This is a genomic window from candidate division KSB1 bacterium (genome assembly GCA_034505495.1).
Classification (GTDB): Bacteria; Zhuqueibacterota; Zhuqueibacteria; order Residuimicrobiales; family Krinioviventaceae; genus Fontimicrobium_A.
The window spans coordinates 1-57671 of record JAPDQV010000014.1; the positions used below are offsets into that span (position 1 = coordinate 1).

A 57671-nucleotide genomic window follows, 5' to 3' on the forward strand; every position below is an offset into this window, starting at 1 on the left:
GCATCAGGGGGTCGATTCGCTCAACGTCGTGGTCGCCGCGGGCATTCTCCTGGCATTTTACAGCCGCATTTTGCCGACCGTCGCCTCGTCCTAATCCGTCCATCGTAGGGCGACATTTATGTCGCCCATGCGGGCGTCGTCATCCGGCGGCATTCATGCCGCCCATATTCGATGTCATCGTCGTAGGGCGGCATTTATGTCGCCCCGAATTGATCACCATCGTAATGCGACATTTACGCCGCCGTATAGGGGCGAGGCAATGCCTCGCCCCTACGGTACATACCAAAACGGGTGTCATCGTCGTCGGGCGGCATTTACGCCGCCAGCAATAGGCACCATCAATATTCGGCATCCCTGCCGCCGGAATGCACAACCTTCTGCCAAACAAACCCCAACGCGCTATTCAGGTCGCGGCCGTGAGGCACCCGGCGGCAACCCATTTTCCCGCCGAAAAACCCGAACCTTTAAAAAAAAACATACCTGAAACGCACTGGTCAAAAATACTTAATAGCCGCTCCCCATGATTCTTTTGCACCCTGGAGAGAAAACTTGATTTTTTGTAACCAAAAGCTTAATATTTTGTAAAATCACGGAAAGCGGTTTCGCACAACGCCGCCGTATTCAATTGCCTCGTAAAGGGAAAGTGAAGAGGTGAGGGAGGTTATCATGTTGAGGAGGCTTTTTATTTTTTGTCTCGTCGGACTTGCAGCAGCAACAGCCAAAGAGCGGGTAATCATCCTGACGGATATTGCCAACGAGCCCGATGACAAGATGTCGATGGTCCGGCTCATGCTCTATGCCAACGAATTCGAATTGGAAGGTTTGATCGCGACGACCAGCTGCTGGCTAAGGACCGATCCCAAACCGTCCGAGATCCTGGACGTGGTAAACGCCTATGCGCTGGTCAGAGAAAACCTGCTGCTCCATGCTTCCGGCTACCCAACGGCGGAATATCTGAAAAGCCTGATCAAAAAAGGCAACTCCGGCTACGGCATGGCGGATGTCGGGGACGGCAAAAGCTCGGAAGGATCGCGGCATATCATCTCGGTTGTCGACCGCAACGACCCTCGTCCCGTGTGGATTTGCATATGGGGAGGCGCCAACACGTTGGCGCAGGCGTTGTGGGACGTTCAGCGCAGCCGAAGCGCCGAGGAAACGGACCGCTTCGTCTCGAAAATCCGCGTCTATGAGTTGGCCGGCCAGGATGACGCCGGCGCATGGATGACGCAGACCTTTCCGTATCTGTATTTCATTCGCAGCGTGGTGCAATGGCAGGGCATTTCCTATCGCGTGGATTCCAACGCCTGGCCGGAATCCCGCGGCGGCGACGAAAGCGTGTTCAGCCCGGAATGGGTCGATGAAAATATCCAACATCATCACGGACCGCTCGGCGCCCTCTATCCCGACGCCGCCTATCTTCATGAGGGGGACACCCCCACTTTTCTCTATCTTTTGCCCACCGGTCTAAGCGATCCTTACCAGCCCTCCTGGGGAGGTTGGGGCGGCCGCTTTACCGCCGAACCGCAAATCAATCCCCGCTCGAAAAATCCGTCCGGCGACGATGAAGCCAAGTACGAAGATTTTTGGATGTTCCACGAAGCTTCAGACAGCTGGAAATGGAAAAATATTGCCTACCATAATGTTTACTGCGCCGTTTTTCGCTGGCGGGTCGATTTTCAAAACGATTTTGCCGCCCGCATGGATTGGTGCGTAAAGCCGTTCGATCAGGCCAATCATAATCCGATCGTCGTGCTCGACGACGATTCGACCAAAAACGTGCTCATCCGCAGAGTGAAGCCTGGCGAACGGATCCTGCTCGATGCTTCCCGAACCTATGATCCGGACGGAGATTCGCTGCAGTTTCACTGGTGGATCTATCCCGAACCAGGCACTTATCCGACGAAAATCTATCCGGGTAGGGCAGACGGGCCGATACTGGACTTTTTCGTACCCGCCGACGCCGCCGGCAAAACCATTCATTGGGTATTGACGGTCCAGGACGCCGGCGACCCGCCGCTCTACGCCTACCGCCGCGTCGTGCTGCAGGTCGAACCCTATCAGGAACCCGTCGATCTGACGCCGCCGAAAATCATCGACGCCCCGAACGGTCCGTTCGTCGATTATCGACTTCAGGTTCCCATTCTGCTTACCAGCGACGAGCGCGCTTTTTTGCGGTTCGACTATGCCGATAAATCTTTTCGGGAAATGGCTTTCGAGTTTTCGGAAGGACAGGGAGGCATCCGCCATCGTGCTTGGATCCCTGCCGAACAGGGCCTGAACGTGACGATCTATGTTCGCGCCAAAGACCTCGCCGGCAACGAAACGCCGAACTCGCTCCTTATCAGCTTTTTCGTCGATACGCTGGAGCAGCCCATCACCTGGAAGGATCTCCGCTATCCGAACACCTGGCCGAAAGGCCCGGCGCCGATCGGTAGCGGATTCGAAGAAATTCAGACCCCGGTCGCCGATGTCCGCACCTTTTACGTGCGTTCAACCCTGCGCATCGAAAAGGTTCGGGAGATCAAACAAATGAAAATGCGCTTTCGCTTCAAAGACGGACTGGTGATCTATTTGAACGGACATGAGCTGCGCCGCCTGAACATGCCGGACGGTGCCGTCGATTACCATACCGAGGCCGTACGACCGAACAACGTCGGCAGCACCGTGACGCGCTACCTCTACGGTCAGGACCTTGCTTTGCTGAAAGAGGGGGACAATCAAATCGCCGTAGAGGTGCACAAGGCTGCCGGGGATCAAGGCCTGTGCTGGTTCGATGCCGAAGTTGCCGTCGACGGCAAAATCGTTCACCCCTTTGGGGGCGAGTGGTACTATTACGACCAGGGGCAGGAGCCTGCCGCATTGACCTTGCGGGACCTATTAGCCGATGTTTCACAAGCGGCCGTCCCCGACGTGCCGGAGATCGCGCCGAACTATCCAAATCCCTTCAACGGCTCGACCGTCATCCGCTTCACGCTCCCGACCGCCTCGCATGTGACCATCTCGATCTATGATATTTTGGGACGCAAGGTTTATCTCGCTGCAGATGCGGTCTTTGCGGCCGGTTCCCATCAGGTGGTTTGGGACGGTACGGATCAAAACGGTGCTTCGGCAGCCGGCGGCGTTTATCTATACAGAGTGCAGACGCGCTACGGCTCGGAAACGGGCAAAATGATGTTGATTCGTTGAGCCTGCCCCGCGGCACCGCTTCGGACATCCCCGACCGGCGGAGAACCTGGTTCCGCCGGTCGATTCGAACCCCCGCTGCGGCCGGTTTTTATGATGAAAGCCGGCGGGCTGAATACGCAGGCGCAAAAGCCGGCGCGGCTGCTTTTATGCGATCTTACCGGAAGAGCTCCCGTCGCTGCGTCGCGCAAACACGCCGCCATTCCAGGGAATGAAAAGAGGGAAAAAGAACAGGAATCGACTGCAAAGCGATCGATCTTGGCACCGCGGTATGCCTGCCGGCGGTGTTAAACCTTATCCGCAGATTACCCCATGCGGAGCGGCCTTCCTAACGCCCAACCCGCGTTTATGCGGACCTGCAAGCCTTTAGTTCCGCGTCTCCATCCATTCTTTTTCTGCTGAAGAGATTCTTCCCCCTCTCCCTGGGAGAGGGGGAAGGGGAGAGGTTACAATCCAGTATCTCCCCTGGTTCCTTTTCTAACCCCCTCACCCCATCAATCTTATGGTTGATGGGGTGATGATGTCGCAATCCAGTATCTCCCCTGGTTCCTTTTCTAACTCGGCGATTTTGGCTACTTTGCCGATTGGATGGATATGGATCTAAGTCGCAATCCAGTATCTCCCCTGGTTCCTTTTCTAACTAAGGAGAAAAAGATGAGGCGGGTGAAAAGAAAGGACTGTCGCAATCCAGTATCTCCCCTGGTTCCTTTTCTAACCCAAGACTGGCCTGTGATAAACGATATATTGCCGCCAGACTGTCGCAATCCAGTATCTCCCCTGGTTCCTTTTCTAACCGGAGTAATCTATAAAGGTTACTCCGACATTGAAAGTGCGAGTCGCAATCCAGTATCTCCCCTGGTTCCTTTTCTAACCTTGCCCGCTGTGCGGAGCAAGTAGAAAATGCCGGCGAAATGTCGCAATCCAGTATCTCCCCTGGTTCCTTTTCTAACCGCATCTTTGCAACTGCTTGGCCGCCAAAGTCTCCGCCAAGGTTCTGCGCACATCGCTTCGAAAACGACAATTTGTGACCAAACTTACAAGCCCTCCGACCGCGCCCGAAGGCGCAAAAAGAATCGTAAACCGTATATTAATCATCACTTGCTCATTGTGCGCACAACGCATCCCTTTCCCTCCTGCTGCTGCACAAACACATGCCAATTTAACAATTATTGACAAATAGACAAGCCCTTTCTACACCACCACCGCGCCGTCCTCCTCGATGCCGCGCTTCCGGCCGTAGCTTTCGATCTTTTCCCGACACTCGCCGCAAAGAATATACAACCGCAGAGAGTCGGTTTCCGGATCGATCCATTTCAGCGCCTCCTGCTTCATGCGTTTGTACTGCGCCGCATTAACTATACACTCAAACACCGAATACTGCACACGGCTTCCAAAGCCGCACATTTTTTTGGCCAATTTGTTTCGCTTTTTATCTTCGACAATGTCGTATGAAACCACGACGAACATCAGGGCCTCCAGCGAAAGGGTTCGTAGGGTTCGCGGTTTTTTATGGCCGACGCCATACGCCGCACCTGGCGTTTCAGCAGGTCGCGCAGCGAGAGCTCCGTCCGTTCTCCCGCCGCGCCCCGCAGCAGCTTTTCATAATGGCTGAAAAACAGGCTGCGGCCCTCGGCGGTCAGGTATACTCCGCCGTCGGCGCCGGTGGTAAAGTGCTGCGGCTGCAGGATGCGGCGGTTGATGAGCTTGAGCACGAACCGGTCGACGACCGGGGCGCGGAACTCTTTTTCCAGATCGAGCGCCAGGGAGGGGCGGCCGTACACGGCGCCGTGCAGAAAGCCGAGGTAGGGATCGAGTCCGTGCGCGGCGGCAAGGGCGAACAGTTCGTTAAATACCAGAGTGTAGCCGAGGCTGAGCAGGGCGTTTACCGGGTCTTTGGGCGGCCGGCGCGAGCGCTCCTGAAAGGTGAAATCGCCGCGCAGCAGGCGGCCGAAAGCGCGGAAATAAGCCGCGGCGGCGCCGCCTTCGACGCCCATCAGGCTGCCGATCGTCTGCGCGCGCTCGATGCGCCGACAAGCAGAGCCGACGGCCTCCAGGCTTTGGCCGATCTGTTCGTCGTCGATGCGGGCGGCGTAGCGCTGCAGCAGTTTTTCCGTATGCCTCAGCTTGGCGCGCACAATGGCCTTGGCCGTCTGCAGGCTGAATTCCTCGTCCAGCACCCGTTCATACTGGGCCAGGCGAAGAAAGACGTTTTTGGCTGAAAGCGCATGCAGGCGGCCGCGCAGCTTGCCGTTTGAGGTGAGAAACGCGACCTCGATGCCTTCTTCGAGCAGCGCTTCCATAGCCTGAGTGGTGATTTGTACGGGCCCGAACAGCAGGACTGCGTCGAGGCGGATGAGCGGCATCTGCGCCAGTTTTTCCTTGCCTTTGCACACCACCAGGGAGTGGGAGGAGAGCCGTACCACGGCTCCGGGTTCCGTCACATAAAGGGTGTTCATAAGCAGGCCTTTAGATTTCCAAGATCCATTTCAGCTCGCCGTTGATTTTAACGCGCTGCAGGCGGCCGTAGAGTGTGTCAAAGCGGTCGCAGCCGCACTGCGCGGCAAGTCGGTCGAGCTCTTTTTCCAATTCGGCGAGTTGCTGTTCGAGCCGCCGCTTTTTGCGGCTGCAGGCGAGAAAGAGGCCCACCAGGCGGTCGAGCGAAGCCGACGGCACGGATGCAGCCTCGACGGCCTGGGCCTGCGGCGGCTCGGCCTTCACCCGTTCGGCCGGCGCTTGTTCCGGCTTAACTCCGGCCTGAAGCTCTTTCTTCAACCGAACGACGGCTTCGGCGTCGGCGTATAGGAGCGGCGAGGGATAGCCGCCCGCTTTTTCCGGCAGGCGGCAATTGCAGCCGAGCCGCGGCGTGACCTCCTGATGCCGCAGGCGGATTTTCGGGCAGCTCAAAGGCAGGCGGTGGGGCCGGCGAAACCATTTTTCCGTAATGCGGGCGTCATAGTTGAGCGTGTGACCGATGATTTCGTGCAGCTTTTGCCGTCCTGCTTCGCCCAGGTGGCCGAGCACTCCCAGCAGGGTCAGGCGTTCGAGGTGGGTCAGATGCTGTTGTCTTTCGGCCTTTTCGGCGAGCCAGTGCAGCACGCGGCAGCCGTTCATGACCGCCTCTACGCGTTTCTGCTCTTCGGGCGGCAGGGGAGAGGCGACGGGCAGCTTGGGTTCGGCGAGCCGCCGGAGGGCTGCGCGGATTTGTTCCGCAGAGACGGTTCGGATGTTTAGGAGCTCGGCCATAGGGTCGGGGACCGGCAGGCCGTCGGCGCCCACCCAGACGCAGCGCCGGCGCGTCAAAAGATGAAGGCCCAGCGGCAGCTTGATCAACGGGCCGCAGGCGTCGGCGGACACGCGGCTTTGCGCCGGAAAGTATTCGATGTGCACTTCCGGAGCCGCGCGGTTGCAGGCAAGGATTTTTTTGGCCAGTTTAACGACCTGTTCGGCCGGCGTCGGCTCCTTGATAAAGATCCACAGGTGGTAGCCTTTATAGCCCGAATCTTCGGCATAGGCGGGCAGGCCGAGCGTCTGCAGCAGCTGCTGCAGTTTGCGGGTTTCGCTCCAGGCGCGCCGGCGCCAGAGGTCGCGCTCCTCCGGGCGTTCGAGAAATTCCTGCGCCGATTTGACGAGATCGATGTCGAACACCAGATGGCGCACGGTTTGGTCCATGCGCACGAGATACATGGCCAGCGTGGTTTGGCCGGCAAAATGGCGGGCAATGTCTTCCGCCTCGATGGGTCGCTTGACGGGCATGTATCCCGACCGACCGTCGGCGCTGAGCCACTGCACGGCATGGATTCCTTCGCGGCCTTGGAACATTTCGCGAAAGCGCTGAACGTGCTCCTGGGTAAAGACGGGCGGCGCCTCTTCCTTATGCGGCGGCTCGAGCAGGGATTTGAGTTCCGGTTTGAGTTCCACCGCTCTGACGAACAGTTTGTCGGCGGCGCCGAAGAGCGAAAAATCCTGCAGCGCGGCGCCGAGAGCAAAGTGATAGTCGCCCTTTTCGGGAGCATTCTGGACGGCCTTTTGCAGCCAGCGCAGGGCGGCGTCGCGGCGGCCCTCGCGCAGGTAGAACAGGCCGAGGGCAAAGGCGGCTTCGCCGGAGGAAGGGTCGAGCCGATAAGCGGTGGTCAGGGCGTCGCGGGCGACGGCGTCCAAACCGACGCGTTCGCACAGGGTTGCAAAACGTACCAGGGTTTCGGTGTCGGAGCAGGGCAGGTCGACGGCGGTCTGCAGCAGGCTGCGCGCCTTCGCCTCGCCTTCGGCCTGCAGCGCCAAAGCTGCTTTTACGAGGGTCTTTTTCAGCTCGTCACCTTCTTCCGGAATGCGGTCGATCTGCGCCGCCAGCTGGGTAAAATTCGTCTGCCGATCCAGGCGATAATAGTTCAGCCAGCCCCGCACCAGAGCGTCCAGCTTTTCCTCCCACTGGTGCCGATTGAGCGCTAAAAATTTGCCGAGCAGCGAGCTGACCGATTGTTCCAGGCGGTTGTAGGAAGCCTTGTCGGGTCGGCGGCCGTTCAGGTCGAAATGAAAGCCGAGAAAGGAAAAGCCGTCCTTGAGGTGGACGATCTCTGTTTTGTCCGGGTGATAAGCCAATTCCAACGCCTGCAGTTCGACTTCGATTTTTTGAAACGCTTCGCGGACGAGCTCTTCGGTGTAATCGAGCACGAGCAGGTTATCGGAATAGCGGATATACTGCCAGGAAGCGCGGCAGAGGGCGTCGTCGAGCGGGTGGAGATAGATGTTGGAAAAGAGGGGACTGCAGCAGGTTCCCTGGGCGATGCCGCGGCCGTCGGGCTTTTCGTAATTCTGCAGAATTACATGGATGAGTTTGAGCAGTCGGTCGTCGTCGATCGTGCGGCCCATCTCCTGCAGCAGGATCTGCCGATTGATCATGTCGAAAAAGTCTTCGATGTCGAGGTTGAGCACCCAGTGTCGGCCCTTTTTCAGGTGACGTTCCACCCGCTCGACGGCCTTGAGGGCCGAGCGGCCCGGCCGATAGGCATAGCTGCAGTTGTGAAAGATCTTTTCATAAATCGGCTGCAGCACGAGCACGACGGCCTGCTGGACGATGCGGTCGCGCACTGCCGGAATGTGCAGAACGCGCTCGCCGCCGTCTTCTTTGCGCACGGTGAACGTTTTCAGCGGCAGCGGCTGATAGGCGCCGCTGTGCAGCTCGGCGGCCAGCTCTTCGAGCTGTTCGGAGGCGTTTTCTTCGAATTCATCGACCGAAACGTTGTCGCTTCCCGGCGCGCCGCCGCTCAGCAGCACTTTTTCCCAGGCGGCGGAGAGAGTGTCGAGCTCGGTAAGTTGATTGAACAAGAACATAAGACCACCCCAGGTCTAATTTCTGTTTTGCTGCACGACCGCCCGTCGTAGGGCGACATTTATGTCGCCGATCTTGGGCGTCGTCGTAGGGCGGCATTTATGCCGCCGATCTCGGATGTCATCATCGTAGGGCGACATTTATGTCGCCCCCGTGTCGCCCCCCTGTCGCCCCCCTGTCGCCCCCCGTCGCCCGCCTCGTTCCGCAACCCATTTTTTTAATTCCACACCCGCCCTCAAAATATCGACGAGCTTTCGGCTTTTCTTTTGATCTTCTCCAGCACTTTCGTCAGGGCTTGGGGATTCTGAAGCGTTTCTCCGTCGACGATATTAATACCAAAGAGCTTTTCTGCCCGCTGATAGTGTTTGTCCTTGACTTGATTTCTCTCCTTTCCAGGCCTCGACAGCGTAAAAATGTACGCAAAAACCTGCAGACCGAATTCGCGACGCAGGGCTTCCAGTTTATAAATGGCATCCTCCATAATGTCTTTATCCTGACTGCTGCCGATGCCGGTCTTGCATTCGATCACATAAAGAGCGTTTTCATAGACAAAGGCAATGTCCAATTCGTTATTGACCTCCTGCTTGCGAATCTGTATGGAGCAGCCTATAAAAGGATCTTTCAAATCAAAGTATGCGCGGTATAGGTCATAAACATATTCTTCGAACCAGCCGCCGATGAGATAACGGACTTCTTCCTTGGCAAGTTTTTTCCATTCGGCATCTTTAGGCTGAAACGGTGAACGCTGCAATAGCTCGACAAGTTCGGGCAGTTCGCTCATCGACTTTTCGGCAACTTCACGGTTTTTGCGCAGGTCGTTTAAAAGACCGCGTTCATTATCGGACATATCCACAAAAAAATCGAAAAACCGGCGCGTTTCCTCTGCCGAGCGTACGAGTTGATGAATATTTTTGGGGTTAGTGATTTCTATTCCATACGCGGTCAAATATTCCGTCAGGTTGACGCGATAAGCGAGCGGATACAGCTTTTGCCGCACGCGCGGAAAAATCTTCCAATACAAGTTTTTGCCGATGGGGATGTAATAGATCTCACTTTCTCGTTCGCGGAAGAAATTATAGACGGCCAGCGACATGATTTTGGTGCCGCCGGTGACGTTGACGATAAAGCGGTCGTCGTCGGCAAACTCGACGCTTTGCAGGCATCTTTCAATGTCCTCCAGGTCGTCTTTTTTGACGACCAGCGGTTCGAGAAAACAGTCGTCAGAGAGGCCCAACGCCGATATCAGCGCCTGCCTTTTGCCCTGCTGTTCCATTTGTTCCGTCGTAATAAAAAGATGTCGGTCGACGTTCTGCATCTGTTTGATAAGGAGAAAATTGGGGATGGTCTGTTCGCTGATCAAGGAGATCATGATGGTTGCCATTGCGATCCTCCTCTTGAGGGTTAAAAAGAATTTATAGTCAATTCATATCGTCCAAAGCCCCGCGAGGTGTCGCTGCCGATGTGCGTATATTCGCCGGCCCGCAGTAGGGGCAGAAACGGGGACAGATCGCCGGTCAAGGTCACTTCGCCGATAACCGCTTTGATGACCTGTCGGCGCTGCTGACGGGAAGAGTAAGGATAGAAGACCAGACGCTGAAACCGATGGTCTTCCGACTGTATGCCGGCGACGAAAGATTGAATGATCGCCGAATAATCGATCGACCAGGCCTGCGCGTGCTGCGCCGCCAACAGAGACAAGCGGCGGAGCAGGGTGCGGATCAGAATTTCGGCGGTCAAATCAAATTCCGGTCGGTTATGATGGATGATTTGCACCGGCGTTATAAATTTTAGCCGTGCTGAAGTTAATTGTGCCTCGCCGTCAAAATCCTGCAGCTGCAGTACGACGGGTTGGTCGATTAAACAGCGGGTTGAAGGATCATAGAGTCGCTTTTCAGCAAAGCGGTCGCGGATATCCGCAAGATGAATCTTTGCCCGAGTGCGGCCGAGCCCCAACTCGCAGACTTTGAGAACGGCGTACACATAGAACGGTAGAAAAGAGACGCCGCGGCCGATGAGGGTTACAAATAGAGAAAAAGATTGTCCTCTTCGAACGGTTTGCGCTTGGCTCAAAGAAAGGCTCCAAACCATCGGATGCGGGAGTTTTTCGGCTTCGAAGCGGAGAGACTTTTCGGCTGCTTTCGGGGTTTCGAAGAGATAGCCGTAGGGGCAGTTGCTGTTAAAGGGGCACGGTCGACAATCCATCCGGCTGTTTTTGAGGATGCAGAGCGACCGCAGCGCCAATCCCAAAACGCTGCGGAAGGTAAAGCCTGGAAAGTCACGGAATTCGAGCTCATCGACGGCGGTCAGACGGAATTCGAGCGCTGCGAGCGGCAACGGCATATGCTGCAGAGGCAACTTCATGAATTTCCTCGCACTTTTCTATTTTTACACCGGCTTTGTCCGAACTGCTTTTGATTAAAGAAACTGCATCAGCAGCGTGCGCCATCCCAGAACGGCATCGGCTTGCACCTCCTCGCCGATGGTCGGCCGAAACCCTTGCCGGTAAATAGGAGTCACCAAAAGCACCTCTGAAAAGGCCGCTCCGTAAAGAGCGGGCAGCATTTCTTCGTTCAAGACCAGAGCCGGCCGCGGCTCTTTGGGCGTCAAATCAATGCCCAAAATCGCATTAACCACCTTGAGGGTGTTTTCGTGTCCCCAGGAAGATTCATAACCGCGTTCGAGAATGAGCTGTTTCGCCCGTTCGATCTCGATGGGCTCGATGAGCACGCGTCGGTAGATGAGTGAAAATGGAAAAGCGTTGGCGATTAACAAAGGAGGTTTCATGATGTATATTCTTCTTTCAATGTGTCAATTTTAACATCCGCTATGCAGGCGCCTGGTAAAGTACGACGGCCGAGTCAATCGCTCTATATTGGTCGAGTTGAAGCATTTATAAAGCCTGCTGCGCGGATGTCGAGGTCATTGATGGATTCGACTGTATTGAGTGCTGATAAAGGATTCGTAAAGCCTTTGATCCGGTTTCGAATACAAGGGTTTTTATTGTACCTTCAGCCAATGATGTCCGTCGCGATTCTAACGGCCGTTGGCAGCCGCTTTCAGGCGTTGGAAGCGGTTTGCCGCGGTACTATTTGCACCCAGCCCAGCAGAGAGGTCGGCCTGCCGTCGGCGCCTATGACGACGCGCCGCGTTTTGGGGAACTCGCCGATCCGGATTTTGCCGTAGCGATTCGGCCAGGCCTTTTTTAGGCCTTGTTGAATGGAGTTTTTATAAAGCTCCTCATTTTTTTGCGCCAAGAGCAGATTGATCGTCGTACTCAAAAAGCCCTGACCCATGCCGAGGCGCAGAAACGGCGTCTGCGGGGTGTTTTCCTTTTTCAGGTTTTCGATAAGCGCAGTTATCTCTTCCTTATCTTTGAAAAATTCACTTTCTTCTTCCAAAACGTCTTTGGCGCGCTCATGGCAGACCGTCAAAAAATGATCCAAGCTCCAATCATCGAACCGCTGCAAACCCAATTCCCCGCGATATTTTTCCTTGATGTCAAAGAACGTGACATAAAGGGTTATTTCGGCGTTCGGAGCGATGCATTCCAGCCAGACGCGCGTATTGGGGTTTTCGAGATCGGATTGCGTCATCTCGAGGCGCATATATTGCGGTTTGGCGTAGGTGTCTTGAAACTGAAAGAAACGCAACACATCGAATTTGGCGTCGCTATTTTTTCCCCGAAAGGCCGAGTTTTCCAGCTTTTCAGAAATCTTTTCGAATTTTTTCTCAATTTTACGATTGTTAAAGTCGGTACTGTTTTCCATCAATTTTTGCAACTCTTGCAGGGATGCTTGGTACTCGTTAAACAATTTAGTCTCATTTTTTAACAAGTAATGCAGATATGCCGTGCGGAAGGCGCCTTTGATTTCGGAACCGGGGATGCAGGGCGAATGGCCTATCCTTTTAATGCAGGCGTGAAAGCCCAACCGTTCCGGGGGGTGGGTAAAGGAGAGCTGGTATTGACGAGTTTTGGCAATAAACTGCTCGTCGGCACTCAGCAGGTTCTGATTCTCGAAAAATTGGTTGAGGCTGAACTCGGTATCCCTTTTCTTGGCGTGCATCAACGATTCCAGATACTCCAGCAGCGCATCTTTTTGAGTTTTATTCAGCCTTTCCATTAGCTTTGAGAAATTCAAAACATGGAGCTTTTTATTCTCTCTGTCGATATAATAGGCAACCGGCTTGACCTGTTCGCCGCTGCCGACAAACACCGGCGTCAAAGTGCGCAGCCTAAAAGATTTTTTCTCCGGTTTGACAGTCATGCTCTTCCTCCTATTGCAGCTTTGACGGCGATCGCCGTTCCGGCGTGGTAGACGGAGCGATCTTCTTGTACATCGACCTGAATCAGGCGGCCGTAGAAAGGCTTTTGGGACTGCGGTAGGGGGAATACCGAACCTTCGGCAAACAGACGGACGCCCCGCTCGCGGTAAGGATGCTGCGAAGCGGAAAAGCGGTTTTCCACTTTGCCGCGGTGACCGACCAAATGATAGAAAATCGGCTTGGCCGACCAATCGATTTCATCGTGCGCCGGCAGATAACGGGACAGCATGACGACGGCATCGGCGCGCTCAACCGCAGGCAATTCAAACGGCTCCGGCTCGCTGAAAGCAAATTGTCCTTTGCCGACGCTGCGGTCGCCGCCCAAACCGGTGTCCTCGAGCCAGCGCAGCACCGGCCGCCAAAACGCCGCGTCCTCGGCATAGAACAGAAACCATAAGCCGGTGTGCTCTGCAAAAGATACCCCTGTGCGCATGAACAGTTGCCCTTCTGCGGTGGCCAGGCCGACTCGGTCGACGGCGTTGCCCTGCGCCATAACCTCTCGAATCTCCGGCGCCTTGAATGTCGCGGCTTCGTTTTTGCCCATCAAGATATTGCCGCAGAGCTGAAGATCCTTTTCCGTTTCTTCCGCATACAGAAGAGAGGCAAAAATTGACGGCCGCGTCAGTCGACCGGTAATGATCTCGGTAAAGAGCGAATGGGAGACGAACGCGAGTCGGTTCAGTTTTTTGTTCAACTCGACGATTTGGATGAGGGCCTGCTTTGGAGTCAGCTTCGGTTTTTTCTTTTGCAGCTCGGCGGTAAATTTTTGTATGTCGGGCGTCTGCAGCGGCGGCAGAATCGGCATGGGGAAAAACCTCAGCGTCTCTCGGCCGGCGAACGAGCAGGGAAAAGCCGAGCTGACCGCTACCGGCGGCGAGTCCGGCAGGCGTTTAAGCAGCTGCTCGAAATCGGGCGGCTTATGTATCCATCGTGCGCCCCATATCATCGCGCCGAAAAGGGTATCGGAGCGGATCGGCGAAGCAAAGGCGCAGCGCGGTCTAAGCGTAACGGCATACAGTCCCATACTTAGGCTCCCTGCGCTTGTTTTTCGTGGTTAAAAAGCTTTTCGAAATTTGCTACGAAATCTTTGACGTCTTTGACTTCATTGAGCGAAACAGGTTTGCCGTTTTTGCCGTTACGATAATAATCCTCAACCGGCCGCCATTCGATGTAAAGATCTTCAAAATACACCCTGCCGCTGCCGCGGCTGCCGGCGCCGCCCAAATAGCTGTCCTCCAGCAGCGCCAGGCCGCTGAACAGCCGCTTGAGCAGAATTATATCGCTATCCTGATAAATATCTACCATCATTTCGACCTTAAAGGCGGCGCCGGCCGGCACGCGCTCCAACGGCCGCGGATTGGCGGCGGAGGTGACGCGGTCGAGCGCATTTTCGGTCTTGATTTCCGTATAGATGTTTTCGCCCAAATATTTTTCCAGATCGCTTTTGGTCAGATATTTTCTTTTTCCACCTGACGGGTTTTCTTCATCGATGAGGTAAGCGTCGTAAACGGTCAACCGCGAAGGACCGGCAACTTGGCGGATATTGGTGTCGGAGGACGAAACGCCGAACAAGCGGCACACTTCGCAATTACCGCAGTCGCAGGGCTGAAATTTGCCGGGGGTTTTAACATTGAATTTCGGCCCATCTTCATGACTCCACTCCAAAAGATGGCGCAGTTTGCCTTTAAGGGAAGAGCCGGGGATGTAGGGTTCTTCGGTGATCGGGTGTTTGATGACCGGATTGTCGACGCCGCCGATCTCGATGCCCTCGGAGGACCCGCCGATGTGCAGGCCGGTGAACACCACCATCCGCGCGCGGATATAGTATTTGCCTTTAAGTTTGAGATCCATAACAAGTCCTTTCATCTTCTTTGGTTACGATATTTGTGGAAAGCCAAAACAGCCGTCAAAAAGTCCATGAAGCGCAGAAAATCCGCATTGGTTTGCAAAAGTTGCGCGTCGAAACACGTTTTGAAAAGTTTATAAAACTTTTCGGGAATGAGCTCTCTGCCCACGGCATAGGCCAATTCCGGCAGCAACAGAGCGACTGTTTCCCGATTAAAAAGATGGTTGGGGTCTTCTTTCTCGACTTTTCTCTGAACGGCCTTTAAACTGTGAAAGACTTTGCGCAGTTGAGTGGGCTTGAGCTTGTCTTTGAATTTCTCTGCAATGCAGTCCGCCCAGCCGTTTTCTTCGGCAAACTGGGAGACGGATACGTCTTTGAATGTTTTCTTTTCAGCTTTTAAATTGTTGATATCCTTTATGATGCTGTCTATTATTTGTTCATCTTTTTGCTTCCCTTCTGCCTGCCCTCTTTGATTAGGAAAGCTTTTTCCACCATATGTAACTGCACCTGGTCCATTCATTTTCTTTTCTCCCTGTTTTTTAAACCGGCATACGACGCGGGCACAATCATGGCCTTCATGGCCTGACGCACGGATTCGATCAGATTCAGTCGCTCATCCTCAAGCACCTCCTTTCGAATTCTTCGCGATAATGCATAATAGGCTTTGGGGATCCACATCGGGTTTTCACGGCCGTTGCGGAAATGCTGCAGATGCAGCCGATGCAAAAGATAGACGATCGAGCGCGGCACGGAGCGGCTCCGCACGGCTTCCGCCAGGCGAATGCCGAAATCGATCAGATCGGCAAACTCGTCCCATTCCAGCACCTTGCCGAAAATAGATACATGATTGCGGGTCCGGCCTTTGACCTCCGTTTCTTTGGCCTGATGTAGGGCGCGGTCGGCAAGCTCGGCAAAGCGCTGAATCGGATAGTTCGGCTTGACCAGAACGATTCCGGCGGACAAGTGCAGATTGGGATTGCCGCCCGCAAAGCGCTGGAACTCGTTGCGGATGCGCAAAGCCAAATGCAGCGTCTGCTCCCACGGCCCGATGACCAGCAGGTCGTCGCCGCCGGAGTAAACCAGGTAAAACAGGCTTTCGAGCAGGCCGCGCCGCGGATCGTTCTCCTCAAGGCTGCTTTCCCATGTTCGGGTTTGCTCCCGACAGATTTCGTTGAGCCAACCGGCGAAAAAGAAATCGAACTGACTGCTCAGCGCCGCCAAGCGGGAAATGGTCGGTCGGTCGAAACCGGCGCTGAACAAGAGTCCCAAGCGATCCACGTCCATCTTTAACACGCCGAGGTAATCGGCACCTTCGCCTAGGGAGGCTATTTCCTCAAATTCCAGCATCTCATCGCGATGAAAGACCAGTTCCTGCTCGGATTGACGAACCGATTTCTGCACGATCGGCGCCGCGCCGCCTAGGAACTGAAATCCGTAAGAGATATTTGTCAGCGGAATTTCAAATTTGCCCGGCTTATTCAAAGACAAAACAAAAAGTTCTCCCTCGGCGTCACGAACAAAAGCAGCGTATTGCTTTTCGTCAAGCAGATAAGCGGTCGATCTCTCTTCAGGCAGGTCAAAGTCAATTGCATTAAATCCGGCTAACGGCTGTGAACCATATGTAAAGATCAAATAACCATCGTTGACCCGCGGAATCCAACCGCCGATTTCTTTGTGAGTTTCGCAATCTCGACAGGGCTTTCTCTGATTTCCCTGCAGGACAGCCGGATGAATGCCGCAAATCGGGCAGAGCTCCTGCATGGCGTCGATTGTGAAAACCTGGGGTTTTTTCGCTAAAAGCGGCAGGTATTTTTGCAGCTTTTTTTCCGACAATCTGTCGTCGATTTTGCGATAGACCGTTGCAAACCGTTCCGACTGCACAAAGTCGGCGACGGCTATCTCCACCCAGGCCGTCACCAAACCGATCTCGCCGCTGTAGGTGTTCAGCAAATATTCCTGCAGCATCTCTTCATATTCGACAAGCCGTTGCCGGACGTCCTCCGTGTTCGGCAACAGCAAATCGAAATTGCCGCCGCCGCAATAAAGAATATTGGTGATCGGCAGGTCGAATCGGCGACGAAACCATTCCGCCAACGTCTGATTGAGCAATGACAAATAGAAAGAGCGGCCTCGGAGACGTTTGGCCGTGCCTTTCGTCTCATCGCCCCTGGTGATGCGATAAATCCATGCCTGGATGCCGGAAAGATCGCCGCGCAGGAGCAGACAAGGTTTGCTTTCCGGAGGTGTGTAGCTGCGCAGATTATTGAGGATATCTGCGAAAAGGTTTGCAGACCAGTCAAGATCGACCAGGCAGGCGGCAATAGCCGCCGTCATTCGGCTGTGATCAAAGAGGGACACATCCGGTATGGTGCGCAGTTCATCCTTTTCCCACGGCGTAGCGCCGGGCATAAAGGAGGTATACACTTTTAATAGATAAAATAGCGTGGTCAGGTCGGCAGATTGGTAGGTGCGGCCGGTCGTGATCTTTTGCAAAGACTGCATGAATTCATTCCACAAATCGACATAGCTGCCTTCGGCCAGCTGAGGCTGATCTATGGGAAAAACCGTGTCCGCAAGCTCGAGTTTTTGCAGTTGATGATATTTTTCTTCTACCTGATCGTTTTCCAAACGTACTCGCGAAACGGCAGCCGTCAAAGCCGACAAGTGGGGCGATAGTTGATCACGTTCTTCCTTTTCCCGTTCTCCGGCAGCCAGCCAATCGGCCAACTGGACGATGAGGGCAGCCGGGTCATTTCCCGTTTGATGGTGATGCAGCGTCAATCGAATCAATTCATCCGCCCGTTCGCCCCAGTATGGCCGGGAAGAACGGAAAAAGGCCTCGGTGAGTTGTTCGTGTTTCATTTTCATTTCGCTGAGGTAACGCTGCGAAAGCTTGCCGATATCGTGCAGCAGTGCCGCCAGGATGATGGTTTCCTTATCAGTCATGGCTTCCTCATGGGTTTCATCTTTTGCCGGTTTGTAACGGAATAATTGGAAAACAAACCTGCCGACAGTTTTGAGCGGATGGACGCTGAGCAGGCTGCGGCAGGCATTGTGAAGGCAGGATTCAAAAAATTGCTAAAACGTGTAGCACGGCGATGCAGCAATCCGCCGGATTTCTGCCGACGAGACTGAACGATTTCGACGGTTCGAATTAAGGCGATTCCCTCCCCAAAGCTAAATTAAATTAGCGAATTTTATTTCATTGTCAACTAAAAAATCTCGCCGCAGAGAAAAAAGGGGGGATGGAGTCGGGCGCTCGCAGCGCTTTTAGAGGAATAAAACCGTGTCCTGCAGGTTGCGGTAAATCTGATGGGGAGCTGAGGCACTCATCGGTACTTGTACAGGCGGAAACGTTGGGCGCTCATTTTGCCCGGCTCTAAACGAATGTGTCGGCCCTGGTGCGTCTGGTCGCCGTTGAGCCGACGAATCGGCTGGGGGGCGCCGCCGACAAAGCGGACCTCCTGCGCCCACAATATGCCGGCGCGCTCGTCTTCGGGGCCGGCCGATTCGAAGGTAATCGTGAGCCCGGCGCCCGCGACAAGGAACTCGTTCCGAGACAAGACCCACAGCAGGCCGCCGCTGCGTTCCCAGGATTCTCGGTCGTACTGAACGTTGACGACAAAATCGCCGGCAATCAGCCGCTGCGGTTGGCGTTGTTCCGGCCCTTTGGAAAGCAGTCCGAAGGACAGAGCGCCCGGGTAACCTTCGAGAAGGAACGGCGCCATGCCGGCGAGCAGACCGTAGGCGTCGGCCAGCGCGGCTCGCGTTTCCGCATCGATCGACTCGATGGCGAAGGGGCTGAATCCCATAGCCTTATGCTGCCCGAAGGCGTAAAGGGCCTGGACGCCGTTGTTCGGACCTGGTTGGATTTCGGGAATGAACAGCGGGTTGTCGGGACGGCGGTATTGGGCCGTCCAATCGGTAAAGTCGCCGAAATAGATGTCCGGAGCCGCAAAATCGATGTGCGGCGCCGCCGCCTTCCAGATCTCCAGGTTGTGCGGCAGCGGTCCGCCGCTTGCATATTGGCCGGGCTGATAGCCGGGACGAATGAGCGCGGCGTTGACAAACATCGGCAGAGGGTATTCGGCCTTGCCGCGCTCGGCGACCTGATCGATGTAGCGCGCCAAGTGCCAAGCCATGAAAAAATCGTCGGTGAGCGGGGAAGGGCCGAATACCTCCGACCAACTGCCGCTCGTGCGGAAGCCGCCGGAGGACCAGGCCTGCCGCAGCGTCGGGTGCAGACGCTCTTTTTCCTGCATCAGGCGGGTTATCAGTTCACTCGGTACCGGCGCTTGAAAAAGGCTTTCGGCGACGACGCTGCGGTCGCGCGAGTCGGGGATGATGCCGACTTCATTCTCCACCTGTACCAGGATGACGGTATGCGCGACGCCGTCGACTTGGCGGAGGTGCCGCATGAGCGCTGCAAAGGCGCGCGCATCGGCCTCCAGATTTGCGCGGCTGAACGGTGAAAGGATTTCCATCCCGCGGCCGGATTTGTCCTGGGCGCGCGGAAAGCGCTGCGTATCGATTTTGACCCAGGAAGGGACGTAGCATGACATGCAGTTTTTCCACGAGCCGAACCAGAGGAGAACCAGCCGAATGTTGGCCTTGCGCGCATCCGCGATCAAGCCGTCGACGAGGCCAAAGTCGAATTGCCCCTCGGTCGGTTCGATCATCTCCCAGTAAACCGGGGTCAGCAGCGTGTTGAGGTTGAGCGCAGCCAGATTCGGCCAATGAGGATGCAGATAGTCCGGAAACGCGGACGAGTTGCCGATTTCGCCGGCGAGCATGAGAAAGGGTTTGCCGTCGACGATCAGCCTGCTTGTGTTTCCGTCATTTTGCAGGTAGGGCAGCGGCGATTTGCAAAAGCCGGACAGTATCGGCAGAATCACTTGCCATAGGATTAATAAAATTTTCGTTTTACTGATCATTCAGTTAAACCGGGGAGATGCCTGCAACGATTTTATTTGATGAACTTTGAGTAACAGTCAGCAAGCCGCTTTTCCCACCCTGGAGGGGGAATTGGCGGTCAAACGCCGCCGTTCAAAATGCCCTGCATCGGTTGAAACCGATGCAGGGCATCGTTTACGGTTATTTCAGGAGCGTCAGTTTGCGGCTCAACACCTCGGATCCCGCCTTAAGCTGATAGAGATAGATGCCGCTGCTCAAATCGGATGCATCGATCATGATGCGGTGTTCGCCGGCGGCACGCAGGTCGTGCAGAAGGTTTTTGACCAGGCGGCCGTCGACGGAATAGAGATCCAACCTCACCCATTCTTCCCGCGGCAAACTAAAGCGGATTTGGGTGGAGGCGTTGAAAGGATTGGGATAGTTTTGCGCAAGCTCCACAGTCGAAGGGAGAAGAACCGGTTTTTGTTTTACGGCCGCCATTTTTCCGGCCAAAACCGCATTGCCGAACAAAGTCGAATTGCGCCAAGAGTCGTTGTCCGGAGACCACCAACGGGCCATGGTTTCCCGGAATCTCTGCGAATCGCCGTCGTTGTCGTTGACCTGGATCTCAAAGCCGAACTCGTGGCCTTCCGCCGGATCGATATCGTGCAGGTCGCTGAACGGGATAGCGATTTCGAACGCCCAACCGTATTCGGTATCGGCAAAAGCGTGTTTGCTGTTGGGATAGTTACTGGCGACCGTATTGTCGTGCAGGATCCACCGCGTTTGTTTGTCGTTCTTGTCGTAGGTGCCGGACTTTTCATTGAGTCCGTCGAAATAGAGCTCGATGCCGTCTTTTTCCCAAGCCTGTCCGGTGGTGGTTTCCTGTACATCATCGACGACGTCGATGTAGAGGTAAAAGTTTTCGTCATCCCAAGCCGCTTTAAAGTTCATCCAGAGGTCGTTCCAGTCGATCGGCTCCTGGTATTGATCCTCGGGAATCGTCACATAGGTGTTTTGCGAAACGGTGGGAATCGTATGCCAAATGTCGTCCAGTTTGCCGTCGATCACCGGCGGCTGGTCGATCCGGCGGACGTCAAGTACGTCGGAAACGGTCCGTGCCGGATCCAAGACGGCGGAACCGTGATTGATGGTTTGCGTCCAGGGATTCAGTCCGGGATATTTCCAGCGGTAATAGACCACCTCGCCCTCGCCGGGGCCGTCGTTATCGCCGGTCTGCGTTTCGAATCCGAAGACGCGACCGACTTCGATGTTGAGATCCGGGTAGGGAATCGCGACTTCCAGATTGTAGCCGTGCTCAGTCAGGGCAATGGCCCACTCGATGACCGAGGTATCGAACCCCCAGTTGGCGCCGCTGCTGCCGTAGCCGACGTCGATGACATTGTCCGCTTCGGCTTCGTCAAAGGTCCAGCGAAGCTGAATGTCGTCAACCCCGTCGTAGACGCCGGTGCCGCGGCTTTCGTCGCCGTCGAAATAAAGCTCGACATTGTCGGCCTGCCAAGTCGCCTGGCCGGGATCTCGGTACAAAATATCATCCTGAACGCATACCCAGATGTAGAGCATGTTGTCTTTCCATACCATTCGGTGCATGACATAAAAATCCCACCAGTCGAAAATCGGCTCGCGAACTCCTAAATAGCAGGCTGTATCCGGCGCAGCAAACACGTTCGAATAGACTTCAGGATCCATCAGTCCGTCGATGACCGGCGCTTTGGCGGCCTTTGGCACATGTAAAACACCATTCGCGTCGAACCAGCTCGGCGCCGCGTGGAGAGATCCCGCAAATGCAGCGGCAATTATTAATGCTGCAATGATTCCACCCTTCATCATTTCTCCTCCATCTCTCTACAGGTTTAATGGTACATGTTGCTTGACATGCCGATGCATCTTATTCTACAAGCATACCCCACCACCTCCCTTCCTGATAGAGCCGCTTTGCTCAAGTGTTCAAGAATTTTAAAAAATATTCATCTTAATGTCAAATGATATTTAACAGTCACAAAATCCGTAAAAAAATCGAAAGGAAAGCGGCCAAGGCGGATGCACATAAAGCCGGAATAGGTCAACCCCCTTGGTCAAAATTTGCGGAAAAAATATTAACCGGCAGGAGCAGGGGAGGATGAGGAAAGAAAACTTGCGGCAGACAAAAGCGGAATGGCATCGTGACGTCGCCCTCCGGCCGCTCCTGAACGCTTTATTCTAAACAAGCTCGGAGGGACGGAGATGGGCGTTAATAAAAAACGATCTGGTCTTTTTTATCGCTCCTGCCATTACTGCCTATTGCTTTTGTCTGCCGCAATCAAAACGAGATGCGGTGTTCAGCCGCGCGATCTGATTTAGCGAATCAGCACCAGTTTGGTTGTCAGCGACTGCTCGCCGGTTTCCAGGCGGCAAAAATAGGTGCCCGAGCATGTCGGAACGCCGTCTTGATCTTTGCCGTCCCAAACCATACGGAACTTGCCGGGACTGTTCGCTTTTGCGCTGAAGGTGCGAATGCGCCTGCCCTGAAGGTCAAACACGGAAAGCTCCACTTCGCCCGCTTTGGGTAAATCGTATTCGAGTATTGTGGATTGGTTGAACGGATTGGGAAATGCCTTCAGGCTGTACCGGCGCGGCAGAACGGGCTCGTTACGGTCCGAAACGCCGACGGTCGTATCGCCCTTGGCCTTGAAAAGGAACGACTGCAGCTGAAACAGCTTGCCGGCGCTGCTGCCGGTGAATTTGAGATAGAGATCATGGCGTCCTTGAGCGGCTTCGACCGGAGCCGTAAAGGTCTGAAAGGTTTTCCAGTCGCCGGTTGAGCTGATCCGGCACTCGCCGATCTTGCGGCCCGTTTCGAGCGAGTCGAGCCAGACCTCGACCGTGCCGCCGTCGCCGACGCAGGAGGCGACGATTTTGAGCGAATCGGGCTGCTTGGGATAGTCGGCGCCGCCGAATTCGACGCCGGCGTACATCGCCCAATCGCCGTTATGGATGTTGTCCAAAAGATAGGACCCCTGGCGGGTGTAAAGCCGCGAGTTGCCCCACTGATTGGCATAACATTCCGCCCAGATCGGCGAGTAGGCATCGCGGTAGATGTAGAGATCGAAATCCGCCTGCCGGCCGATGACATAGAGTCCCTGCTTGTTGCCGGTAAAGGCGTTGTACTCCGGCTGCTGCACGTCCATGGTGGAGACTTTGATCGGCGCGCCGATCTGCGTCCAATAAAAGCCGTCGGCGCTGTAAAATCCGGTAAGGTTGTGGTTGTAGCGATAGATCTTGAGCCAAACGGGACTGCCGACGGTGTTTTCGACTTCATAGCGCGTCTTGTCGAACGTAAAGACGATGATCGGTTTTCGGGCGGCGTCGACCGTGCAAAAGAGCCGGGCGTTGAGATTCTGCAGTCCGGTCATGATGCGGATGCCCGCCTCTTCGTTCGGCGCCTGCGGGGCAAAATCAACGCGGGTGATTAGGGCATAGTTGTGTTCGGCGTCGTTCTTGACGACGGTGTTGTGCTGATTTTTCGGTAAAAGGCGCAGCCAGCCGGGACGGTCGGTTAAGGAATAGTTCATCTGCGGGCAGTAGCCCAGGCGCCGCCACTCGGGATTCAGTTTTTCCGAATCAAAGAAATCGGATTTCGGCACCATCCAGGGAATGCCGCTCGACGGCAGGTCGGGGGCCTTCATCGGCTCGTTGATCGGAAAATCGGCGATCGGTTTGTCGTCTACATAGCGGACTTGGCTGAGCAGTCCTTGACGGCCGAGGCCGCGCCATTCCTCGGTGCCGAAGGAATGGTACATCACCCACCAGGTGCCGTCGTCCAGCTCGACGGCCGGCGAGCAGTGGTTGGGCAGATTGTAAAGCGAACCGCCCTTTTTGGGGTCATTCTCGTTGAAAAAGTTGCCGAGAAACTCCCAGGCACCCGGATCATCGGTCAAGGTGCGGCTGCGCATGACCCTTTGTGTGGCGTAAATATGGATGGCAAAAGAGTAATAGTACCAGCCGTTGCGCTTCCACATCACCGGTCCTTCGGCCCAGCTGTAGGGGTAGGTCGGCGCGGGGTTGATCCAGCAGAGATTGAGGATCACGCCGGTCGGCTGCGCGTCGTCGCCGAGCTGGACGATCCAGTTGTTGGACTGGCCGTTCTTGACCAACAGGTACCAGCTGTTGTCGTCGTCGATAAAAATCGAGTTGTCCATGCCGAGGCCGGGCACCTGCGGCGGACATTCGATTTCTTTCGGCTGACTCCACGGCCCTTCCGGTCTGTCGGCGGTGACAAAGTACATGCGCGCAGCGCGGCCGAAGAAATGCCAATATTTGCCGTTGCGAAAGACGAGGTGACCGCCCCAGATGCCGTCGGCAGGATTGGTGCCCCAAAGCGGCCAGGAGTTGTCCACCGGATGCGAGATCGCCTCCCAATGCACCAAATCGGTCGAGTGATAGATGATCGGCGTGGTCGAAAAGGAGGAGCCGGTGGTGTAAAAGTCATTGCCGACGCGGGTTAAGGTGCAGTCCGGGTGATCGCCGGGAATGATCGGGTTCATAAAAGTAAGAAAGGAGGGCGAACGCCCCAAAAGAGCGCTGCCGGTAATCGTGAGCAGGAGTAGCAATTGAAAAATGGATCGCTTCATCATACTTTCTTTCCTCGATGCTGGTTAATCTTTGGGATGTTGCCAACTTAACTTTTCGGTGTCGATAAATTAAGAAAAACCGCATCAAAATCAAGGAAAGAAAGGGTCTTGGTCAGGGGTGTGAAAACAGCTCGTCCGAATAACAAAAGGCGACATTACGCGGGCTTGCTATGGGGGCAGAACATCCCCCGCTTTAACCCGTTGCGCTGCTCAATCTATTTTTTCCTCAACATCCAGATCGGAGATGAGGCAAACCAGAGCAGCATTCCAAAGAGCATGAGGCGGTAATGTTCCTCCAAGGGAATCCTATTGGTAAAGACCAGGACGGCGGGGATGAGGGTCAGCAACAGTCCGATCAGGGAAATGATTTTGGCAATCCACATCACTGTCTGCCTCCTTTCCGAATGACTTTTTGTTCGAGCGCACTTGCAGCGACAAAGATCAGGACGGCCATGAACCACCCGGGCAGCGCTTTGAAATAGATTTCCAGCGGCGTCAAGAAGGCAAAAATTAAAGTGACCAGCCAGGCGGCGGCAGCCGGCCAACTGAAAAGCAGGCGCCTTTTCTCTGCAAAGTTGCTTTCCAGTCCCAACCGCGGCAGCAGCCAAAAGTCGGCGAAAATGACGGCGCCCATGGGCATGAGCATAAGGCCGTAAAAGGCGACAAAGTCGAGCAGCTTCATCATAATCGCCGGAAAGAGGGCGGCGATGGTTGTGATCATGCCCACGGCCAAGGTCATTTTCCAGCGGCTCCAGTTGGGGGTAACGGTCTGCAGGGCCAAACCGGCGCGGTAGATGGTCGGATTGGCGGTGGTCCAACTGGCGATCACCACGCAGACGGCGCCGGCCGCTCCGGCGCCCAGGTAGGCAATCGGTCCGGGAGCCACATTGCCCATGGCCGCGGCGCACAGAATTCCGGAGGCAATCCAGGCGATATAGTGACCGAGGTACATGCCGAAGGCGCTGAAAAAGCCGTACTGCCACTTGGGCGCATAGCGCAGAATCGACATATCGGCCATACCGATATGCATGGCCAAATTGGCGAACCAGGCGAAAAAGATGACGTGCCAAATCGTGAACTGCGACTGCCCTTCCACCGCTTGGCCGGTCCATATTTTTTCATTGGCGACGCGCCAAAAGTCGCCCAAAGAGTGCACGCCAAGCATGGGCAGGACGGCGATCGCCGCCGAAACAAAGACCAAAAACATCCACGGCGCGGCGATTTGACCGACATTGGAAATCTTTTCGAATCCCAAAATGGCCAGCAGAGTGACCACGGCGCCCACACCCAGCACGACAAGCACCCATTGCAGACTATTGGGGTACATGTCGTTCAAGGTCGGCATGGTCATGTGGAAAGGAATGCCGACCGCCGTTGCGGCCACGGAAATCATCGATCCGGCCAGGAAGCAGAACATGACGGCGTTGACAATGTTGTAGAAAAAAGTGACTCCCGGCCCGGCGATCTTGCGCGCCTGCCAATACATATTGAGCCGCGTCTTGACGGCAATGGGGGCGCAGACGAAAGCCCAGCTGAGTACCGCAAGCAGGTTTCCGATCAGCAGCCCCACGAACAGATCGAACGCCGTGACGCCGTGGGCGACAAACAACGGGCCGATGACGAATTCGGTGCCGGCGACATGCTCACCGGCATACAAGCCCATGAAATTGGCCGCCTTTTTCAGTTGGTGCGGCGCAACCGGTTCGCGATCGAATTCATACAATGCATCCAACCGCTCGGCCAAGGATCTCTTTTCCGTCGCCATACGCACTCTCCTGTTGAGTTCTCTCTCGATTGCAAAGCCATCGATCTGCGCTGCCGCGCCGAAACGGCCGCGATGTTCGGCTTTGGGTCGAAACGGCCGCGGCGGAAGCAGCGCCGGTTCAGCGCCTTTCCCCCTCGATTTTCTGCTGATAACGGCTGCGCCGGTATTCTTCGACCGGATCGATCGGCAGCAGCTTTTCCAGGCGCGCCGCCGCAACGATCGGCCGCACGTCGGCCTGCAGCAGGGCGCGGTTCAAGATGCGGTTGGCCGCGATAATCTCATCGGCATCTTGAGCTTGTTTGAGCTCCCCTTCCGGAACAAGCATGGCGCGGGCCAAGCACTGCTGCAGCGAATCGATCGAATGCAGCACGGCGTGAATCCGATTCTCGCGGCTGCTGCACTGATCGATCATATAGGCCCAGTTCTTGTCGCTTTTTTCATTTGCCACTACGCGTCCGGAAACCAGTTCGTAAAAAATGCGCGCCATTTCCGCATTGGGTTCCACGGCGTGGTCGTCGTCGGCAGCGTATCGGCTGTTGAAATGAAAGCCGCAGCGCATGTTTTCGGCAATGAGTCGCGCCACTATCTGCTCGATGTTGGCGCCGTGAAAATGATGGCCCAAATCGACCAGAACGCCGGTGTTTCCTCCAAGGGCTTTGGCAAGGGCAAATGCCGTTCCCCAATCGGGAATGGTGGTGCTGTAGGTGCCGGGTTCAAAGACCTTGTACTCGATGAGCATCCAAACGTCGGTGCCGGCGGCTTGGCGGATGTGCAAAAGACTCTCTTTTGCCAGCTCATAGTTGCGGCGCAGGGAAATCTGCCCCGGATAAGAAGAGCCGTCCGGCAGCCAAATCGTCACCAGTTTGCTGCCCAGGTCCTGGGCAATGCGACATGCCAGAAGGCTTTGTTCGATATAGCGCTCGCGCGTCTGCTTTTCTTCGGCGGAAAGCGAATTGCGGTGCGAGCCGCGCAAAAAGTAGGTCGGACTGATGGAGCCAATTTTGAGCTCTCGTTCTGCAGCCAGTTTGTGCGCCTCGACCGCTTTTTCCCACGAAGCGACGCCGCTTTCCTCGGCAAAGTCCCAAAGCACGTGCATCGCAACGGCTTCAACGGCACCGGTCAGACGGCGTACCACCGCCGCATCGTCCAATTTTTCGGCCAGGTTGCGCGCCGCCCCGGGCGGCGTATAGTCGCCGAATCGCCCGCCGCCGAAGCGTCCGAACACCCAACTCGGCACCTCCACGGTAAAGCGCTTGACCGCCTCGACGGCGCCTCGTACCCTTGCGGCGCCGAACTCCAGTTCCAGAGCCGACAAACCCCATTTCACCTGTTCTTCCGTCATCATTACGTTATCTCCATTCGTGATTCATAAGCTGCGCCGCAAAAGGCTTGGCAAAAATTCGTCTTGAAAGCTGTTCAATAAGCTGCTCGTATTCCCCCCAATTTTATCCGACCGCTTGGCTCAAGGCCGTTCGAGATCGTACTCGGCGCCGATTTCGTGATACAATAGATCGGCCGGGATGATGCGGTGCTCGGGCGGGGTTTCGCTCTGTGCGCTAATCCGCTGCAGCAGCATGTCGACGGCTTGTCGACCCATTTTGTAGGGGTGCTGATAGACGGTCAGAAATGGCACGCCCAGCCGCGCCACGATGTCGTTGTCGCCGAATTCGGCGAGCAGAACATCATCCGGAATGCGTTTGCCGCTGCGCAGAAGCGCACGTCCCGCACCGAACGCCACCAGACCGCCGATGCTGACCACGGCGTCCACCTTGACCCTGCGCTGCAGCAGATCGATCATTCCGCGCTCGGCATCGTCGACATCGACCTGGCAGCGGACGACCAGATTTTCGTCGAAAGGCAGGCCGACTTCGGCCAATCCCTGACGGTATCCCTCGAAACGTCGACGAGCGACATAAAGATTTTCCGTGGGACCGAAATAGGCGATCTGCCGCTTGCCGGCGGCATAAATGCGGTGCACCACCTTTCTGCTTGCCTCTGCGTCGTCGATAGTCACGGCGTCGACGGTCAGCCCGTCGATCAGGCGGTCGTAAGCGACGATCGGAATGCCTCGGTCGCGCATGCGGCGCAATAGAACCGTGTTGCTTTCTCCAGGCACCGCGTCGATGAGGATGCCGTCGACCAGCAGCGAGGACAAGAACTGCAGGCTCCTTCGTTCCAGCTCCGCCTGCTCGTCGCTGACCATAATGATCGCCTCGTAGCCGCGTTCACGCGCTCGCTCATAGATTCCGCGGGTCACCTCGGAAAAGAACGAAATGCGCAGATTCGGCACCACCACGCCGATCATAAGAGACTGCTGTTTGACCAAACTTCGCGCCAGCAGGTTCGGCTGATAACCGACCTCTTCGGCAAGTTCTTTGACCCGCCGGCGCATTTCCAAGGAAATGTCGTCGGCGTCGCGCAGAGCTTTGGAGATCGTCGCGGGCGTAACGTTCAGCAAGGCGGCCAAATCGCGCAGAGTTACGCGCTTTCGTTTCGGCATCATTTCCTCCTGCATGAGCGTTCGCTGGTCGGCGGGCCTGCGCCGCGGGCGAACGCGTTTTCTAAATCGATTAAGAGCAAATTAATATGCGGAATTTTTGTAGTCAAGCGGTTTTTCGAAAAATATCGACAAATAATCGCTTAAAAAAACGCAGAATGGGACAAAGAGTTTTGGTGTGGAATGGAAAAATGCGGCGGTAAAAAAGGAGAGGGGTGGCGCTCAGCGGATCTCTTTGCCGAAAGGAGTCAGAGCCAAAGTCGCCAATTTGGCGTGCTGCTTGGCAAAAGGAAGGCCGATAATCGTCACGGCCAGCAGCAGGGCAAAGATGAGATGCGTCAGGGCGATCCAAATTCCCCCGATGAACAGCCAGATGATATTGAACAGGGTGCCCAAGCAGCCGGACGAGGTCGGCTTGGAGACGATCTCGCGGCCAAAGGGAAACAGCGCCAACAGCGCCAGCTTGAAGCACTGCAGACCAAAGGGAATGCCGATGATGGTCAGGCAGATCAGGACTCCGCCGACGAGGTATTCGAGGGCGATGATGAACCCGCCGAGCAAAATCCACAATAAATTTCCTAGAAAACTCATGGCCGCCTCCTCATTAAAAGGTCGATTTGTTTACGGCTCTTTTGCCGTCGGGTTTCATCGGCTTCGGCGTTCGCCGGCATGCTGCCGATGCAGGGTTCTGCTCAGCGCTCCGCCAACATTTTGTTGATGGCCGCGGCCGCGCGTCGGCCTTCGCCCATTGCCAATATGACCGTTGCCGAGCCGCGCACAATGTCGCCGCCGGCATAAACGCGATCCATCGAGGTCTTGCCGTTTTCGTCCACCAAAATGTGCCCGTGACGGTCCGTCGCCAATCCTTCGCAGGTCTGTCGGATCAGCGGATTGGCCTCGTTGCCGATGGCGACGATCACGGTATCGAACTCCATGAGGCTCTCGCTGTTTGGGATCTCCACCGGACGACGTCGCCCCGATTCATCCGGTTCTCCCAGCTCGTAAGAGATCGTCTCGACGGCGCGTACCCGTCCCTGTTTGTCGCCCAAAATGCGCTTGGCGTTGCGCAGAAAATGAAAAATGATCCCTTCTTCCTTGGCATGATGCACTTCCTCGACCCGCGCCGGCATCTCTTTTTCGGTGCGGCGGTAGATGACATGCACCTCTTCCGCGCCGATGCGCAGCGCCATGCGCGCCGCATCCATGGCTACATTGCCGCCGCCGAGCACGGCTACCTTTTTCGAACGGTAAATGGGCGTGTTGGCTTTGTCGACGGCATAGGCCTTCATCAAATTGGCGCGCGTCAGATACTCGTTGGCGGAAAAGACGCCCACCAGATTTTCGCCTTCGATGCCCATAAATTTAGGCAGACCGGCGCCGGCGCCGATGAATACGGCGTCAAAACCGTCCTTTTCCAAAAGGTCCTGCAGTTTGCGCGTGCGGCCGACGAGAAAGTTATAGTTGATCACCACGCCCATGCGCAAAAGGGTGTTGACCTCGATCTCGACGATGCGCTTGGGAAGACGAAACTCCGGAATGCCGTAGATCATCACGCCGCCCGGTTTGTGAAAGGCTTCAAAGATGACTACATCGTGGCCCGCCTTGCGCAGGTCGGCGGCGGCGGAAATCCCGGCAGGCCCGCTGCCGATCACCGCAACCCGTTTGCCGGTCGGCGGCTGTATCGCAGGCAGCGAGATATGCCCCGATGCCTGTTCGCGATCGGCGACAAACCGTTCTAATCGGCCGATTGAAACCGCTTTGTCGATGCTCTTTAGGCTTTTGCCGACCGTGCACTGTTCCTGGCACTGGTTCTCCTGCGGGCAGACGCGGCCGCAGATGGCCGGCAAAAGGCTCGCCTCCTTGATGATGGCGATCGACTTTTGATAGTCGCGGTCGACGATCGCTTGGATGAAAGCGGGAATGTTGATGCGCACCGGACAACCTTCGACGCACGGCGCGTTTTTGCATTGCAGGCAGCGCATGGCTTCGACGATCGCCTGCTCTTCGAAATAGCCCAGTGCGACCTCGTTTTGATTGCGAATGCGCTCCGCCGGTGGTTGTTCCGGCATAGGCTGCGGCGGAATGGCGAGCCTCTCCTTGGGCCGCAGCTGCTTACCGTCCAGTTCCTGCAGCAGAGCGGCTGCTTCGCGTTGCAGTTGTTCAGGTGTTTTCATATTGTCGCAGTCGATTGAGTTCCGGATTGAGTCGGCAGTGGTATTCTTGATGAGCTTTTTCCTCGATCTCTTTATAGGCGCGCATACGCAGCATCATATTGTCGAAATCGACCAAATGGCCGTCGAATTCCGGTCCGTCGACGCAGACGAACTTGGTCTCCTTGCCGACGGTTACGCGGCAGCCGCCGCACATGCCGGTGCCGTCCACCATGATCGTGTTGAGGGAAACGACGATCGGCACGTTGAACTCGCGCGTAACCTCGGCGCAGGCCTTCATCATGATCGGCGGCCCGATGGCCACGACGAGATCGGGTTTGGCTCCTGCGCACAGTCGACGCAGCGGCTCGGTCACCAGCCCTTTTTCACCGTAAGAGCCGTCGTCGGTGCAGATTAAAAGCTCGTCGGCAATGGCCTGCATCTCTTTTTCCAGGATCAACAGGCCGTGCGTGCGCGCTCCCAATATCACGATCAGCCGGTTGCCCGCCTGTTTCATGGCCTGGGCAATGGGGTAGAGCGGCGCCGCGCCGATGCCGCCGCCGACGCAGACCACGGTGCCGAATCGTTCGATGTGCGTCGGCTTGCCCAACGGACCAAGAATATGACGAATTTCATCGCCGACTTGACGCTCCGCCAACAAATGGGTGGTCTTGCCGACGGTCTGGAAAATCAGCGTGATGGTGCCGGCCTCGGCATCGGCGTCGGCGATGGTGAGGGGAATGCGCTCCCCGTAATCGGAATCGAGCTGCAGGATGACAAACTGTCCGGGCCGACGCTCGCGCGCAATCAGCGGCGCTTCAACGACAAAGCGGAAAACTTCATCAGAAAGCTGTTCTTTGGCAATGATTCGATGCATCAAATATCCGTCAGATGGGTTGAGACTCTTACTGTCATTGATAGAAAATAAATTATTAAATTTTTCGAAAATAACAAACCCCTTGCAAAACATCATTGGAAAGCCCCTTAAAGCCGTCCAGTCGGCTGAAGCCGCCATGTGGAACGGACAAAAGACAGCGACAGTTTGATCGCTTCAGTATGGGCAAAAAGGGAGGGTGCTGTCGCTAAGGCAGGAGTGAAAAGTGAAAATCGGATTGCGGCAATAGCAGAAATGACAATGCAAAGTCGGACAGAACCTGGAATGCCGGTATGCAGAATTTGGCGCCGGCTGAAGAAACCTCGGCAACTGTCTTGACGCCCGGGTCGCGTGCCGGACAGCCATGTCTCTTTCGACAGGCCTGCCACTTTCCGCTTGCGGATGGCGCGGCATTCAACTATATTTTGCAAAATCCATTCAATCTCGTGGAGCAGAAATGGAAACGAAAAAGAGCCTGCCGTCCAACGCTTATCGGCCGCTGCAGAATGGTGAAGAGTACCTGCCTGTGGTTCCGCCTGACGCCAAGTTACCGGAGGTGACCGCATGGTCCGTGGGGTGGGGGTTGTTTTTTGCGGCGCTGTTTTCGATGGCTGCCGCTTATTTGGGTCTCAAGATCGGACAGGTCTTTGAGGCCGCCATTCCCATTGCCATTCTTGCCGTCGGCTTGTCCGTATTTACCCGCCGCCGGAACGCTCTGTTGGAAAACGTCATCATTCAATCCATCGGCGCCGCTTCGGGCGTCGTCGTCGCCGGCGCCATCTTTACCATACCGGCTCTCTACATTCTTGAACTGAACGCGAATTTTTGGCAGATTTTTCTCGCCTCGCTTTTCGGCGGCTGCCTGGGTATTCTGTTTCTCATTCCCTTCCGTCGCTATTTCGTCAAAGAAATGCATGGACATTTCCCCTTTCCGGAAGCGACGGCGACGACGGAAGTTTTGGTTGCCGGCGAGGCCGGCGGCGAGCAGGCCAAGCTGTTGCTGAAAGCCATGGCCGTCGGCGGTCTTTACGACTTTATCATCGGTACCTTCAACTGGTGGTCTGAAGTGTTTACCAGCCGCGCCGTACCCTTTTTGCGCCATGCGGCTGATCAGTTCAAGATGGTCTTTAGTCTTAACGTCGGTGCCGCAGTCATGGGCTTGGGCTATATCGTCGGTCTCCGCTATGCGGCAATCATCACCGCCGGATCGTTTCTCTCCTGGTTCGTCTTGGTGCCGCTGGTCTACTATTTCGGTCAGCACGCGCCGATGCTCATCGGCAGCACGGCGACGGCGCCGATCGGCGAGATGTCGGCCGAGCAGATCTTTTCCTTCTATGTCCGCCACATCGGCATCGGCGGGATCGCCGTGGCGGGATTGGTGGGTGTGCTCAAGTCCTCCAAGATCATTGTCGGCGCCGTAAAGCTGGCGGCGGGCGAGGTGCTTCATAAGGAGGACGGCAAGCCGCGCGCAACCGTGCGCACCGATCGCGATCTGCCCATGGCTTGGGTGGGAGCGCTGATCGTGCTGCTGATTGTCGCCGTTGGTCTCTTTTTTCAGTTCGGCGTCGTCCACCATGCCGGCCGCGCATTGGCGGCGCTGATCATCGTGTTGCTGATCGCTTTTCTCTTTACGACGGTTGCAGCACGGGCTATTGCCATTGTCGGCACCAACCCCGTCTCCGGCATGACCTTGATGACCCTCATTCTGGCGTCGATCGTCCTGACGCGGGTTGGCCTCTCCGGTCCTACGGGCATGGTTTCGGCGCTGATCATCGGCGGCGTGGTCTGCACGGCGCTGTCCATGGCCGGCGGCTTTATTACGGATCTCAAAATCGGCTATTGGCTGGGCGCTTCTCCCTACCAACAGGAACGTCTCAAGTTCCTAGGCACTCTTGTCGCTGCGGCTTCTGTAGGGCTGGTCATTCTCATGCTCAACAAAACCTACGGTTTTGTCGGCAAAAACGCTTTGGTGGCGCCGCAGGCCAACGCTATGGCGGCCGTGATCAAGCCGCTGATGTCCAACCAACCGGCTCCCTGGATGCTCTATGCCGTCGGCGGCATCCTGGCGCTGATTCTCGAAATGATCGGCATTCCGCCGCTGGCGTTTGCCTTGGGCATGTACATTCCGTTGTCGCTCAACACACCGCTGCTGGCGGGCGGATTGCTGTCGCATTGGGTGATCAAGAGCAGCGCCGACGCCGCCGTCTCGGACAAGCGCCGCGAGCGCGGCACGCTCATCGCTTCGGGATTCATAGCCGGGGGCGCCATTATGGGCGTTTTGTCCGCATTTCTCAAATACATCGGCTTTGAGCGCCTGACTTGGGCGCAGCGCCTCATTACGGCTCACTGGGCCGAAAGCTCCGGCGGGCAGATTCTCGGTTTGGTCATGTTTCTGCTCCTCTGCGGCTATCTCTACCGAACCGCCTGCAGAGAAAAGGATTGATTCGCGCCGAACGGCGGACAGAGCGAAAGCCACGGTATAGGAAAGAAGTGACGATCGTCTTTTATATTTCCGGCCACGGTTACGGACATGCCGTGCGCGATATCGAAATCATCAAAGAACTGCTGCGACAACGGCCGGATGCGGTCGTGCACGTGCGCACCGCCGCCTGGCCGCAGTTGTTCGACAAACTGCCGAAGCATCGCGTCGTCTATCATCGGCGCGAGCTGGATTTCGGCATCAAACAGCCGAACAGTTTCGACGTCGACTGTGAAGCTACTCTGCTCGCTTATGCTGAACTGATCCGTGTCAAAGAGCGGCTGATAAGCGAAGAGATTGCGTTTCTGCACTCGGTTGCGGCCGACTTGATCGTCAGCGACATCACCCCCTTTGCATTCGACGCCGCCGCCGGTTACGGCAAACCTGCGACGGCCGTCGGCAATTTCTCTTGGGACTGGATCTATGCCGATTATGTCGCCCGCATGCCGCAATACGCCTTTGTCGTGGAAGACATTCGCGCTTCCTATCGACAAGCGGCAAGGCTGCTTCGCCTGCCGTTTTACGGAGACATGTCCGCTTTTGCTCAGATCGAAGACGTTCCTTTGGTGGCGCGCTTGGCCGAACGAAGCGGTACCGAGGTTCGCCGGCTGGCCGGGATGACGTCCGATGAACCCTATCTCATGCTCGGCCTGCGCATGGCCGACATGGAAAGCGTCGAATGGCGGCGTTTGGATGAAGAGCTGTCGGCAATCAGCGTCGCCGTCGGCCGTGACGTGCCGCTGCAGCGCTGCCTGCGGTTGGACGAGCAATCGTTGACGTTCGAAGAAATCCTGGCCGCCTGCGATGCGGTGCTTTCCAAGCCCGGCTACAGCATGGTTGCAGAGTCGTTGGCCAACCGAACGCCGCTGCTCTACGTCCGGCGCCGCGACAACGCCGAGGATGCGGCGCTCATCGACGGCCTGCAGCGTTACGGTGTCTGCGAAGAGCTGGCTTGGGATGATTTTCTTGCCGGCCGCTGGTGCGATGCGCTGCGGCGTCTGCTCAATAAACCGCAGAACTGGCCGCCTCTGCGCATCGACGGCGCCGCCGTCATCGCTGAAAAGCTTTTATCGAATCGCTAACTCACTGCAAACATCGCGATGGATCCGGTAAGCATCATCTTCCGCAAACGCAACGGCGAAAAGCTGACGCGGGAAGAGATCGACTATTTCATCGCCGGTTATTGCCGCGACCGCATTCCCGATTATCAGGCGGCGGCATTGCTTATGGCGATTTTTTTGCGGGGAATGGACTTTGAAGAGACCGCCGCACTGACCGCCGCGATGCTCGAATCCGGCGCGCGCCTCGATCTCCGCGGCATCGCGGCGCCCAAGATCGACAAGCACAGCACCGGCGGCGTCGGCGACAAGGTCTCGCTGATCCTGGCGCCGCTGATGGCGTCGGCGGGGCTGTGCGTGCCGATGATCTCCGGCCGCGGCCTCGGCCACACTGGCGGCACGCTCGACAAACTGGAAGCCATTCCCGGCTTCCGCACGCGCCTGAGCCTCGAAGAGTTCTGTCGTCAACTCGAAACCATCGGTGTAGCCATCGTCGGGCAAAGTGAACAGATCGTTCCGGCCGACAGAAAATTGTACGCCCTGCGCGACGCTACGGCCACCATCGAGTCGATGCCCCTGATCACCGCCAGCATTCTCAGCAAGAAACTGGCCGAGGATCTCGACGGTTTGGTAATGGACATCAAGACCGGCAGCGGCGCGTTCATGCGCACCTATGAGGAAGCAAAGACCCTGGCCGAGCTGATCATCCGCACCGCGGCGCTGAACGGCCTACGGACGCGCGTCGTCATCACGCGCATGGACGAACCGCTCGGCCGCGCCGTGGGCAGTTGGCTGGAGGTGAAGGAAGCGTGCGAGTGCCTGCAGGGAAAGGGACCGAAAGATGTGCTGGAGGTCACTTTGGCGCTGGGCGCCGAGATGCTGATTTTGGCCGAGCGCTGCGCCGATCAGGAAGAAGCGAAGGCGCTGCAGATGCGGCTTTTGGAATGCGGCGCCGCGTGGGAATGGTTCAGCCGCATGGTCAAGGCGCAGGGGGGCAACGTCGACTACCTGCTCTTGCCGGACAAATACCCGAGCAGCCGCATCATCGAAACCATCACTGCTGATCGGAGCGGTTGGGTGGGCAGAATCGACGCTCTGGCAATCGGTAAAGCGGTGGTCAAGTTGGGCGGCGGTCGCTATGTCATGGAAGATCAAATCGATCACAAAGCCGGCATTCTGCTGAATGTTCAAGTCGGCAGCCGCGTTAAAGCGGGACAGCCGCTGGCGACGCTTTTTACCGATCGCCTGAGCGCTTTCGAGGAGGGCGCGGCGCTCGCCAAAACCGCTTTTACCATCGTCGAGTCCGCGCCGCAAAAGAGACAATTGATCGTCGATGTTTTCAGTGAGGAGAGTTGGAGAGAATAAATGGAGTTTATTCGTACCGAAATCCCCGATGTGCTGGTGATCAAACCGCGAGTATTTGCGGATGCCCGCGGCTATTTCATGGAAACGTACCGCAGCGATCTCTTTGCTGCTCAAGGTCTGCCCACCGAATTTGTCCAGGACAATATGAGCAGTTCAGTAAAAGGCACGCTGCGCGGGCTGCACTACCAATTGGCTCCTCATGCGCAGGGAAAGTTGGTGAGGGTGCTGCGCGGTGCGGTCTATGACGTCGCCGTGGATCTGCGCCGCGCTTCGCCGACTTTTGGAAAATGGGTCGGTGTGCTGCTCAGCGAGGAAAACCGTCTCTCCATGTTTATCCCTGAAGGATTCGCGCACGGATTTTACGTACTCAGCGACACGGCGGAATTTCATTACAAGTGCACTCGCCTCTATGCGCCGCAAGCCGAGAGGGGCATTATTTGGAACGATCCCGACTTGGCCGTAGAATGGCCGATTCAGGGCAATGAAATCATCCTTTCACCCCGCGACGCCGCCAATCCGCGTTTTCAGGACGCTGAGATGAATTTTTAAGGTCATGCTGTAAGAGCTGTCCCCAAAGTTGTTGCATTGTAAAGCCTGCCGAATAGACTGCACCTGAAATGATCGGCTACCCAAAAGCACTTCAGGAGACCGAAAATCTTTATTCAGATAAACACTTTGAGCAGCAAGTTTGCGCTGCGGCCCTGCTCCGGCATAATCTCCCGCACCCGATTGAGATGCCGGCGGTAGACCGTGTCGAACAGATTGGTTAGCGATAGGGAGAACACACAGAGCGTTTTGCCGACGGTTGCCGTGCGGTAGGCGCTCAGGTCCCACACCGCATAGCCGGCCGTTGGTGCTTCGAACGGCCCAAGGCGTCTTTGCGGCGCCGCAGCGCGCAGCGCAATACTGAAATCCCAACCGTCGGTCGCAAGACCAATATTGATTTTGCCCTCAGCCGGCGGAATGTACGGCAGGGGTGCGCCCGTGCCCGCCAGGCTGCCTTTAACCGTGCTGAAGGTGCCTGCAACATGGAAGCGCTGAAGAATCGGCAAATGAAACGACAGTTCGACGCCGCTCAGCAGAGCGTGAACACCGACGAATCGATAGACATACAGATCGGCCCGCTGCCAACTTTTTTCTCCCGTGTTTTGCGGAAAGACATACCCCCGAATGTCGTTGTGATAGAAAGCAAGACGAAGGAATGCATCCTCACGCTTGAGTTCGCCGAACAGTTCCGCGCCGAAGGCGATTTCCTTTTTCAAGTCGGCGTTGCCGATTTCATAGCTGTAGGCGGCCAAATGCGGCCCCTCCGAGAACAGCTCCTGCGGCATAGGCGCGCGCCAGGTGCGCATGAGATGAACCCCGATCGTGCCGTAAGGGGCAAGACGATAATGAGGGGAAAAACCTGCTGAAACTCCCTGAAACTGCCGCTTCCGGATCATGCCGACATAAGGAGAGAGTCGTTCCTGTTGGGGGGTGACGGACAGGGCATCGAATCGCGCGGCGCCGTGCAGCAGCAGTCGTCCATATTCGATTTCCTGATAATAAAAACCGCCGAACCTTTCCTCGACCGTATTTGGAGTAAAACTGAGCCCGGCCGACGCCAAGTCGCGCGTCGACAACTGCATGCCGACGATGCCTTTGTTCGCTCTGCCCATCGGCTTGACCCGGCCTTCCCAGTTTGCCTCGTAGGCAATCTGACCGAACTCGACGCCCAACTTGCCGTTTTTTTCGAACTCGAAATGACGATAGAGCGTACGGCGAACGGTAAGCTCGTGAGACGCCAGGAATGCAACCGGTTGTCGAAATGCGGCATGCATTTCCTGCGCCGAGCGCTCGAGTCGAATACGCACACCGGACGGGTGCCCGCCTTTGGGATCGGGAGGAATGCCGTACTGCGAAAGATAGCCGATGCCCGCTGCCCCGACGCTTCCCCATTTTTCGACCAGCGATAGCCCGGCAGAATAGGTTTGCGTGGTGAGATCCGTGTTGATCAATTTCCCAAGCGGCGTGCGCATGTCATCAGACCGGCGGCGACTGTAATCAAAGTGCCATGCCGTTGAGCGCAGAGAACCGGAAAATTCGGCGCCGAGCGCCGCTGCTGAGGAGGCGCTCTCTCCTTGGATGATGATTGAGCCGGTTAAAGGCGACTTTTGCGTCGGCACGGCCCTGCGGGCGACGTTGATGACGCCCGCAAGGGTTTGGGTGCCGTAAATCAAGGCTTCGGGCCCGCGGATGATCTCGATGTGCTGGGCCGTCAGCGGTTCAATGGCTACGGCGTGGTCGGATGAAGTCGCCGATAGATCACCCGCCTGCTGTCGATCTTCGAGAATCAGCAGTCGGTCGCTGCTCAAACCGCGCAGCACCGGCCTCGCCGGTGCGGGTCCCATGGTGCGCTGCGATATGCCGGGCTCATAGTCTATCGTCTGCGCAATCGTTTTGCCCAGCGCCTGATGCAGCTTTCTGTCCGAAAAAAGAATGTCCGGCTCGACCGGCGACTCTGTGTCGCCCCGCTTCGCCTCAACGGTCACCCCGCCGAGATGAATGACGGCGCGCTGCAGCTCCAGCGTGATGCGCATCGTGTCATTGCCGATCTCCACCGGCTGCGTGACTTCCGTGTAGCCGATGCGAAAGGTGCGCAGCGTGTACCTTCCGGCCGGAAGATCCGGCAGGCGAAACGTGCCGTCGAGGCCGGCTGTCGCGGAACGGTTGGCCTCGACCAACAGAATGTTGGTAAACTCGACCGGTCGACCGGTTTCCCGCTCGATCACTCGTCCGATCAACTCACCGGCAAAAGAAGACGGGACGATCCCTATTAGGAAAAGCGGCACGGCGACGGTGATCGATTGAAACGCCGTGCCGAGTTTGCGCAAGATCATGAGGATTTTCTTATAAACCGCCGCCGTCCGAAGTAACGGTAACGGGAATGTCCAGCGAAACAAAGTCGGCATGATCGCCGTGCAGTACTTTAAAAATGAATACCGTACTGCCTGCTTGGAACCCTTTTACTCTGAACGCCCATCGACCGTCGATTTGATATTGGATAATGTCGGCAATTTCCGGATGCTTGGATTCCCAGGCAAAAACATACTCCTGCTCATTGGGCTGAAAAAGATCGCCGTCTTCGGCAATGAGATAAAACTGCATGGCGGGTGTTTCGGTTCGCTGTTTAACGGACAAGGAACCGGTCACCTTGTTTTTTTCGGCGCGAACCAGCTCGTTTTCATTCAGTTTGATGACGCAGCCGACCGCGCGCGTATGTTCTCCATGATCATGATCCGAAACCGGATTCTTTTCTCTGCTGCAGCCGGCAAATATCGAGACCACAAAGGCTGAAATGCCGATAAAAAAGTAAAGTCTGGACATGGTTGCTCTCCTTGTAAGAGTTCTGGATTAATTTCGAGCGCTTTCAATGAGATGGTTTTAAGCGCAAAAAGTTCCCTCTACGCCTATTCTTATAGATCGCGGCCTCGAAAGGAAAAAAAGTTATTATGACGACGAGCTTTAAAATTCGAAAATTGGGGGAGCGCGTGTCTTTTGAGACTGCGGAATGATCGAAACGGCAAGGGTATAGTCGATATCAGGGAAAAAGTTCGTATGCCGAAAATAGATGACAAAGACGATGGAGACGAACAGAGCTGTACTGAGAATCGCCTGCAGCTGATGCGCCGGACAGTCATAATGCTCGTAAAAGTCGGCATCGTGATTGTGGAGCAGTTCGGCTCCGGAAGCAATCAATAACAGCAGCAGGGCAAGGGTTCCGGCCGCCCCTCTAAAAATTGCTGAATTAAGCAGCTTCAAGTGTCGACCTCGTTGCCGCTCCTTCATCCCGCCGAAAATCCCGTCTTTGCTTTCAGTTCTTCGAACCACACCATCTCGCTGTCCGGCAGACAGGCATCCAATGCGGCAAGCTCCTGACGCATCGCGGGAGCTTCCTGAGAGAAATGCGGATCGGCCAGGCACAACTCTTCATATGCATCGGCGAGGTCGATCAATATCTCTTCGGGAAAAGCCTCGCCGAGTCTCCTCGTTCGGTTCAGCATAAAGACATGGCGCAAGAGATGGAAGTACACGGCTCGCGCCTGGCGGTATTTCCCTTCGATACGAAGCAGTTTGGCGCGAACGGTCAAAATCTGCACGGGCACGTTCAATTCACGAAAGGAGAGATTCACCTGCTCGGGAAAGGTAAAAACAGCGTCCACCTCTTTTTGCAGTGCGGCGAGTTCATCGGCCCCTTTCGAATCGGTGAACAGGCTGCAAAGCTCGGGAAACGTCTCGCATAACAGCAGCAACGTTTCCGCCAGCATCTCTTTGTCCTTGGCGCGAACAGCTTTCCGCAGAGAATCGATGTTGACAAAGCTTTCCGGCTCGTTAGCCCAGGCGATCAAAAGCGCCGTCTGATGCTCGCAGGGGCCGCTGCCGATCTGACAGGTGCAGCGTCCGAACATTTGTCCCTTATCAATCACCACTTCGGCAGAGGCTTTTTTCTCGCCGATCACCACACCTTTGATGCCCACCGCGGTATGAAAACGGCTTCTGACTCCCCCGAGTCGATAAAGAGTCTCCCCTCGTGCAAAGATTTCCGAATCGACAAAAGCTCGTATATCCGGCAATGTGACCGAATGAGGCACAGCGGCTCTCCGATCTAATTCTGCGCTGCTTTGAACGCCTCCCGCGCTGCCTTGAGGATCATTCGATTCAAATCTTTATCCATTTTGGGCTCGTTGCGGTCGCTGCGGTTCTTGCTTTTCACATCGCTGAAATGAGTTTTAACGTCCATGCAGACCTTGACCGTCGGAGTCACTGGAATGTGCTGATGATCGCGATGCTCGAAATGGAGGACAAAGCCGCTCTTTTTATGATCTTTGATCTCTTTTACTTCGGCCCAAGGCACAAAATAGTACATCGGTTTGAAAAAGCGGCGCTTCGGCGGCGGGCAGCTTTCTTCCCATCCGAAATAGGGATGGATGTGCACAACACCCTGAGTCGTAATTTGATAGGTAATGCCTTTGACGATGCAACGGAACCAGCTGTCGATGATGCCGCCGATCCATACGGCGAAAAAGACCACGCGGGCCGCCTTTTGTGCAATGTCCGGCAAACCGACGGCGATAAAGAAAATCGACGTTAAAATACCAAAGAAAAACCCTCCGAACAGCCAGGAAAATATCTTGCCGATCAGACGTTCAATGTCCCGACGACGCCATTCGATGACCGTTTGGCCGAAAGACGGTTCTTTGGACTTGTGCCAATGCTTCATGTTGGTCTCCGGTTTTTCCCCAAGCCTTCTCGTACCTCAAAAACCACAGCAGAGGACGAATTTCGGCGCGGCTTTTTTCAATATATCAAACCGCTCGACGAGTTTCAAGGGATTTGTTCGATTGTAAAGGGTATGAAAAAAGAACCGCCGCATTTTGCGGCGGTTTGATGGTGAAACAACCTCAGATGGCAATACCGAGACGGCCGAAGGGGGAAATGAGGGAAAAGAAAGGGCTCGAAGGCGATCCTGCCGGCCGGACATCGTGATGGAGAATGGCCTGCTTGAGGTCCTCGGCATTGCGGCCTTCGAATTCGAGATAGACGGAACCAATCTCAAAGGGTGTGTGCGCATCGCTGCCGGCGGTGACGGGCAGCTTGAGCTTTTGTGCCAGCACCTCGGCCATTTCATTGTCGCGTTCGTTAAAGATCCGACCGTTGCGGACCTCCAATGCAATGCGCTGCCAATCCACGATATGCTCAAAGGCGCGAAACTCTCTGCGACTGCAGAAGGGATGAGCGATGACAGCCAGGCCGTCCTGTTCCGCGATCTCGGCCAGCAGCGCCGGCAACTCCCGACTGCGCAACGGCTGCTTGAGGAAAAGTCCAACTACATCTCCGGCTGGAAACTTGCCGTTCCAAAGCCTGATCTCCTGGCCGAGCACGACTTCCACGCCGTAGTAAGGTCCCTTTTCCAACAGCTCCGACCAGGCGCCGGTCGAGTCGTGATCGGTGACGGCAATGATATGCATGCCTTTTTCGGCGGCGGTCTGCAGCACCGTCGCCGGTTTGGTTACCGCATCCGATGAGTAGAGTGTATGAATATGAAGATCAGCCTTCTTCATCTCCTTACTCCTGTCTGTTAAGCGTATATGAAGTTACAAAGCTCGTGCCTGCGTATCACCATGAACGATATGAAATTGACGTGTTAAGAGAATATTAAAATCAATAGGTTGCAAAGAGGATAAAGACAAGGAATTCGGATGGAGAGCGTAAAGAAGGCATCGAATTGACCCGCAGCCCCTGCACCTGCATGCCGGCAGGGGCTGAAGGCTATTCGACTTTGATCAACCGATAGGTGCCGTCGCCGGTTCGGTCGGCAAAATAGTAGCGGCGGTTCAGGCGGTTGTAATGCCAGACTTCCACGGCCCGGACGGACATTTCCATTTCCTGCCGATCTACTGCGTCCGGCGGACCGTAAACGAGATAGATTCGGCCGCGATCCGTTTCCCAACCCTGTCTGCCGGCCGAGACTTCGCTAAAGTTCATATTGCAGAAATCGATGCGGCGAAAGTATTCCTCCCGCAGCTCGTTCCTTTCGGTGGCGGGCGTGGGGTCGCGCTCTTTCCAAAACTGCTCGTAAAGTCGTCTCTTTTCCTCGGGGTCGGCTTGGCGCATGGCGTCGATCGTCCTCTTGCGGGCAATGACGGCCAATTGTTCGATCGCCAGGTCGATATTATTTTCGCGCAGGGTCACATTTGACCAAGAAACCGAAAACAGGCGCTGTACTTTAGCCGATTGAGATCCCCAAACCGCATTCACCAGCAGGCCGTAATCCCCCGGCTGCGTCAAATGTTGACGGAACGGAATAAGAACCGGAATGGTCGATCTGTCGCGCACCGCGTAGCTTTTCTTTCCTTCAAAGAGCTTTTGGTTCTTTCCAAAGATGACCGTCTGCACCTGAATCGAATCGGCAGAATGGGGCGGATAGATTTCGACATAAGCGGAAAAGGCGGAAGAGAGATCGTTAAAGAGGTTGAGCACGTTGGGTCGAAAGCTGCGGCCGCTTTGCGTTGAATCGACGCGATCGAGAAAGACGAGGTCGCTAAGGTGGAGGCGGTCTCTGTTGAATTGACGAAAGGTGCAGCTTACCTCTTCATTAAGCTGTTCGTTCGATTCAAGATCGATTAAACGAATCAGTCCCAGATAGCGACCGGGCGCCAGCGAAAAAGAAAAAGAATGATGATGCGGATTTTCGCGCGAATTGGTTTCCGCAAACGTGGCGACGATTACCCGATGGCTTTGGGATTGTTCCGCCAGCAGTTCCTGTTTGTCGTTGCGGATGACGACATTCAGCTCGTAGCGCGCACGGAACGTGCCCTCTTTGGTCTTGATGAACGTCAACAGATCGTTGACGACCTGCAGATGGAATTCCATGAGACTCTTGGTTTGATCCGTCGAGTCGGCGAAATTGTAGGTCTGATAGACGAAGAGATTCTTGCCGAACATGGTCTTGCGACGGGAGGAGGCCATGTCCCGGACCTGCAGCGCCTGAATCGGCTCAATAAGAGTCGAAATCACGATAAAAAGGCAAATGAAAGCTTTTCTCATTTTCTCCTCAAGTTCGGCATTGGCTAAAAATCCGCTCCCAGAGACCACAGCACCTGCATGTCTTTGCTTGTGCTGTAAAAGTTGGTCGGCCAGGCAAAGTCGACGCGCAGGAGAAAGATGCCCAGATCAATGCGCAATCCCCATCCGATCGAGGCGTAAAGATCTTCTGCCTGCAGCAGGCCGTTGGGGGCGCGTTTAAAGAGAGTAAGATTCTGCTGCTTAGACTTGTCGGACGTCGGTTGAGGTTCGCTGCGATACAGAGCGACGTTGTCGCCGCGATCCCAGGCAAAGCCGGAGTCGAGAAAGAGGGCGCCGGCAAGATTTCCCAGCGTCAAAGGAAACGGAAAGCCGAGCTGCAGATAGCGCACAAAGGGGAACCGGAACTCCAAGTTGGTGAGCAGGAAGCGGTTCCCTTCGATGGCATAATAACCGGCGCCGCGGAGCGGCATCTCGAAGGACGCAAAATAAATCTCTTCGATGTGATCGACGCGGATGCCGCCGTTGTAGCGATAGTTGATCCAGTTCGGCTCGCCGCCCAGAAAGAACTTTTGCGGGTGTTTGCCGAAACTGGCGCCCGAAGCGGCCCGCAGGCTGATCACATAATCGCGGTAAAGCTTGAAATATCGCCGCCAATCGCCGCGCAGAGTGGTGAAATCGATGCCGTTGTCGCCAAGCTGGGGACTGGAGCTGAGGCTGACTCCCCACCGCGTGCCGTTGACGGGACCCGTATAGCCCCAGATGGTGTTGTCGACCGTATAGGTAACGTCGCCCAAAAGGAAATAGCGGTTGGTGGGAGAGATATAGCCGCGCCTGGCCAGCCAATCGACGTATTCATCGGGCAGATCAAGATAGTCGCGGCTGATGCCCATTAGAGTCATGCTGCCGCTGATACGGCGATAACGATCGAACGGATTAGAGCCCATGATCGACAAGCCGTAGTTGCGGTCGCGTACCCAACCGGCGTTGGGCGAATAGAAAAAGTAGGCGTTATGATAGACGCCGCCGCCCACATCCAGCCGTCGTTTTAAATAGTAATAGACTACGGCATAATCGGCGTTCTTGAAATCGCCGTAAAGATTGAGCGCAAGATTGATGCGATGGTCGCCGAGCACATCCGACAACATGATGGTGGTATAGCCCTGCGTGCCGAAAAACTGATCATAGCCGACGCTTCCATAGACCAAGTCGGGTGTAAACTTGACCTCGTAATTGGAGACTTTGAACTCGCCGGTGGGTAAAAAGTAGTCTGTGGAATCGAGAAACACCTTGTGCTCGTTGATTTCGATTTCGCCGTCGGCAAATTTTTCATCAAAGACGAACGTGCGGTATTTTTCCAAGTCCCGATTCGGCTGCGGTGCAGGAGAAACGGGTTCGGCCGTTATTTTGGGCTTTTCCTGCAGGCTTTGCACGAACTGCGTCGGACGGACGGTCACATCTCCAGGCTGAATTTCGAGGGGATTTCGTAGGACATAGACATCGTAACCGGCATAGTAAAAGGAGGTAAAGGCCAGCTGATTTCGGCTGCCGCCCCAGCTTGGCAAATAAGCGCCGGTGACCACATTGGTTATCGGCCATTCCTCGCCGTCAATTTGTTTCAAATAAATGTTCGATACGCCCGAACGATCGCTGCTGAAGGCGATGGTGGTGCCGTCGGGAGAATAAACCGGCGAACGGTCGAGAAACGGCGAATCGACGATCTTGCGCAGCCCGCGGCCGTCGGCGCCGATCTCAAAGATGTCATAGTCCTTCATGTTCAGCTTTTCGGGACGAAAGTTTTGCGGCACTTCGGTCAGATAATCGTTGCGGTCGCTGGCAAAAACCAATTTGCTGCCGTCGGGTGACCAGCAGGGCTCGACATCGCTGAAAGGATCGTCGGTGATCTTGCGCAGAGAGTTCGTATCGAGGTTATAGGCATAAATATCTGATTGCCCATTTTTGACGCCCATAAAGGCAATTTCGTCGCCCTTTGGGCTCCAGGCGCTGTTATAAATGCCGTCCAAGCCGACGGCAATGCTGCGCACAATTTTCCTCTTTTTAACGTCCACAATGTGCAGCTGATCTTCGGCGCCGGCTTTGGCGGAAAAGACGAGAAAACGGTCATCCGGACTCCAATCGATGCCGCGTCCGCGCAGCCAATGCAGCTCTTCGAGGTTTCCGGCGCGCTGGCCCCTTACCACCTTTGAAAGAATGCGGCCGTCGATCGTGCCGGCGATATAAATGTCGAAATAGTCATCCTTATCCGACAAAAACGCTATCTTGTCGCCCTTTTTGCTGATTGCCGGGCTGGTATTGACAAAGTTGTTCCATTTCCGATGATCGGTGATTCTCTTGGCAATTTCCTCCGGCTCCTTGCGGTCGGCGATGTCCGGCCAATAGAGCCGTTTCAGATAGAGCTGCCACCGCTTGGTCAGTTCCTTTTCCTCGATGCCGATCGCCTGCTTCATGCCGCGGTTTGCGCCTCTGTTCATCTTCATTTTATTGATCAGTTCGCTGATCTTTTCTTCGCCGTAAGTCTCGGCAATATAGCGCAAAACCGATTGGCCTCCCTTGTAAGCCAAAAAGCCGTTGAGATAGGGAATTTCAGGCAGATAACCGTGTACGGACGCATCGCGCATAAACATATCGCTTTCGATGTCCCAACCGCGGCTTTCATATTCGGCCAAGCCTTCGATCAACCAGAGCGGCAGCTGAAACTGCATGATGCCGCTGATAATCGATTGCGTGCCCGCTCCGTACACCATCTGCAGCATAACGGCATGCGTCAGTTCGTGGTGAATCACGTGGCGAAATTTTTCCCACTCTCCTTCATAGGGAATGACCACGCGGTTCTTAAAGAATTCGGTAAAGCCGCCGACCGTTTCTTCGGGCGGACTGAGATCGACGTTGGTTTGACCAAAGTCGTTGTGACTGTTATAGACGATGATCTTGACGCGGTCCAACAGCTCGAAACGCAGCAGGCCGCTGATGGAGCGGTAGCTTTCCTCGCCGACTCGAGCCGTAAATTCGGCAATTGATTTTCCTCCTTCCGTAAAGTAAATGTCAAAATGCTCCGACTGCAGGTATTGCCATTTGAACACCGTGGTCTGCACTTTATTTTTGCCGAAATACTGCGCTTGCGCAACAGTCCACAGCACCAAGATGGATACTATAAACAAATTGACACGGCTCATCCTGATTCTCCCTATCGGCCTTTGCAGGGCTCTTTTAAAATATTTAATGAAAAAAACGGGAAAAACCAAATCGTTCCTTTTCAGCTTTGTTCTTTAATAGGTTTGTCTTGTTTTTTATTTCCAAATTTATTTCCGAAAGTGTTACTTTACCGTATCGACTGAGAAATAGAACGCCGAAATTTACCGCAGGTTGCATCGTTACGGAGGATAAAATGAAAATAAAACTTTTGATCTGGACGGCGGCGGTTCTGCTTACTCTTTTTTCCGCCCTATTTCAACGCTTAACCGGCCCCACTTACCCCTTGAAAGGCCGATTCACCTGGGACGGCAAAGACTATGCGTACAAGTTTCCGCGCACGCATGCCGGCGCAGGCGGGCAAATTGTGGCAATTCCTCTTTTGCCTCAATCCGATACCGCGCAATTGGTGTGGAAACGCTATAAAACCAATGACGAATGGACGCGGGTGGAAATGCAGCGACAGTCGGATGTGATGACGGCCGAATTGCCTCACCAGCCGCCTGCGGGAAAACTGGAATATCACATCGAAATCCGACGCGGCGATGAAATCCTTCTTTTACCGGTCAAAGAAAATGTGGTGATCCGCTTTCGCAACGACGTTCCGGCCTGGGCATTAATTCCGCACATTCTGCTCATGTTCTTTGCCATGCTTTTCTCGACGGCAACCGGCCTTTCCGCTCTTACGCGTTCGCAGCCGCTCGCCGGCAAGATCAAATGGACTCTCGTTCTGCTTTTTGCCGGAGGATTCATTTTCGGACCCTTGGTGCAAAAGTTTGCCTTCGGCGAATGGTGGACAGGGTTCCCGCTCGGCACCGATCTTACGGACAACAAAACCTTGATCGCCTTTCTCGTTTGGCTCGGCGCAGGATACCTAGTCCGCAGGAATCCGCAGCGTCGGTTTGTCGTCGTTGCAGCCGCGGTCGTCACCCTGATCGTATTTATGATTCCCCACAGTCTTCATGGCTCGGAGCTGGATTACAGCAAGCTTGAAAAAGAAGGGCAAGCTGTCGTCATAAGGCAACAGGAATAAGCCGATTGTGCGACAGCCGGTAGGATGCAGCATGACAGGTGTATCTGACGCAATTTCTTAAAAGTTCATACCGGTTTGTCAACTTGACAGAGGCAAGTAAAGCGAAAGAAAAAGAGGTCTAATTTTGTAACTCTATAAAAATTAAGTCGAAAAGCCTTTTCTAGAAAGCCGGCACGCAACTTGAATATCTAAGGGCAGCAAACCAAAAGAAGGAGATGAAAAATGTATTACCGGCCTTATAGAATGGGATGGGGCGTTCAGAACGACTTGGATCGCGGATGGCGGGCGATGCAGGATGAAGACGAGATGGAGTGCCGCGGAACCTGGATTCCGGCGGTCGATATTCGGGAGCGCAAGGATGCCTTTGTGCTGATGGCCGAGCTGCCCGGCATGAAGCGTGAAGACATCCGGCTCACCATTCGCGACGGCATCCTGGAGCTGAGCGGCGAGAAAAAAGCCCCGCAGCTTCAGGAAGATGAGCGCTATAACCGCAAGGAGATTCGTCACGGCAGTTTTTGCCGCAAGTTTTTGCTGAACACGGACATCGATTCCGCCAAGGTTACGGCAACTTTTCGCGACGGCGTGTTGGAGCTGCTGTTACCGAAAGCGGAAAAGATGATTCCCAAAACGATCGAGATCAAAGGCGAATAAGAAAGGAGGGTGAGTCATATGGCAATTGTCAGATGGCGTCCTTTCCGTGAGCTGAATACCCTGCAAAGGGAGATGAACCGCATGTTCGAGTCCTTCTTCCGTGACTTTGAAGAGGAGAGCGGCGGCGAGCTCGCGTGGTACCCGAGCATCGACGTCAAAGAGACCAACGACAAGGTTGAGGTCTTTGCCGAGCTTCCCGGCATGCGTAAAGAGGACATCAAGGTTTCGGTTCGAGACAATGTCCTGCAGATCTCCGGTGAGAAGAAACGGGAAGAGGAAGAGAAGGATGCCAACTATCATCGCATCGAACGGGTTTACGGTACCTTCTCCCGTACCATCACTCTTCCGGCGCATGTCGAGATCGGCAAAGTGGAGGCCTACTTTAAGGACGGTGTGTTGCGTCTGACTCTCCCCAAAGCGGAAGAAGAGAAGCCTCGTCAAATCGAGATCAAATAATTATCTCTATTGCGGCGCGGATGAGTTTCTCATCCGCGCTTTTTTTGTTTTTGGGCGGAATTAATGACCATCTTTGATTGAAAACAAGCGACTCAGATTTCTTGAGAATATCCTCCATTTATTTTTTCATGATTTGATGTCGCCTGTCCCTTTTTCATTCCCTCGCACTCACAAGAAAGTTTTAATCAGCATTATTGAGATGATGTAAACAAAGCACTTTTTCTGTCGTGTATTTGATTCTCAATAAATATTTTTTTCTCTATGGCCTCCGTGCCTCCGCGGCAAAAGCAACCGTTAAACCAAGATTAAAAAAATTTGAAATAAGGAAAAATAAAAGTCAGTTAAAATGATTGGAAAACAAAAGGCACAAAGAAAAGCACTTTTCCTCCTATCCCGAGCACTGATGTCCCCCCTCGCCGGTTGCTAATCCCCCTACGCGGCCGGCGCGGTGCTCGGGATTTTTATCCCGGCCCTGTTGCCTACTCCAGCCGCCTATAAATTTGCTGTTCTTGGAAAGTGACCAGTGTTCGGGGAGGAACGGAGGAGGTGATCCACGTATTGGCGCCTATGATGCAGTCCTCGCCGATCACCGTCTCGCCGCCTAAAATGGTTGCGCCTGCATAGATCGTCACGCGATCGCGGATGGTGGGGTGGCGTTTGCCGCCTTTGACCAGCGTGCCGTCGCTTTGCTTCGGAAAACTCAACGCCCCAAGGGTGACCCCCTGATAAATTTTTACATTATTGCCGATTTCGGTCGTTTCGCCGATGACGACGCCGGTGCCATGATCGATGAAAAAGCTTTTTCCGATCGTCGCGCCTGGGTGAATGTCAATACCGGTGCGTCGATGCGCCCACTCGGACATAACCCGCGGAATGATGGGGATCTCCATGCGATGGATCTCATGTGCGATGCGATGCGTGGCCACGGCGATCACAAAGGGATAGCAGGAGATGATCTCTTCGATGCTTTTGGCTGCCGGGTCGCCCTCGTAACCGGCGCGAATGTCCAGCTGCAGCATCGAGCGGATCTCCGGCAGTGCCGAGATCAGGCGAAGAGCCTTTTCTTCGCAGGTGGTGCGGCTGATTTCACCATGATAGGCGCCGATGGATTGCGCATAGCGACAGGCGCGCTTGAATTCTTCGATCAACTGCAGAAAAAGTCGGTCTATGGCGCTTTGCACGAAAAAAAGAATGTTGGCGCGCGCCGGAACCCGATGTCCAAAGTAACCGGGAAAGAGAATTTCCAAGAGGCCGTCCAATATCTCAAAGACGGCGGCCGGGGCGGGCAGATTGGCGCCGTCGATGCGGTTGATGCCGCCGTCCCTTTCATAAGTATCGACGATCGCTTCGGCAATTTGCGTCAGCCGATCTCCAACTTCGTTCATAACTTCCTCGCGATCAATTAGAATGGCACCGCTCACAATCGGGATGCCGCTGCAACGTCCAACAAAAAAAAGAGCCTGCCGTTGGTCGGCCGCACTTGTAAAGCCGGCAGCGTCGGATCCTGCTCTTTGAGCAGTCGCCTTACGGTTTCAGCCTTTTCCTCGCCGCTGATTATAAAAGCAATGTTTTTCGCCTGATTGAGCAGGGGCAGCGTAAAGGTGATGCGCCAACTCGACAGCTTTTCTACAAAATCCGCGGTCACCAAACGCCGATTCTCCAGCAGCGCTTTGCCGTTGGGAAAAAGCGAGGCCGTATGGCCGTCGCTGCCCAGGCCGAGGAGAATTAGATCAAATCTCGGCACGGTCTCCAAAACGCCGAAAAAACCGCGGATGAGGGACTCGTACTCCATCGCCGCCTGATGCGCGGTCGGATATTGCGTGGGGACCGGAAAGTAATGCTCCTTTTCGATTCCCAGCGGCTGCAACAGCCTTCGAACGGCCAGGCCGGCATTGCTCTCCTGGTGATCGATCGGCACGAACCGTTCGTCGCTCCAAAAAAAATCGAAATAACTCCATTTTATTTCATCGCGTAAAACCAGATGGTCGTACCAACCGGCGGGTGTGGAGCCGCCGGAGAGGGCAATTGTGAATCGCCCGGACTTGGCAATGATTTCATCCGAGACCTCCGCCAGCCAATCAGCGGCAAAAGCGTAAAGGTCGTCACGCTCGGACAGAGTTATGATTTGCGGTTTCATGCAAAAACTCGAGCAAATGGTTACAGGTTTGGAGATAGAGCTCGTCTTGAACGACGGTATCCAACGCTTCGCAGAGGAGGTCGCCGGTACAGCGCCGAGGATGAGGGAATTCATATTCAGCGGTTATTTCGCCGCCAACCTGCAGCGAGGCGGTAAAAACATTCTTTTCGGCGGCGAGTGTTAAAATAAAGCTTTTTTCATTTCGTTTGCCGAGAAATTTGATTTTCTGCACTCCCAAACCCTCACCCGGCAGCCTCCTAAGGGTGATTGCCGGAAGAGAACAGCCTCGACGGTAATGTAGGACCGTGTTCCAGCGCTCGACCGTTCCAACCCTGGAATTCTGCAGCGAAGCGGCGAGCCAAGCCGCCGTATATAGCGCCGCAAGGGCCGGTTTTTCTGCCGAGTAGTAGATTTCGATCTCCTGCAGCGCGGTAAGGAGCTGCAGATTCTCCACGCGGTCAAAGAGACGGGCCGTCGCCTCGCGCCAGTCCGCCGAGCGCAGCCATACAAGATCGACGACGCTGCGCTGCCGGCTTTGCTTTAGGATTTCCTTGAGGATGTCTGCAATCTCTTCGAGATTGTCAAAAGTATCGTCGGGCCGGACGACGAGCCGGTCGACATAGCGGAGCAGCGGTTCCAGGCTTTCCGGAAGGCTGTGAAAACGGTCAAAAGACCACAAAAAGACCGGCAGATCCGGCAACAGGAGCGGCAACACTGCACCGCTAATCCACTGAGACGGTCGGCGATTTGCCTGTAAAAAGATCGCCTCGGCTACAATAAGCTTATGACCTTCGGCAAACTCTTGGAGATAGGCATAGAGGCTTGCACTCATTTCAGCGGCTGATAAAGTCGGTTCCGCCGAAACGACAATAATTCGGCCCGGATGATGAGCAATGATTTCGGGCAGCTGCCGGCGAAGCTTTTGGGCGCACGAGGTCTCTTGACAAAGCACGACGAGATTTAGGGTTCCGGCTTTGAGCAAAGCCGCAGAGTCGCTGCCTGCAATTTCGCGCCAAAAACGCCGAAAGACCGACTCGATTTGCGGCGGCGGAATCTGCTCGCCAAGTTTTTGCTCGACGGCTTTCATAGACGTCTCCATTCCCTACCTTCGCGGCCCGGCAAGGCGTCCGCCTCCGGCGGCCCCCACGTCCCGGCAGGATAAACCGGCAAACTGCTCACCTTGGATTGCTGCCAATACCGGAAGATCGGCTCAAGAATTTTCCAAGACGTCAAGTTTTCGTCAGAGCGCGTAAAGAGCGTTGCGTCGCCGATGAGCGCGTCCAACAGCAGCCTCTCGTAAGCCTCGGGCGCCTTTTGTCCGAAACTGGTGCCGTAACGAAAGTCCATAGTGACCGGCCGAATGAGACTGGAGTGGCCGGGCACTTTGGAATCGAAGCGCAGCGAGATGCCTTCATCGGGCTGGATGCGGAGGGCCAGGACGTTCGGGCCGACCTGCTCGCGCGTCTCGCGGCTGAACATTTGCAGCGGCGCGCTCTTGAACTGCACCGCTATTTCGGTGACGCGCTTCGGCAGACGTTTTCCGGCGCGCAGATAAAAGGGCACGCCCGCCCAACGCCAGTTTTCGATCTCCAGTTTCATGGCCACGTAGGTTTCGGTCGTCGAGTCCGGCGACACGCCCTCTTCCTCTTTGTAGCCGGGCAACGGCTCGCCCATAATGGAACCGGCAATATATTGGCCGCGCACGACAAAATCGGCGATACGGCTTGGATCGAACTCTTTGATTGCGCGCAGAACTTTGACTTTTTCATCCCTTACCGCCTCCGAATCGATGGAAGCGGGCGGTTCCATGGCAAAGAGACAAAGAAGTTGAAAGACATGATTCTGCACGATGTCGCGGGTGATGCCTGTTTCCTCGAAAAAGTTGCCGCGTCCTTCGACACCGAGCGTTTCCGCAACGGTGATCTGAACATGATCGACGTAGCGGCGGTTCCAGATCGGTTCAAAGATGCCGTTGGCAAAGCGAAAGACAAGGATGTTCTGCACCGTCTCTTTGCCGAGATAATGGTCGATGCGATAGACCTGGTCTTCGCGAAACACTTGGCTGATCAAACGGTTGAGCTTTTCCGCGGTGGTAAGGTCTCGGCCGAAAGGTTTTTCGATGATGATGCGCGTCCAGCCTTTGGGACTGCGCTGCAGTCCCGCCTGACGGATGCCCTGCACGATGGTTTCGTAGGCCGAGGGCGGCGTTGCCAAATAGAACAGCCGGTTGCCGGGCAATTGGCAGCGTTCTTCGAGTGCTACAATGAACGCCGCCAGTCCCTTGTGCGCTTCAACGGTCGTAAAGTCGCCCTGGTGGTAGTGGATTCGTGATAGAAAGCTGCGCCTGTCTTCCAGGCTGCTGTCGCCGTGAAAAGTCTGGAGCGCAACGTCCAGATCGTTGCGGAAGGTATCATCGTTTTTTGGTCGTCGGGCAAAGGCAACAATTTGCAGCTCCGGAGGCAGCAGATTTTGTTGATAGAGACTGAAAAGAGAAGGGATCAGCTTGCGCTTGGTCAGGTCGCCGGTTGCGCCCCAAATGACCAGAACCGCCGCTTCAGCTGTCCGTCTGCCGCGCATTCCCTCTCGGAAAGGGTTTTCAAACGCTTCATCCATATCTTTATTCAATCACCTAAAATGATCATTTCAGGAAACCCCGCAATGCGGAGCGAGTTACAACAACAAGCATCGACATCGGTTTAATCCTTAAGGTGATGAATGAAAACTCTCCTAATGCACGCGATTCGGTTTATCGTTTTGTCGGCGGCGCTTTTTATGATTCTGGGAGTATTCGAATCGACCGGCGTCCAAGTTCATCAAATTAATATACAATCCCCCAAGTTAAAATCCAATCGTGAGGTCAGGCTGCTGCATTTGACGGATCTTCATTTGGCGCACTGGGGGAGGCATGAACAACACCTTTTGGCTCTTCTTTCCAGGCAGTCGTATGATGCAGTGCTGATAACCGGCGATTTTCTCAAAAACCGAAAATTGTTGGAGAATCCCGATTCTCCGGCGGCGCAGCAAGCCCTGGCGACGGTCGAGCAGTTTGTCCGTGCTTTGAAAGCGCCGATGGGCATTTTCGTTTGTCGCGGCAATAACGATTTCAGCAACGACAAAGAAAAAAGCGACACCTTATTGGAGCGACTCGAACGCAGCGGTGTAAAGGTTCTGGTGAACGAGGCGGTGTCGATTGCTGATGGGGCGGTAACCCTTTTGGGGGTCGATTTCCCATGGTTTTCACGCACCGAAGTCGCCGACTTTGCCGTCGTCGAATGCGAAGGGAATCGCGTCCTGCAGGCCAAGTCCTCGACTAAAAACTCTTACAGCCACCGGCTGATCGATAAAGGGCGTTCGAAGTGGCGGGATTACCGTTACTCCGGCAAGTTTCGCCTTTCCCAGCCGGAACGCGGCGGCATTGGTTTCATTTTCTATTCGCAATTCGACCGCGGTTGGGATCGCTTCTATCGGCTTCGCATTCGCGGCGGACAGGCAGAGTTCTGCTTTTCCCATCACGGCGCTGAAGCCGAGGGACAATGCTTTCCTTGTCGGCTCGTCGGCGATCGATGGTATTGTTTTCTTATTGAATGCCGCACCGAGGCTGCCGGCGCAATTATGCGCGGCAAGGTGTGGCCTGACGGAGAAGCCGAGCCCGACTGGTTGGTGAGCGCCGTTGAAGCCTCGGCGGTGTTTCAGGGCGGCACGGTCGGTGTGTGGAGCGCGGGCGAAGGCCTGCGCCAGTTCGATGACCTATGTGTTGTTTCCAGTATCGGCGATACGTTGATGTACGAGGATTTTTCTGCGACGGTCGTCGGCGGCGATCCCTACGGATGGGTTGATTACAATTACGAGGAACAGGCGCTGACCTGGTTGACGGATCATCTGCCGGATTCCACGCTGACGATCCTGCTGGCGCATTCGCCCGATGCGGTTCGTCAGGCCGAGGAGGCCGGAATTGACATTCAGCTAAGCGGCCATACCCACGGCGGTCAGGTCTGCCTGCCGTTCATCGGCGCGGTGCAGGCGCCGATCGCGCTCGGACGACGCTATGCGCAGGGTCTCTTCCACTACGGCAATACGATGCTCTATGTCAATCGCGGCATCGGCTCGGGCGATCTGCCGCTGCGGCTCTACTGCAGACCCGAGGCAACCATCATTGTTTTGCAGCCGAGGAGCAGTGCAAATTAGGCAGATGATCAAACCACTGCAGGCCGTTAGAAAGCAATGGGCACGCTTTATCAGATTTTGAGCCTTTTGATGATCAGGAGGGTTGCGTCGTCCTGGAGGGGCGAATAAGCGTCGAACGCCTGAACTTGATCGAAAATGCGTTCGCAGATGGCGCGGCTGGATTCTTTTTTATGCTCGCGAACTGTTTGGACAAGCCGCTCGATACCGAAAAAGCGATCAGGCGCGGTGCCTCGTTCGATGATGCCGTCGGTATAGGCCACCAGAATGCTGTCCGGCGGCATATAAACGTGCGAACGGGTGATCTTGAGTTCGGGAAAGAATCCTAAGGCAATGCCGCCCGCTTCCAGCCTGACGGTCGAAGTCTCGGTTATGAGGACCGGCGGCGGATGGCCGGCGTTGGCGTAAAAGAGGTGCCCGTCGTTTTCGAATTCGCCGATAAACACGGAGACAAAGCTGGTGGAGTAGGTGCTGCGCTGGATGACGCGGTTGAGCTTTTTCAGAGTGTGGATGAGGCGGAGTTCCTGCGCCAGCCCCATGCGCAGGCCGACAACCACATCCCTGACCAACAGCGCCGCCGGAATGCCATGGCCGGTGGCGTCGCCGATCGAAAAGCCGAAAGCGCCGTCTTCAAAGTCGTAAAAGTCAAAAAAGTCACCGCCGATAATTTCCGCCGATTGCGAAAAGGCATAGACGTCATAGCCGGAGATTTGCGGCGGCTGTGTCGGCAGGAGAGATTTGTGAATCTCTGCCGCCTGCTCCAAGCGTCCGCCAATCAGGTCGATAAAGATGCGGTAATTCAGCGAGAGACGTACGGCATTAAGGAGCAGCGTGATTTCTTCGCGTCCCCAGCCCGGCAAAAGATCGAAAACCAGCAGCCATTGCTGTTCTTGACTGTGCACCCAAATGGCGGCGACGTCGTGCGCAGGCTCGGCGACGAAAAAATGTCTGCTTAGATGCGGCTGATCATAGATGTAACTGCGGTGCTTGGCGGCCAGGACGATCGGCTCAGAGTCTAAAGGGAGGTGGGGTGTCCATCGATCGGTTGCTTCGGGAAAGGTCAGGACGAACTCGGCTCCGCGGAGCTCGTAAAGCCTGCCGGATCCGATATGCAGCCGTTCGCCGAAAACAGTCTCGATTCGACGAATGACATGCGGCAGCAGAGCGCCTTCCGGCTGTTCGATGCGAATGGTCGCGAGAAGTGCGTCCAACTCGCGATAAAAGCTTTTTGCGTCAATCATGCAGGAAAAGCAAGAATGGCTTGACAAATGAAGCGGCGCCGAATGGCTCGGCGCCGCATGTGGGATTATTTAAGCTTGAAAATGACGCCTGCGTAAATACCCAAATAGTCGAGGTCCCCAAGAGTATACTTGACCTCGGCAAAGCCGTCGAGATTCGGCGAGAGCTTGTAGGAGGCGCCGCCAAGCAAATGGATCGCCAAATCCAATTCGCTGTCGGAAGCTTCAACATCGCCGAAACTATAGCCATAGTTCGGCCCTGTATATTCGCTCTTCCACATCGAGAGATCAAAGCCTAATCCTGCACCGGCGTAGGGTTTGAAATCGCTGCTGCTTTCAAAATAATACTTGCCGATTGCGGCAAGAGAAAGAACGCTCCAACTCCATTCCCAATAGGCGCCCTCATTGTAGGCTTTGCGCCAGTAATCCAAATAGCCGTAAACTCGGACAACCGAAATTTTACCGAGATCAGCAACCGCACCAAAACCGATCGTATTATCCAACGGATCTTCCGGCATGATGAATCCCAATTTGCCGCCGATGCCCTTAAATCTGATGTCCGTCTGCGCTGAAACGCTGAGCGTCAAGGTCAGCACCACAAGCACCACAATTCCTAGTTTTTGCATCGCCACTCCTCCTCGGATTAGTATGGATTTTCTTTTGGGTATTGTCGAATACCTTGCAGCACAAAACATTCGGTCAAAAGCGATAATTCCCATTAATGTTATAACAAGGAAAATCGCTTGATTCAGCGTTTGCTTGTGAACCGACAAGAGAATATATTGAAAATAGCGGAAAACGAGTAGAAAAA

45 protein-coding genes and 1 CRISPR repeat array are annotated in these 57671 nt (G+C 55.2%); of the genes, 10 read left to right on the forward strand and 35 right to left on the reverse strand.

The features are described 5' to 3' along the window. Window positions 1-666: 666 nt before the first annotated feature. On the forward strand, window positions 667-3186 hold the full coding sequence (locus tag ONB24_07680) for a DUF1593 domain-containing protein (GenBank protein MDZ7315986.1): 2520 nt from the start codon (window positions 667-669) through the stop codon (window positions 3184-3186). Between the two features lie 90 nt (window positions 3187-3276). Then, the gene (locus tag ONB24_07685; GenBank protein ID MDZ7315987.1) at window positions 3277-3474 is read left to right on the forward strand and encodes a hypothetical protein; all 198 of its coding nucleotides are present in this window, start codon (window positions 3277-3279) and stop codon (window positions 3472-3474) included. 154 nt (window positions 3475-3628) lie between these two features. Beyond that, window positions 3629-4133: a CRISPR direct-repeat array (repeat unit 37 nt; unit sequence GTCGCAATCCAGTATCTCCCCTGGTTCCTTTTCTAAC). Between the two features lie 241 nt (window positions 4134-4374). Here the strand turns inward: ONB24_07685 and cas2 are convergent. The 21 genes from cas2 to ONB24_07790 all read right to left on the reverse strand — a co-directional run bounded on the left by cas2 (window position 4375) and on the right by ONB24_07790 (window position 31491). Further along, window positions 4375-4650, reverse strand: coding sequence for a CRISPR-associated endonuclease Cas2 (gene cas2 / locus ONB24_07690; GenBank protein ID MDZ7315988.1), 276 nt, complete (start codon window positions 4648-4650; stop codon window positions 4375-4377). Beyond that, a complete protein-coding gene (gene cas1, locus ONB24_07695; protein ID MDZ7315989.1) occupies window positions 4650-5639 on the reverse strand; it encodes a CRISPR-associated endonuclease Cas1 in 990 nt (329 codons plus the stop codon). Before cas1 ends, cas2 begins: the two co-directional genes overlap by 1 nt. 10 nt (window positions 5640-5649) lie before the next feature. Then, window positions 5650-8511, reverse strand: a complete 2862-nt coding sequence (locus ONB24_07700; GenBank protein ID MDZ7315990.1) for a CRISPR-associated primase-polymerase type A1 — start codon at window positions 8509-8511, stop codon at window positions 5650-5652. A 233-nt stretch (window positions 8512-8744) separates the two neighbouring features. Next, complete coding sequence (locus tag ONB24_07705; GenBank protein MDZ7315991.1) at window positions 8745-9890, reverse strand: DUF1887 family CARF protein; 1146 nt, start codon at window positions 9888-9890, stop codon at window positions 8745-8747. 20 nt (window positions 9891-9910) lie between these two features. Next, complete coding sequence (gene cas6, locus ONB24_07710) at window positions 9911-10870, reverse strand: CRISPR system precrRNA processing endoribonuclease RAMP protein Cas6 (GenBank protein ID MDZ7315992.1); 960 nt, start codon at window positions 10868-10870, stop codon at window positions 9911-9913. A 54-nt stretch (window positions 10871-10924) separates the two neighbouring features. Next, entirely contained in the window at window positions 10925-11293 is a 369-nt protein-coding gene (locus ONB24_07715; GenBank protein ID MDZ7315993.1) for a hypothetical protein, read from the reverse strand. Between the two features lie 272 nt (window positions 11294-11565). Continuing rightward, window positions 11566-12774 (reverse strand): type III-A CRISPR-associated RAMP protein Csm5, encoded by a 1209-nt coding sequence (csm5, locus tag ONB24_07720; protein MDZ7315994.1) that lies wholly within the window; start codon window positions 12772-12774, stop codon window positions 11566-11568. After that, window positions 12771-13856, reverse strand: a complete 1086-nt coding sequence (gene csm4 / locus ONB24_07725) for a type III-A CRISPR-associated RAMP protein Csm4 (protein MDZ7315995.1) — start codon at window positions 13854-13856, stop codon at window positions 12771-12773. The genes csm5 and csm4 overlap by 4 nt, the downstream gene beginning before the upstream one ends. Window positions 13857-13858: 2 nt before the next feature. Then, window positions 13859-14683 (reverse strand): type III-A CRISPR-associated RAMP protein Csm3, encoded by an 825-nt coding sequence (csm3, locus tag ONB24_07730; GenBank protein ID MDZ7315996.1) that lies wholly within the window; start codon window positions 14681-14683, stop codon window positions 13859-13861. Between the two features lie 11 nt (window positions 14684-14694). Continuing rightward, the gene (csm2, locus tag ONB24_07735; GenBank protein MDZ7315997.1) at window positions 14695-15198 is read right to left on the reverse strand and encodes a type III-A CRISPR-associated protein Csm2; all 504 of its coding nucleotides are present in this window, start codon (window positions 15196-15198) and stop codon (window positions 14695-14697) included. Next, window positions 15195-17624 carry a type III-A CRISPR-associated protein Cas10/Csm1 gene (gene cas10 / locus ONB24_07740; GenBank protein MDZ7315998.1) on the reverse strand — a complete coding sequence of 810 codons (2430 nt, stop codon included), beginning with the start codon at window positions 17622-17624 and terminating at the stop codon, window positions 15195-15197. Before cas10 ends, csm2 begins: the two co-directional genes overlap by 4 nt. A 383-nt stretch (window positions 17625-18007) precedes the next feature. Beyond that, window positions 18008-19612 (reverse strand): DUF5597 domain-containing protein, encoded by a 1605-nt coding sequence (locus tag ONB24_07745; protein MDZ7315999.1) that lies wholly within the window; start codon window positions 19610-19612, stop codon window positions 18008-18010. A gap of 160 nt (window positions 19613-19772) precedes the next feature. Beyond that, entirely contained in the window at window positions 19773-21422 is a 1650-nt protein-coding gene (locus ONB24_07750; protein ID MDZ7316000.1) for a T9SS type A sorting domain-containing protein, read from the reverse strand. 506 nt (window positions 21423-21928) lie between these two features. After that, window positions 21929-24205 (reverse strand): family 43 glycosylhydrolase, encoded by a 2277-nt coding sequence (locus ONB24_07755; GenBank protein ID MDZ7316001.1) that lies wholly within the window; start codon window positions 24203-24205, stop codon window positions 21929-21931. Between the two features lie 212 nt (window positions 24206-24417). After that, a complete protein-coding gene (locus tag ONB24_07760) occupies window positions 24418-24585 on the reverse strand; it encodes a hypothetical protein (protein ID MDZ7316002.1) in 168 nt (55 codons plus the stop codon). After that, window positions 24585-25967 carry a hypothetical protein gene (locus ONB24_07765; protein MDZ7316003.1) on the reverse strand — a complete coding sequence of 461 codons (1383 nt, stop codon included), beginning with the start codon at window positions 25965-25967 and terminating at the stop codon, window positions 24585-24587. The genes ONB24_07760 and ONB24_07765 overlap by 1 nt, the downstream gene beginning before the upstream one ends. 118 nt (window positions 25968-26085) lie before the next feature. After that, on the reverse strand, window positions 26086-27312 hold the full coding sequence (locus ONB24_07770; GenBank protein MDZ7316004.1) for an L-rhamnose isomerase: 1227 nt from the start codon (window positions 27310-27312) through the stop codon (window positions 26086-26088). A gap of 117 nt (window positions 27313-27429) precedes the next feature. Further along, window positions 27430-28470 carry a LacI family transcriptional regulator gene (locus ONB24_07775; protein ID MDZ7316005.1) on the reverse strand — a complete coding sequence of 347 codons (1041 nt, stop codon included), beginning with the start codon at window positions 28468-28470 and terminating at the stop codon, window positions 27430-27432. Between the two features lie 216 nt (window positions 28471-28686). After that, entirely contained in the window at window positions 28687-29055 is a 369-nt protein-coding gene (locus ONB24_07780; protein MDZ7316006.1) for a YccF domain-containing protein, read from the reverse strand. Between the two features lie 101 nt (window positions 29056-29156). Further along, complete coding sequence (gltA, locus tag ONB24_07785; GenBank protein ID MDZ7316007.1) at window positions 29157-30638, reverse strand: NADPH-dependent glutamate synthase; 1482 nt, start codon at window positions 30636-30638, stop codon at window positions 29157-29159. Further along, window positions 30625-31491 carry a sulfide/dihydroorotate dehydrogenase-like FAD/NAD-binding protein gene (locus tag ONB24_07790; GenBank protein ID MDZ7316008.1) on the reverse strand — a complete coding sequence of 289 codons (867 nt, stop codon included), beginning with the start codon at window positions 31489-31491 and terminating at the stop codon, window positions 30625-30627. Before ONB24_07790 ends, gltA begins: the two co-directional genes overlap by 14 nt. 454 nt (window positions 31492-31945) lie before the next feature. Between ONB24_07790 and ONB24_07795 the strand changes: the two genes are divergently transcribed. Genes ONB24_07795 through rfbC form a run of 4 tightly spaced genes read left to right on the forward strand, consistent with a single transcriptional unit; the run spans window position 31946 to window position 36939 of the window. Next, window positions 31946-33931 carry an oligopeptide transporter, OPT family gene (locus tag ONB24_07795; protein MDZ7316009.1) on the forward strand — a complete coding sequence of 662 codons (1986 nt, stop codon included), beginning with the start codon at window positions 31946-31948 and terminating at the stop codon, window positions 33929-33931. Between the two features lie 47 nt (window positions 33932-33978). Beyond that, entirely contained in the window at window positions 33979-35049 is a 1071-nt protein-coding gene (locus ONB24_07800; protein ID MDZ7316010.1) for a hypothetical protein, read from the forward strand. A gap of 18 nt (window positions 35050-35067) precedes the next feature. Further along, entirely contained in the window at window positions 35068-36390 is a 1323-nt protein-coding gene (locus ONB24_07805; GenBank protein MDZ7316011.1) for a thymidine phosphorylase, read from the forward strand. Next, window positions 36391-36939, forward strand: coding sequence for a dTDP-4-dehydrorhamnose 3,5-epimerase (gene rfbC, locus ONB24_07810; GenBank protein MDZ7316012.1), 549 nt, complete (start codon window positions 36391-36393; stop codon window positions 36937-36939). It abuts the gene before it with no gap. Between the two features lie 113 nt (window positions 36940-37052). On the opposite strand, the gene ONB24_07815 is transcribed toward rfbC, so the two are convergent. The 8 genes from ONB24_07815 to ONB24_07850 form a co-directional block, all read right to left on the reverse strand. Beyond that, a complete protein-coding gene (locus tag ONB24_07815) occupies window positions 37053-39269 on the reverse strand; it encodes a TonB-dependent receptor (protein MDZ7316013.1) in 2217 nt (738 codons plus the stop codon). Between the two features lie 10 nt (window positions 39270-39279). Next, on the reverse strand, window positions 39280-39756 hold the full coding sequence (locus ONB24_07820) for a hypothetical protein (GenBank protein MDZ7316014.1): 477 nt from the start codon (window positions 39754-39756) through the stop codon (window positions 39280-39282). 138 nt (window positions 39757-39894) lie between these two features. Beyond that, window positions 39895-40191, reverse strand: coding sequence for a hypothetical protein (locus ONB24_07825; protein ID MDZ7316015.1), 297 nt, complete (start codon window positions 40189-40191; stop codon window positions 39895-39897). A gap of 23 nt (window positions 40192-40214) precedes the next feature. Beyond that, window positions 40215-41021: a hypothetical protein gene (locus tag ONB24_07830; protein ID MDZ7316016.1), complete on the reverse strand. Its 807-nt coding sequence runs from the start codon at window positions 41019-41021 to the stop codon at window positions 40215-40217. Between the two features lie 14 nt (window positions 41022-41035). Then, window positions 41036-41650 (reverse strand): hypothetical protein, encoded by a 615-nt coding sequence (locus tag ONB24_07835; protein MDZ7316017.1) that lies wholly within the window; start codon window positions 41648-41650, stop codon window positions 41036-41038. 181 nt (window positions 41651-41831) lie between these two features. Beyond that, window positions 41832-42491, reverse strand: a complete 660-nt coding sequence (locus ONB24_07840) for a PHP domain-containing protein (GenBank protein MDZ7316018.1) — start codon at window positions 42489-42491, stop codon at window positions 41832-41834. A 208-nt stretch (window positions 42492-42699) separates the two neighbouring features. Continuing rightward, a complete protein-coding gene (locus ONB24_07845; GenBank protein ID MDZ7316019.1) occupies window positions 42700-43977 on the reverse strand; it encodes a GWxTD domain-containing protein in 1278 nt (425 codons plus the stop codon). 23 nt (window positions 43978-44000) lie between these two features. Continuing rightward, a complete protein-coding gene (locus ONB24_07850) occupies window positions 44001-47147 on the reverse strand; it encodes a BamA/TamA family outer membrane protein (GenBank protein MDZ7316020.1) in 3147 nt (1048 codons plus the stop codon). Between the two features lie 212 nt (window positions 47148-47359). On the opposite strand from ONB24_07850, the gene ONB24_07855 reads away from it, so the two are divergent. From ONB24_07855 to ONB24_07865, 3 genes are all read left to right on the forward strand, one after another. After that, the gene (locus ONB24_07855; GenBank protein ID MDZ7316021.1) at window positions 47360-48196 is read left to right on the forward strand and encodes a hypothetical protein; all 837 of its coding nucleotides are present in this window, start codon (window positions 47360-47362) and stop codon (window positions 48194-48196) included. Between the two features lie 222 nt (window positions 48197-48418). After that, a complete protein-coding gene (locus ONB24_07860; GenBank protein MDZ7316022.1) occupies window positions 48419-48847 on the forward strand; it encodes an Hsp20/alpha crystallin family protein in 429 nt (142 codons plus the stop codon). An 18-nt stretch (window positions 48848-48865) separates the two neighbouring features. Next, window positions 48866-49303 (forward strand): Hsp20/alpha crystallin family protein, encoded by a 438-nt coding sequence (locus tag ONB24_07865; protein ID MDZ7316023.1) that lies wholly within the window; start codon window positions 48866-48868, stop codon window positions 49301-49303. A 479-nt stretch (window positions 49304-49782) separates the two neighbouring features. Here ONB24_07865 and ONB24_07870 read toward each other — a convergent pair whose 3' ends face one another. The 4 genes from ONB24_07870 to zwf are packed head-to-tail and all read right to left on the reverse strand — an operon-like array spanning window position 49783 to window position 54017. Next, window positions 49783-50688, reverse strand: coding sequence for a serine acetyltransferase (locus ONB24_07870; protein ID MDZ7316024.1), 906 nt, complete (start codon window positions 50686-50688; stop codon window positions 49783-49785). 32 nt (window positions 50689-50720) lie between these two features. Continuing rightward, window positions 50721-51440, reverse strand: a complete 720-nt coding sequence (gene pgl / locus ONB24_07875; GenBank protein MDZ7316025.1) for a 6-phosphogluconolactonase — start codon at window positions 51438-51440, stop codon at window positions 50721-50723. Then, window positions 51406-52527, reverse strand: coding sequence for a glucose-6-phosphate dehydrogenase assembly protein OpcA (locus tag ONB24_07880; protein ID MDZ7316026.1), 1122 nt, complete (start codon window positions 52525-52527; stop codon window positions 51406-51408). The genes pgl and ONB24_07880 overlap by 35 nt, the downstream gene beginning before the upstream one ends. After that, window positions 52524-54017 (reverse strand): glucose-6-phosphate dehydrogenase, encoded by a 1494-nt coding sequence (zwf, locus tag ONB24_07885; protein ID MDZ7316027.1) that lies wholly within the window; start codon window positions 54015-54017, stop codon window positions 52524-52526. The genes ONB24_07880 and zwf overlap by 4 nt, the downstream gene beginning before the upstream one ends. A 138-nt stretch (window positions 54018-54155) precedes the next feature. On the opposite strand from zwf, the gene ONB24_07890 reads away from it, so the two are divergent. After that, a complete protein-coding gene (locus ONB24_07890) occupies window positions 54156-55625 on the forward strand; it encodes a metallophosphoesterase (GenBank protein MDZ7316028.1) in 1470 nt (489 codons plus the stop codon). 50 nt (window positions 55626-55675) lie between these two features. Here ONB24_07890 and ONB24_07895 read toward each other — a convergent pair whose 3' ends face one another. Then, window positions 55676-56863 carry a serine/threonine-protein phosphatase gene (locus ONB24_07895; GenBank protein MDZ7316029.1) on the reverse strand — a complete coding sequence of 396 codons (1188 nt, stop codon included), beginning with the start codon at window positions 56861-56863 and terminating at the stop codon, window positions 55676-55678. Window positions 56864-56928: 65 nt separating this feature from the next. Further along, a complete protein-coding gene (locus ONB24_07900) occupies window positions 56929-57486 on the reverse strand; it encodes an opacity family porin (protein MDZ7316030.1) in 558 nt (185 codons plus the stop codon). Window positions 57487-57671 lie beyond the last annotated feature (185 nt).

What these genes read in the sequence shown, in the direction of transcription:
- ONB24_07820 (MDZ7316014.1), bottom strand. Translation starts at nt 39,756, where the DNA reads ATGTCCAGACTTTACTTTTTTATCGGCATTTCAGCCTTTGTGGTCTCG.
- ONB24_07895 (MDZ7316029.1), bottom strand. Translation starts at nt 56,863, where the DNA reads ATGATTGACGCAAAAAGCTTTTATCGCGAGTTGGACGCACTTCTCGCG.
- ONB24_07680 (MDZ7315986.1), top strand. Translation starts at nt 667, where the DNA reads ATGTTGAGGAGGCTTTTTATTTTTTGTCTCGTCGGACTTGCAGCAGCA.
- ONB24_07780 (MDZ7316006.1), bottom strand. Translation starts at nt 29,055, where the DNA reads ATGAGTTTTCTAGGAAATTTATTGTGGATTTTGCTCGGCGGGTTCATC.
- ONB24_07850 (MDZ7316020.1), bottom strand. Translation starts at nt 47,147, where the DNA reads ATGAGCCGTGTCAATTTGTTTATAGTATCCATCTTGGTGCTGTGGACT.
- ONB24_07805 (MDZ7316011.1), top strand. Translation starts at nt 35,068, where the DNA reads ATGGATCCGGTAAGCATCATCTTCCGCAAACGCAACGGCGAAAAGCTG.
- ONB24_07755 (MDZ7316001.1), bottom strand. Translation starts at nt 24,205, where the DNA reads ATGATGAAGCGATCCATTTTTCAATTGCTACTCCTGCTCACGATTACC.
- ONB24_07745 (MDZ7315999.1), bottom strand. Translation starts at nt 19,612, where the DNA reads ATGATCAGTAAAACGAAAATTTTATTAATCCTATGGCAAGTGATTCTG.
- ONB24_07770 (MDZ7316004.1), bottom strand. Translation starts at nt 27,312, where the DNA reads ATGATGACGGAAGAACAGGTGAAATGGGGTTTGTCGGCTCTGGAACTG.
- ONB24_07775 (MDZ7316005.1), bottom strand. Translation starts at nt 28,470, where the DNA reads ATGATGCCGAAACGAAAGCGCGTAACTCTGCGCGATTTGGCCGCCTTG.
- ONB24_07835 (MDZ7316017.1), bottom strand. Translation starts at nt 41,650, where the DNA reads ATGAAGCATTGGCACAAGTCCAAAGAACCGTCTTTCGGCCAAACGGTC.
- ONB24_07890 (MDZ7316028.1), top strand. Translation starts at nt 54,156, where the DNA reads ATGAAAACTCTCCTAATGCACGCGATTCGGTTTATCGTTTTGTCGGCG.
- ONB24_07765 (MDZ7316003.1), bottom strand. Translation starts at nt 25,967, where the DNA reads ATGGCGACGGAAAAGAGATCCTTGGCCGAGCGGTTGGATGCATTGTAT.
- csm5 (MDZ7315994.1), bottom strand. Translation starts at nt 12,774, where the DNA reads ATGACTGTCAAACCGGAGAAAAAATCTTTTAGGCTGCGCACTTTGACG.
- ONB24_07790 (MDZ7316008.1), bottom strand. Translation starts at nt 31,491, where the DNA reads ATGCATCGAATCATTGCCAAAGAACAGCTTTCTGATGAAGTTTTCCGC.
- cas2 (MDZ7315988.1), bottom strand. Translation starts at nt 4,650, where the DNA reads ATGTTCGTCGTGGTTTCATACGACATTGTCGAAGATAAAAAGCGAAAC.
- gltA (MDZ7316007.1), bottom strand. Translation starts at nt 30,638, where the DNA reads ATGAAAACACCTGAACAACTGCAACGCGAAGCAGCCGCTCTGCTGCAG.
- ONB24_07840 (MDZ7316018.1), bottom strand. Translation starts at nt 42,491, where the DNA reads ATGAAGAAGGCTGATCTTCATATTCATACACTCTACTCATCGGATGCG.
- cas1 (MDZ7315989.1), bottom strand. Translation starts at nt 5,639, where the DNA reads ATGAACACCCTTTATGTGACGGAACCCGGAGCCGTGGTACGGCTCTCC.
- csm2 (MDZ7315997.1), bottom strand. Translation starts at nt 15,198, where the DNA reads ATGAATGGACCAGGTGCAGTTACATATGGTGGAAAAAGCTTTCCTAAT.
- ONB24_07750 (MDZ7316000.1), bottom strand. Translation starts at nt 21,422, where the DNA reads ATGATGAAGGGTGGAATCATTGCAGCATTAATAATTGCCGCTGCATTT.
- csm3 (MDZ7315996.1), bottom strand. Translation starts at nt 14,683, where the DNA reads ATGGATCTCAAACTTAAAGGCAAATACTATATCCGCGCGCGGATGGTG.
- ONB24_07700 (MDZ7315990.1), bottom strand. Translation starts at nt 8,511, where the DNA reads ATGTTCTTGTTCAATCAACTTACCGAGCTCGACACTCTCTCCGCCGCC.
- ONB24_07815 (MDZ7316013.1), bottom strand. Translation starts at nt 39,269, where the DNA reads ATGATCTTGCGCAAACTCGGCACGGCGTTTCAATCGATCACCGTCGCC.
- ONB24_07845 (MDZ7316019.1), bottom strand. Translation starts at nt 43,977, where the DNA reads ATGAGAAAAGCTTTCATTTGCCTTTTTATCGTGATTTCGACTCTTATT.
- ONB24_07760 (MDZ7316002.1), bottom strand. Translation starts at nt 24,585, where the DNA reads ATGTGGATTGCCAAAATCATTTCCCTGATCGGACTGTTGCTGACCCTC.
- ONB24_07900 (MDZ7316030.1), bottom strand. Translation starts at nt 57,486, where the DNA reads ATGCAAAAACTAGGAATTGTGGTGCTTGTGGTGCTGACCTTGACGCTC.
- pgl (MDZ7316025.1), bottom strand. Translation starts at nt 51,440, where the DNA reads ATGAAACCGCAAATCATAACTCTGTCCGAGCGTGACGACCTTTACGCT.
- ONB24_07880 (MDZ7316026.1), bottom strand. Translation starts at nt 52,527, where the DNA reads ATGAAAGCCGTCGAGCAAAAACTTGGCGAGCAGATTCCGCCGCCGCAA.
- ONB24_07705 (MDZ7315991.1), bottom strand. Translation starts at nt 9,890, where the DNA reads ATGGCAACCATCATGATCTCCTTGATCAGCGAACAGACCATCCCCAAT.
- ONB24_07870 (MDZ7316024.1), bottom strand. Translation starts at nt 50,688, where the DNA reads ATGAACGAAGTTGGAGATCGGCTGACGCAAATTGCCGAAGCGATCGTC.
- rfbC (MDZ7316012.1), top strand. Translation starts at nt 36,391, where the DNA reads ATGGAGTTTATTCGTACCGAAATCCCCGATGTGCTGGTGATCAAACCG.
- ONB24_07860 (MDZ7316022.1), top strand. Translation starts at nt 48,419, where the DNA reads ATGTATTACCGGCCTTATAGAATGGGATGGGGCGTTCAGAACGACTTG.
- csm4 (MDZ7315995.1), bottom strand. Translation starts at nt 13,856, where the DNA reads ATGGGACTGTATGCCGTTACGCTTAGACCGCGCTGCGCCTTTGCTTCG.
- cas6 (MDZ7315992.1), bottom strand. Translation starts at nt 10,870, where the DNA reads ATGAAGTTGCCTCTGCAGCATATGCCGTTGCCGCTCGCAGCGCTCGAA.
- ONB24_07855 (MDZ7316021.1), top strand. Translation starts at nt 47,360, where the DNA reads ATGAAAATAAAACTTTTGATCTGGACGGCGGCGGTTCTGCTTACTCTT.
- ONB24_07685 (MDZ7315987.1), top strand. Translation starts at nt 3,277, where the DNA reads ATGATGAAAGCCGGCGGGCTGAATACGCAGGCGCAAAAGCCGGCGCGG.
- cas10 (MDZ7315998.1), bottom strand. Translation starts at nt 17,624, where the DNA reads ATGACTGATAAGGAAACCATCATCCTGGCGGCACTGCTGCACGATATC.
- ONB24_07715 (MDZ7315993.1), bottom strand. Translation starts at nt 11,293, where the DNA reads ATGAAACCTCCTTTGTTAATCGCCAACGCTTTTCCATTTTCACTCATC.
- ONB24_07865 (MDZ7316023.1), top strand. Translation starts at nt 48,866, where the DNA reads ATGGCAATTGTCAGATGGCGTCCTTTCCGTGAGCTGAATACCCTGCAA.
- zwf (MDZ7316027.1), bottom strand. Translation starts at nt 54,017, where the DNA reads ATGCGCGGCAGACGGACAGCTGAAGCGGCGGTTCTGGTCATTTGGGGC.
- ONB24_07795 (MDZ7316009.1), top strand. Translation starts at nt 31,946, where the DNA reads ATGGAAACGAAAAAGAGCCTGCCGTCCAACGCTTATCGGCCGCTGCAG.